Source organism: Rhodococcus sp. T9N, assembly GCF_024436645.1.
Lineage (GTDB): Bacteria > Actinomycetota > Actinomycetes > Mycobacteriales > Mycobacteriaceae > Rhodococcus_F > Rhodococcus_F qingshengii.
In genome coordinates this window covers 401,718-458,194 of sequence record NZ_JAMSKS010000002.1, presented here as the reverse complement: position 1 = coordinate 458,194, position 56,477 = coordinate 401,718, and the positions used below count along the sequence as shown (strand labels likewise).

The following is a 56,477-nucleotide window of genomic DNA, read 5'->3' as shown; positions in this document are numbered from 1 at the left end:
CTGCTGTCGGTGAACGTGATGTTGTACGACTTGTTTGCCGAGTCCTGCAGTTCGAAGCACATCATCGACGAGACCGTCGACGGCTTGTCACTGTTGTTGGTGACCTCGGTGTCGACCACGACGTAGCGGTTTCCGGGATCAGCGGTGATGAACTGATTGGTCGAGACGTAGGGATCGACGACGCCGTGTACCTGGACGCGCCAGTCGCCCAGTTCGACGACGTCACCGATTCCGAAGGCGGCCGCAGGTGCGGCGGAAGAACCGTTGTCGTCGACCTTCTTCGCTTCGTCGGTCTCGCCCGAGGCGATGGTTGCGAACAGGGCTGCGCCGACGGCGAGGAGGGCGAGGGGAGTGCGGAGTGATCGCATGATGTGCGCCTTTCGAGAGTTGGTATGGCACAAGTCAACGATGTGAGGACTGCTCACCGCTTCGGTCGAAAGATCGGTCCGCCTCATCCTTTCGGTCGGAGCCTGGCGGTTCGTCCACCCGTTTGGCTGATTCGAGGCGTCGGTGGCGGTGGATACGCTTGCTCGGTGATCACCACCAAAGGAACCGTTGTGCGACGACGCGTATGGACTACCGCCGCTGTCGCGTTCAGCCTTTTCTGTTCCTTCATGACGGTGGGCATCGCAGGCGCGTCGGGAAATATGCCACCGGTATTGGTCGGTATCGGGTTCGTCCTGGGCGTGGCCGGTGGGATATCGCTTGTGTGGCGCCATCAGTATCCCTGGGTGGTTCTGGCGATCACGCTGGTCGGCCCGTTGTTCTTCCCCACCGATGCGACGGCGGCGCTCATCGCATTGTTCGCCGTTGCTCGGATCGCGCGTGGGCCTCGGCTTGCTGCCGCTGCGGCAGCTGTCTTCGTCGCGTGCGGAATTTCGTTGACCTACGACGCTTTTCGCAATCGTGAGTACTCCGTTCTCACGATGGGAACGATGAAACCCAAGGACGGTTCGGCGGTTGTTCAATACGACGTCGCCATCTGGATCCCGTGGCTCGTCGCAGCCGTCATGGTCGGCATCGTCGTGGCGCTCTCGCTCCTGATTCGGACCAGAACCGAACTCGTCGAGGCCGAACACGTACGGGATCTTGCCACCGAGAAAACAGACGTGATGCGCGACGAGATGATTCGCACCGAGGAACGAACGCGGATCGCGCGCGACATGCACGACACGATCGCGGCCAGTCTGAGCCGGATTTCGTTGTTCGCCGGTGGGTTACAGGTCAGCGCGGCAGACAATCCCGAGAAGGTGGTCAACACCGCTGCGATGATCAGAACCACCGCGCACGAGGCTTTGGACGAATTGAAGGGAATCGTCGGAGTGCTCAGGGGAAGCGGTGATCGCCGCGAACACGGCGGGCACCAGGGGATCGACGCGATCGGCGATCTGGTCAACGGTGCACGCGCCGCGGGCATTCACTGCCGTCTCGAATCGGAGTTGCTCCCGGGTGATGTCGGAATGCTGGCGGGCCACGTCTGTTATCGCGTCGTTCAGGAATCGTTGACCAACGTCCAGAAGTACGCGAGCGACCAGATGCTCGTCATTTCGGTGACCGGGTCGCCGCACGACGGAATTCGTATCCTCGCACGCAACAAGCTGAGCGAGCTTGCACCCATGACGTCGATCGGTTCACGGTCCGGCCTACGCGGGTTGGCCGAACAGGCAAGAGAAATCGGCGGCAAGGTGGAGGCAGGCGCGCTGGGGGACGATTTCCTCGTCAGTTGCTGGGTGCCCTGGTCGTCGTAACCCTCCCACCCTCTAACTGTCGGGGGCTCTGGGTAATCTGAGCGCACTATGGACGCTGACTCGCGCATCACAGTTTTGATCGTCGACAACGACGCGTGGGTTCGGCGCGGGATGAAGGACATCCTGGAAGCAGCGCCGGACATCGTGGTGGTTGCCGAGGCCGAGGACGGCGATCAGGTCGCAGCCAAAGTCACTCGGTTTCGTCCGCACGTGGTGCTGATGGATCTGAAGATGGCACGGGTCGGTGGCTTGGAGGCCACCCGAGAGTTGATGACCATGAGCAATCCGCCGAAGGTCATTGCGATGACCGCCTTCGACGTCGACGACATGGTCGTGCAGGCGGTCGAGGCGGGCGCGCACAGTTTCCTGAGCAAGGACGCGGCCCCACAGGCGTTCCAGCAGGCAGTACGGGTGGTGGCGTCGGACCACTCGTTGTTCAGCTCCGATTCTCTACGTGCCATCGTGGCCTCGGCGCCGCGTCGGCAAGCACCCGACCTGACTCCCCTCGCTTCGCTCACCGAGCGTGAGCGCGAAGTGCTGACAATCCTGGCGACAGGCGCGGCCAACAGCGTCATCGCGGAGCGGCTGTACCTCGGTGAGACCACCGTCAAGACGCATATCTCCTCGTTGTTCGCCAAGCTCGGTGTGCCCAACCGGGTGAGTGCGTCGTTGATCGCGTTCCGGTGTGGTCTGGTCACGTGATTCTGTGACCTCGTGACGTGAGCCGGGACTAATCCCGGCCCTGTTCGTTGTTGCACCTTCGGTGACTGATCAAATCGTGATTGACCAAGACGTGACCATCGAAGTGTGGTCTGACGTCGCTTGTCCGTGGTGCTACATCGGAAAGACCAGGTTCCTTTCGGCTCTGGATCGTTTCGAGAACAAGGACCGCGTCAACGTCATCTGGCGCTCGTACCAGCTCGCTCCGGAGACCCCGGTGGGAGAGGGACGAACCGAACTCGACGCCTTGGTCGAGATGAAGGGGATGGCGCCTGAACAGGTACGTCAGATGTTCGCCCACGTCAGCGCGACGGCAGCCGAGGTCGGCTTGACCTTGGACTTCGACACCGTGATCGCCGCCAACACCTTTGATGCGCACAGGTTGCTGCATCTCGCGGGTGAGCGGCAGAACGAACTCCTCGAAGCGCTGTTCAAAGCGCACTTCAGCGACGGCAAGGTGATCGACGACCGTGAGGTGCTGGTCGAGCTGGCCGTGAGCGTCGGCCTCGACGCCGACGTCGTGCGCGAGCAACTGGGCTCCGATGCCGCAGCCGAGGCTGTTCGCGAAGATCTGTCTATGGCCCGCCAACTGCAGGTCAGCGGCGTTCCGTTCTTCGTCGCCAACCGTGCGGTCGCAGTATCCGGCGCTCAACCCGAAGAGGTGTTTCTGCAGTTGCTCACTCAGGCCTCCGAACCGGCCTGAGTAAGGCGAGCGGCACGAACTGCCGGGGCGTTCGAGAACGGCAACAGATGTGCACCGTCGTCGGGGCAGGAAAGCGTGACGTGCGCTGCATCGACGAACCGGTACGGCTGCGCTGCAACAACTCCGGCAAGGTTCTTGCGCAGACGCGACATCTCGGCCCGCGCGGTCACCGTGCGGGCCGGGTCACCGAAAAGATCCTGCGCCAACCGCGATGCGGTCAGTCCACGCCTCTCGGATCCGAGGAGAAACAGAATCTCCGCATGCCGCTGGGTCGGGGAGTAGGCCCATTCGCCCAACCCCGACGTGACGGTCACCGACATGTTCTCGGAATCGCGCAGATCGATATGCACCGTGGGCGCACTGATTTTCTCGCCGGTGGCGATCGGCCGGACCACCCACCCGCCGGGAAGTGGATCCAGTTCGCACAGACCCAAAGCGGGGAACCACGTCCTGCCGGGAGCCAAAGCCGCGGGGAGCAGCACGCGCGAGCGATGAGGTAGCGCATCGACCGCCGCTACCCAGCCATGAGTATCGATCACCAATGCCGGTGATCCGCTACGAGCAAGCATCGGCCCTGCAACAGAACGCAATTGATCGAGATTGTCCCGATGCTTGTCGCGCAGGTGTGATTGCGCGAGGCGTGCGACGGCGTCGACCAGAGCGAGTGTGGTGGGGTGGACGGTCTTGGCGGGACCACTGATGTCGACGACGCCGATGACGCGGTCGTCCCGCGGATCGCGGATGGGTGCCCCCGCGCAGGTCCACGGATGATGGCTGCGCGCATAGTGTTCCGCCGAGAAGATCTGAACCGCCTGTCGTGACACCAATGCCGTTCCGATGGCGTTGGTGCCGACGCTGTCCTCGGCCCAGTTCGCACCCTCGACAAATCCCAGACGCGCAGCTTGGTCCAGTACACGATGGGACCCGCTGCGCCACAGAACAGTTCCGCGAAGATCTGCGACGACCATGATGTTCTCACCGCTCGCGGTAACCGATTCGAGTCCACGCGTCACGTCGTCGAGCACGTCGTACAGTCCGGACTCACGACGACGGAGATCGAGTTCGGCGACGTCCATGGACGGTTCGACCCGGTTGTGTTCGGGGTCGATACCTAACTCGCGCAGGCGTTGCCACGATTGGCGGACCACGTCCCTGGGGCGGGCCGGTGCGCGGTCTCCGGCCATCGTCGCGTCGTACACCGCGGCGAGGGTCCTCGCGTAGTCGCGAGGATCCTCGCCGGGCGGCATCGCGGGCTCGGGCAACCGCTTTTTCAGCGAAGATACCGTTTTCAGCGAAGACACCGCTTTCAGTGAAGACACCGCGGTCAGCGGTAGACGAGGCCGCCGTCGATGAGACCGGCCTGACCGGTCATGTAGTCGGAATCGGGCCCGGCAAGGTACGAGACGAAACCGGCGACATCGTCGGGGGTTTCAGCTCGACCCAGCGCAATTCCGCCGACGAACTTCTCGTAGGTGGCGCCCTCTGGCGCACCGGTCAACTCGGCGAACCTCTTGTCGATCGTCACCCACATGTCGGTGCCCACGACGCCGGGGCAGTACGCGTTGACGGTGATTCCGTCGGACGCGTATTCCTTGGCCGCAGCCTGAGTGAGGGCCCTGACCGCGAATTTTGTTGCGCTGTAAACACCTAACATGGCGAACCCGTCGTGGCCGGCGATGGACGACGCGTTGATGATCTTTCCGCGCTGACCCAGAGCTTGGAACTTTGCTGCTGCAGCTTGAATTCCCCACAGGACGCCGTCGACGTTGACGCTCCAGATCTTGGAGACCTCTTCCGGCGTCGCGTCGGAGATCGGGCCGACGAGAGCGATTCCCGCGTTGTTGACGATGACGTCGAATCCGCCCAATTCCTGGTGTGCATGTTCGACGGCTGCGTGAACCCGCGCGCGATCGCTGACGTCGGCGACAAACGTCGTTGCACGACGGCCGATCTGTCTGATCTCGTCGGCAACCTCATCCAGCTTGGTTTGGTCGAGGTCGACCAACGCGATGTCGGCGCCGTCGTGGGCGAGGCGGAGAGCGATTCCGCGTCCGATGCCTTGGCCGGCGCCGGTGACCAGTACTACCTTGCCCGTGATGCTCATGCAGTTTCTCCTCGTAAGCAGTGAACCGGTTGCCTGGGAACCGGTGAGTGATTTGTATGTGACGGCGACCACAATGCGGAAGGGTTGCACCGTGTTGCAATTCCGCAGAATGGGGCAGCGGTTGCAACCCTCGGCAACCCTCCCGGTATCCCGCGCGACGGCTCCATAGTTGCGCCACCACTTCGCGAATCATCTTGCGAGACAATCTGGAAGAGGGCACATGACCGCTACAGTCGACACACCCACGGAACCGGCCACGCCGAGCCGACAACCGTCACGCCGCTGGATCGGGTTCGGGATCGCGAACCTCGTGATCGTTCTCGTGCTGGCCGTGGCGAGTTGGTACCTTCTGGCCGATCCGACCACCAGTCCCTGGAGTTTCTATCCTCTGCCGTTCAACGCGGCGCTTTTCTGGGCAATCCTTTTTGTGGTGTTCATCGGCTTCAATTGCGAGTTCGCCGGCTTCGACCGACTCCCGCAGCCGGCGAAAGGCCTGGCGATCATGGTCGCGACCGCGGTCTTCGCCGTCGTGGTGACGTGGCTCCTGGCAAACGGCTTGGGGAGTTTGTACCCGGATTTCGCGGCCGATCGTGAGGGCGGCCTCGGATATTTCGCGGGTGCGCTGTTCGTACTCTTCGGCTTCGGGACCTGGGTGATGGTGGTCCTGAACTGGCAGCATTGGCCGTGGACTTCCCTGGGGATGAAGCAGCCGTTGGTGGGTTTGTGTGAGATCGCGTTTGTCGCCGTCCCGACGCTGGCGCTGTACTTCGTGTTCGGTCTGCCGTCCGTGTCGCTGTCCGCCACGGATCCGTTGATGACCGTCGACACCGTGCTCGGGTGGTTCTACTGCGTCGTGGTGGTCGTGATCCTGACTGGCCAGACGCTCGACAACTGGCCGTGGCGACTGTTCGGCGGTGGGGGAAAGACGGCGCTCGCAGCCACGATCGGTAACTTCGCCGTGGGAACCGGCTTGTACTTCGTGGCGCTTCCAGCGGTTAAGGCACTTTTGGGAAGCGATGCCGTTGCCGAGTTGGGTGGTGTGGTCCATCAGTTCCCGGCGCAGCTCGGTGTGTGCTGGGCATTCTGGATGATCTTCTGGGCCAACGCCTTCGGTAACAAACCCACGGGCTTTGCGGACGGGGTCAACCTGGCGATCCGCGCGCTGCTCACGTTTGTGCTCGCGGTGGTCACATTCTTGTTCTATTACCGCTTTGCAGCAGAGCACATTCTTCACGAGCCGGCAGTTGTCGACGGATTACACGGCAATGCACTGGGTTTCGTGGATTGGGCCGTGTTGTGGACGTTGTTCTACGTTGTGGGATTTCAGTCGCTGGGACTCGGCAGATTCAAGCCTGCTGAGGGGTGAGTCGGTTGCCCGCACATCGGTGCGGGTAACCGGTATCGGGCGGCGGCACCGCGCCCGCTGATTGCAACAGACTGCAACGCTTGTGACCGGGGCCACTTATGGGATGTGCTGTGTGTCACATTCACAAACAAGGAGAAGTGATGACGCAAACCATCGATTCCGCAGTCACCCCCGAGGTGAAGTTGACGGCGGTGACACCTCAGGAGCGCGTCGACGCCTGGCTGGCGGATTTCGAGTCGGCCCTCGCGGCTCGTGACATCGAGCGTGTGGCAGGCAAATTCGCACTCGACAGCTTCTGGCGAGACCTGGTGTCGTTCACCTGGAACATCAAGACCGTCGAAGGTCGCGAGCAGATCGCCGACATGCTCTCCGCGCGACTCGACGACACCGATCCTTCGGGATTCCGGACCACCGAGACACCCGACGAAGCAGACGGCGTCACGTCAGCCTGGATCGAGTTCGAGACTGCAACCGGTCGCGCGCACGGGCACCTTCGGTTGAAGGGAGATGAAGGTTGGACCCTGCTGACGTCGCTGCAGGAATTGAAGGGACACGAAGAAGGTAAGGGCACTCGTCGTCCGCGCGGCGCCAAGCATGGGGCAGACCCGAACCGCATCACGTGGGCCGAGCAGAAGGAGATCGAAGACCGCGAACTCGGTTACACCACACAGCCTTACGTCGTGATCGTCGGCGGCGGCCAGGGCGGCATCGCGCTCGGCGCCCGGATGCGCCAACTCGGAGTTCCGGCCATCGTGATCGACAGCCACGAGCGGCCGGGCGACCAGTGGCGTGGACGCTACAAGTCCCTGTGCCTGCACGATCCGGTTTGGTACGACCACCTGCCATACATGCCGTTCCCCGACAACTGGCCGGTGTTCGCGCCCAAGGACAAGATCGGCGACTGGCTCGAGATGTACACCAAGGTCATGGAGGTTCCGTACTGGAGTTCCACGACCTGCACCTCTGCGTCGTTCGACGAGAAGACCCAGGAATGGACCGTCGAGGTCAACCGCAACGGCGAGAAGCTGACGTTGCGTCCCAAGCAGTTGGTGATGGCGACGGGTATGTCCGGCAAGGCCAACGTTCCGACGTTCCCCGGGCAGGACAAGTTCCTCGGCGATCAGCACCACTCGAGTAAGCACCCCGGCCCGGATCAGTACGTGGGCAAGAAGGTCGTCGTGATCGGGGCCAATAACTCCTCGCACGACATCTGCGGCGCACTGTGGGAGAACGGCATCGACGTCACGATGGTGCAGCGCAGCTCGACGCACATCGTGAAGTCGGATTCGCTGATGGATTTGGGCTTGGGCGATCTGTACTCGGAGCGAGCACTGGCCGCCGGCATGACGACACACAAGGCGGACCTCACGTTCGGTTCGCTGCCGTACCGGATCATGCACGAGTTCCAGATCCCGGTGTACGACGCAATCCGTGAGCGCGACAAGGATTTCTACGATCGCCTCGAGAAGGCGGGCTTCGAGCACGACTGGGGCGACGACGGTTCGGGCCTGTTCATGAAGTACCTACGCCGTGGCTCGGGCTACTACATCGATGTCGGCGCTGCCGAACTGGTTGCCAATGGAGACATCAAGCTCGCGCACGGCAATGTTCGTGAGCTGACCGAGAACAGCGTGATTCTCGAAGACGGTACGGAATTGCCTGCCGACGTGGTGGTCTACGCGACCGGCTACGGCTCGATGAACGGCTGGGTGGCGGATCTGATCGGTCAGGACACCGCCGACAAGGTCGGCAAGGTGTGGGGCCTGGGGTCGAACACCACCAAGGATCCGGGACCGTGGGAAGGCGAGCAGCGCAACATGTGGAAGCCGACGCAGCAGGAAGCGCTGTGGTTCCACGGAGGCAATCTGCACCAGTCGCGCCACTACTCGCTGTACTTGGCGTTGCAATTGAAGGCGCGTTACGAGGGCATCCCGACGCCGGTGTACGGACTGCAAGAAGTGCATCATCTGAGCTGAAATGGAACTGCTGTGCGCCTTTATTAAACGCCCGCGGGTAATAAAGGCGCACAGCAGGTTCAGCGAAGGGCGTACTTCTTTGCTACTTCGGTGTTCTTGGTTGCGCGCTCGGTAAGGAAGGCGAATGCCAACCCGAGTACGAGCCAGAGCGTCGCCTGCGTAGCGAGCGAGGAAAGTCGGAACTCCCACAGCAGAGTTGCCGGGAAGTCCTCGCCCACCTCGTTGATGCCGGGAAGCGAGACGTAACCGATCGTGGCGATCACCAGGAACGCAGCCACCGGAGCAGCGATGCGCACGCTGAGGAACTCGTGCCAGGAAACTGCCTTTGCCGCCGCTGCTGCCGCGGTGACGGACAGCAGCCCGAGAATCACGGCGGCCAGCCACAGCAGTGTGCGCTGGTTGATGGTGTCGGGATCTCCGACGGCCGGCGGATTGGCCGGGTACTTGAAAAAGGGGACAGCCGCGATAGCCAGCCAACCACCGACGGCGATGGTGATCGCCAACAAAGGCCCGGACATTCCGGTGAGTCGTCGAGCGTAATTGGCAACGACCGAGAAGATCGCCCCGAGTGCCAGTCCGGCAAGCGCCGTGGCCAGGAACAGCCCGGCGCGCTGCCCGTCGCGGCTCACCAGTGGTTCTTCTTCGTCACCGTGCGAATGCCCAGCGGCTTCGCCGGAAACCTCACCGGTGGCGCTGTTGGCTTCTTCGATCGCAATGGCAGCGTTGACGTGCGGTTCACCCAGCACGAATGCAACTCCGCCGGCAAGGATGCCTGCGATCAGACCAGCCAACAAACCACGAATGAGAAGCTTCGTGAAATTGTCGGCTAGTGGCACGGCAGGCCCATCAAGTGTCGACCGTCGTGCATCAATTCATGCATGTACATGCCGGTGCGAGAGATAGCGCCCTGGTCGAACCCGACCAGGTAGAGAGCCAGCATCGCGAACAGAACTACTGCAGCGGCGAGGAAAGCAAGACGAGTCGAATCGATCGACGTATCGGGAGAATAGGCGAGAGCCATCGAAGCCTCCTGGGATTTTCGCGTCCCCTAGGTCCATGCGATGGCCGAAGTGTCTGGCTGTCGAAATAGTCGTGCCGAAAAAGGCACTTCACCTCGAATTACAGTGGCGCGACCGCTCCGGGCTTTCACCGGATTCCTGTCGGACCATCGCGTTTACATGCGAACTTTTGCACTACAGCCCGCACCGTGTCAACGCGTGAAGCCGAGATGACCGTCGATTGTGCCCGCCAAGGCAGGCACAATCGCTCGAGATCAGCTCTTTGCGGCGACGTCCAGGACAACTTCGAATTCGAGCAACGACGCACCCGAAGCGACGGGCTTCGCGCGCTCGCCGGAATGGGCTTCACGGGCGGGGCCGTCACGCCAATCGGCGAACGCCTGCTCGGACTCCCACTGAGTCACCACGAAGTAGCGGCTCTCACCGGCGGTGGGGCGGAGGAGTTGGAATCCGAGAAAGCCCGGGGAGTTCTCGACTGCGTGAGCGCGTGCTGCGAAGCGCTTCTCCAGTTCGGGGCCGGCGCCCTCGGGGACCTCGATTGCATTGATCTTCACGACTGCCATGCAAGCGACATTACCCGCGCACCTTCACCGCGTACCGTGACACTCGTGTTGCATGACGAAGGTGGAACGGGACAACCGATTCTGTTGTTGCACGGCCTCATGGGCAGCTCCCGAACGTGGCGTCGCCAGGTGCCGTGGATCCGCGAGTTCGGCCACGTCTACACCTTCGACGCTGCCGGTCACGGCAGGCCGGCGCCAGCGGCACTGACTACCGAGGCATTCGTCGAGGACCTGACATCGGCGGTTGCGTCCATCGAGGAGCCGATGATCGTGATCGGTCATTCGATGGGGGCTCTGCATGCGTGGTGCTTCGCCGCCGCGCATCCCGAAAAGGTTTGTGCGCTGGTCCTCGAAGACATGGCCCCGGACTTTCGTGGACGCACCGCTGCGGACTGGGCGCAGATGATCTCGGCGTGGCCGCAGCCGTTTGCTTCCGAGGAGGCGATGAAGGAATTCTTCGGCCCCGTCGCCGGCCAGTACTTTCTCGACTCTTTCGACCGCCGCGACGACGGGTGGTACCTGCACGGCGACGTGTCGACCTTCCGCGACATCTCGGAGGAGTGGGGCACGAGGCATTTCTGGGATCAGTGGAAGGCGATCGAGGTGCCGACCTTGCTGATCGAGGGAGAGTTCACCATCACCCCCGAGGGACAGATGCGAGAGATGGCCGAGAGGCCGGGAACTCGGTACGTACGTATTGCCGATGCAGGCCACCTGGTCCACGACGATCAACCGCAGCGCTATAGCGAAGTGGTGACGGAATTCCTTCAGACCGTGAGCTGACTTCGGATCGACGCGCCCACCTGCTCCAGCTCGACGGCTCGCCTGGCGAGGAGTCCAGCAGCGAACTTCGCCTTGTCGCCGCGATGGCGGGGGACGACGTGCAGGTGCGAGTGGAACACGGTTTGGCCCGCGGCACGCCCGTCGTTGACGAGAAAGTTGACTCCGTCAGCGGCGATGTCGCAGCGGCGTAGAGCTCCGGCGATGAGCGTGCCGACGCGGAACATCTCTGCGCCTTCGTGACTTTCGAGAGCATCGAGGTTCTCTGCATGACGCTTGGGGACCACCAGGGTGTGTCCGCGACTCACCGGCCGTGCATCGAGGAATGCGAGAGTTGTCTCGTTCTCGTGAACGAGAATCGCCGGCTCGGTCAGCGCGACGATCTTGCAGAAGACGCAGGAATCGGTGCTCATGCCTACAGAATGTAGTCCGAAATCAGATCCGACCCCGACTACAGCAAGCGCAGTTGGCGTGCCCTCGTGATCGCTTCGTTTCGATTGTGTACGTCGAGCTTCTTGTAGAGAGTGCGCAGTTGAGTCTTGACGGTGTTGACGGACACGTACAGTTTGTCGGCCATCGCAGCCGACCCCATGCCGAGCGCCAGGAGTGAGAGGACTTTCTGTTCGCGTTCGGTCAGCTCCACGATATGTACGAATTCCGGAAAAGATTCCGCAGGAGCCCTTTTCGAGAATTCGGCGAGTGCACGCGATTTCGTTTCGGCCATCGATTCGAGTTTCTCGACGTCCGACGATGCGATGGTCGCGAACGAACGTAGAAGTCCGGTCTGATCCGCGATGCTGCACGCTCTGGACCACTCCTGAGAGGCGAGGCGTGGCTCACCCAGCTCGGAGTGGGCAACCGCTTGCACCAGAAGCGATTCCATCTGTGCCCGCGGATAAGATACGCCAGACCAGTCGAACTGGTGACACAGCGCCACCGCGGCCTCGTTCTGGCCGATCCGCTGACGTAAACGCGCCACCGACGTGAGCGTCCACGGGTTGGCGGCAGGATCGATGATCTCCTTGGCCAGTGCTACGGCATTGTTCCCCTGTCCGAGAGCGAGCAAGAGATCGATCTCTGCGGATTGCAACAGAGGAAGCGCGAAAGATGTAGCCGTGTACTGCTTGGAATGTGCTTCGATCGCATTGTGGAGCAACAGTAGTGCCGCAGTGTGGTCGCCGGAGGTCAAGGCGAATTGGCAATGCGCATAGACGACGAATGCCCACAGTTCCTCGGTGTCGGACGGAAGACCGAGTTCGGTCAATGCGAGACGTGCGTCGTCGAAGTCGAGTGTGTCGAGAGCAGTGAGCGCCCGTGCTGTCAGGCCGGCGATCTTGACCACAGGTTCGAGCCAACCGCCGGGGTCCGGATGCTTCTGTTCGAGTTCGGACCAGTGTGTGGCCTGCCGCGGCTCACCAGCCAGCGCCCAATTCAGGGCGGCACTTCCCGCAGAGTTACGAGCGATGAAGTCGACTCCATGAGACAGGGCGCCGTGGTACGCCATTCGAGCCTTGATCGTGGATTCTGTGAACCTGCCGCTCAATTGAAAATTGATCGCCCATTGAAGTCGCATGAGAGGGAGCTGTGCGCTGACCGCTTCCGGGTTGTTCTCCAGCGCACTGCGACTGAGATGAGACAGGCGCCTGGTGGTTTCTGCTGCGAGCCCGTACTCGCCTGCCATCCTGAGCATGATCGATTGAACGCAGGCAATGCTCAAGGCGTCCTTCGCGCCGGCTTCAGCGCCGAGAGCCCACAGTTCTGCCGGCGATTCGGGTAGCAAGTCGACTACCGTCGAGCGCTCGCTAGGATGCATCGTGAACAGTGCGCGCCCTGCCTCCACGGCAGAGTGTTTGTCCGCTGCTTCCGCCGGAATCCGTTGGAGAGCAGAGCGAACCGAGTCCAGATTGTGGACGATCATCGTCACCCAGTGTTGCTCGACGATGTCTACTGCCAGGGTCCAGTTCTGTGCCTCGACCGCGTAGTCCAGCGCCGACGCGTGATGACCGTGGTCGAGTCGGTTGTGTGCGAGGAACGAAAGACGTTGCGCCGGATCGACTCCAGCGCGCTTTTGGTGCGCGAGTATCGATCGACGAATTGCAGGCGGCAGCTCCCAGGTTTCTTCGGCTTCGGTCTCGACCCGTGACAACAACCCGGCTGTCTCCAGTATCGCCAGGCGCACGCGAATCTGATGAACGGTCTCGCCATCCTCAGGGTGTTGGGACTCGAACAGCATGGCGGCGATGTCGACGGTGATCGATCGCGCAAAGGCCGTCGCGAGCAGGAACTCGAGTTGTTTCACATGATCAGCGGTCATGAGAACGGATTTGTTCACGTAGTCGTCGATCGCCTGCGCGATGTTCTTCCCGATCATCTGCTCGCGGTTGCGGCTACCCGATGTCTGGACGGCGGGAACGGCGACACGAACCAGCGCTGGCAGCCCACCTGTCAGGGATGTGATTTGTTCGGCATCACCGTCAGTCGTGTTTACGTCAGCTTGTGCGAGCAAATGGGCGGTATCGGCTCTCGTGAACAACAGCTCACTCGCGCCTATCACCTCGTGGTCCGTGTCGAGCAGGTACGGCTCGGAGAACATGCCGAAGCCCGAGAGCGTGACCACGAGGTCCAGGTTGTGACAGAGGGCGAGGAGTTCGATCAACTGATCGTCCAACTCTGGTTCCGATATCAGATCCGGCCTGATCAGCACGAGCAGCACGGGGCGGCTGAGGGCGTTCAGGGATTTGGCGACAGCGGTGAAAGGATCGGCGAGATCGTCGACGTCGGGCAGTGCGATTCCGGCAGCGTGGATTCGATCGAGGACAACGGCCCAGAAATCTTCGAGTGTCGACGAGGGCCGTGGGGCCGAGACCCAGACGAGTATTCGTTCGGATGCCAAATGGGCGCGCAGCCACGATGCGATCAACGACGATTTCCCGTGGCCGTTCGGTGCACGGACGATGGTCAGCGCGGCACGTCGGTCAAGTTTGTCGAAGAGCGCTTGCCGGGGAATCGACGTCGCGAGGGTGCGCCTTTCGGGAATAGCTGCCCAGTCGTGGCCGTCCATCCCGAACATCAGCGCGGACCCTTTCTGCTTTCGCGCCCCGCAATGATTGAAGAGTTTGGGCGGATTGTCTCGATCCATCTATCTACAGGGAGGAGCGTAGCTGGTGCGAATCCAGAGCGTGCCATCCCGGGCAATTCACCCGGGAATTCACCCCGGCTGAGAGAAGTTCACCCACACAATCACGCCGTCACCATTGGCTTTCGAGTCCCTCGAGCGACTTCTATTGAACGTAGCTCGGGATTCGCCAAATGTGGCCGCGAGCGCCTGTCGGAGGCCCGAGAGTCAGACATCGAAGGAGCGTCGTGAGAACTCGTCTGTCAGAGGTGCGGTCGAAGGCCGTTGTCGTCGGACTCCGGCCGAGAGCGTGGCGCCGAGGAGTGCGAGGTATCGGCATAGTTGTCGTGACCGGAGCTCTGGTGGTCGGCGCTGCTGCGCTCGGCTTGCTGCCGATGCAGTCGGATGTTCGATTGGCGGCCGAGGGAGAGTTCGTGCCTCCCTTCACCGTCGAGCTGACGGCGATTGACGGTGCACCGCCCTTCGATCCCGCTGACGGTCCAGGGCTCGATTCGGGACCGTCCAACGGCATTGTCCGAGAGGGTGATCCGGTGACGTATGTCATCGACATCGGTGTCCGGGGCAACCCGCTCTCCGACGTGGTCGTGCAACTTCCGGTGCCTCGAGGTTTCGTTCTGCCGTCCGTGCCTGATTACTGCGGAGACGGCTCGGGTGTCGACGAGGTCGGATTACATTGCCTGATAGGCAATCTGGACGCGGACCGGTACTTCACCCGAACGGCGACGATGACTGCGGGAAAGCGGGAAGACGCCGACGGTCTACCGATCGCTGCACTGGTCACCGCAGATCGGGGGGGCGGTTCGCGTGCGGTCGGGCGATGTCACGGTGCGGGTGGCGACCACCCCGGGAGTGTGTGATCCGTACGGGATTTCTGTTGGTGGTCAGAGAAGCCAGTGGGCTGCTGTCTCGGCAGATGGACGAATCTCAGGTCTGGTGACATCGGGCATCTCGGAGGCGGTGGTGATCGACGGCGTCGATCAATGCGGGCACGCGACAGCGCGGACGGTGAAACCGTTCGAGGGTCACTTCTCGTTTGTCGGACTGCTACCGGGGACGTATCGCGTCACGGTCGACGGCCGAGCGCCGGTGGATGTGGTGCTGGAACCAGGTGCAATGGCGGTCGGTGGCCTGACGTTCTGATACTGCTTCGCAGGAATGGCAACACTCGTAACAGTCAGTAGCAGTCAATGGAGGATCCAGTGCGTGAAAGCCTGGGCGTTGTATTCGAAAATCAGTCAATTTCAACAGCTCTCGTAGATGCGGACACACCCCTTCTTGGCTCGATCGACGAGTTCCGTCACCCCTGGGGTGCAGACGGGACTGTTCCCTCTCCGCAAGCGTCGGCGCGCGCACTCGCCTCCGCGGCCGAGGTCGCCACCGGTCGAGCCCTGCGCTCGAATCTGTGCCCCACCGTCGTCGGAGTGATGTGCGAGCGTGCGGACGTGCGCGAACATGTCTCGGATTCGTTGTCCTCCAGTCCTTTCGAGAACATCGAGTTGGTCAACGGTCTCGACGCACGGCTTGCCTACCTGCGGACGGTCGACGCTCTCATTGGTGTTTCGCCGATTCTCGCGTTCTGGCCGGACGGCAGTGAGACCGTGATCGCGGCCGTCGAACCGAGAGCAGGCGTCGTGGACTCGGCGCATCGTTACGACACGGCCGAGTTGCTTGCGGACAGCTCGACATTTGCTGCGACATTGGACCTCCTCGTCGCCGAACGAGACCCTGTGCCCAAGATGCTCGTCGCGATGCTCGTGAAGGAAGACTCTCGGCAGCCGTCCGCGGAAGCCGCTGAACTGGCAGGTCTCGGCTTCCTGTTTCTCGGCGAGCGGACCCAACTGGCGATAGGGGCTGCGCTGGTAGCGGCCGATCGCGGAAGCGAAGTTCGGTCCGGTGGCGGCATGGCTGTCCGGCCCGTCAACAGGGTCCGGTGGGCGGCGGCAATAGTACTGCCGCTTCTACTCATGTTGACGGGGTTGCTGATCGCGCTGTCCCCAGACGGGTCGCGCGCGGTGTCCACGGATAGCCCGAACATCGGCGCCGAGTCGGCGACCTCCACCAGCGGGCCCCCGCCCGGCGCTGCCCTACAGATTCCGACACTTGCGCCTTGCGATCCAGTGGTGCCTGCCGTTCCTGCAGTACTTCGGCGTTCTGATCCGGAAGTCGCACCGCTCCAGACCGACGAACCCCCAGCCGAAGAATGCACCCCGCTGCGAGTCGGCTAAGCCGTACCCTCTCCGGCCAGCGCAAACAGGCCGTCGTCGGTCTGCTCGACCAGTCCGTCGACCAGCAGTGAATGCAACGCACGGTCACGCTGACCCGGATCGGCCGGCCAGACGATGTCGAGTTGCGCGCGCTCGACCGGACGGTGACTCTCGCGAAGAACGGCCATCAATTTTCCACGAACCTGGCGATCTGTGCCCGCGAACTTCTGCACCTTCTTGGGTGGTCCGGTGTGTGCCGGTTTGCCCGAAGCGACCCACGCGCAGTTCGGCAAAGGGCAGTTCTCGCAGTTCGGGTTCCGCGCCGTGCAGATCAGTGCACCGAGTTCCATGAGAGCGGCGCTGTAGGTGGCGGCGCGCGCACGCGTCCTCGGCAGCAGCGCCGCGACGTCGGCGAGGTCTCGCGTGTTGGACGGGTTCCCGGGTTCCGCATTGCCGTGGACGGCTCGCGCAACTACGCGTCGTACGTTGGTGTCCACCACAGGCACTCGCTGTCCGTAGGCGAAACACGCGACGGCGCGGGCGGTGTACGAACCGATTCCCGGTAGCGAGAGCAGGGTATCGACGTCTTCCGGGACCACGTCACCGTGCTCGGCAGCCAGGACGCCCGCGCATTCGTGTAACCGCAGCGCGCGTCGTGGATAACCGAGTTTGCCCCACGCGCGAAGCACCTCTGCCTGGCTCGACGCTGCCATCGCCGACGGCACCGGCCAGCGCTCGACCCACTCTTCCCAGATTGGCGCAACGCGCACCACCGGCGTCTGCTGGAGCATGATCTCGCTCATCAGGATCTGCCAGGCACTGACGCCCTCGCGTCGCCACGGCAGGTCGCGAGCCGTCTCGGAGTACCACTTCAGCAGCACCGAAGATTCCACTGCCACTGCTACCGACACACTCCTCGAACCTTGCGCTCCCGGTCGACGAAGGAGACGTCGACTTGTGGGGGCCACTTTATCGGCAGTCGCCGACACGGCTGTCTTTGACGCCCGACCGCCGGGTCACAACAACTGCACGTTACTCAGTTTCCACTCGCCGTCCTCGCGGACCAGCGAAAGTTGCATCCGGTTGCGGTCGATTCTCGGATCGGGGGAGTTGGTGTTCGTGATCGTCTGATCGAGGAACACGAGCACCTCGGCGTTGTCGCGATCACTGCTCGCCAACCCGGCTGAAATAATCTGAGCGGACGAGGTCGCCTGATACTGCACGATCATATTCTGAAGGTTGGCTGCCACCTGGGCGTACTGACCGGCGAATTCGCCGACAGAATTGTCACGGACCACGGAGAGATTCTGATCGAGGTTCTGGAAGTTGTACGTCGCAAGATCAGTGGCGAATTGCCGTCCGCTGTCCAGGGCGCTGACACGCGCGTTTTCGTCGACCGATTTCTGCCAGGTCGCGAATGCGCCCCATCCGAGCGCCGCGAGCACGACCAGGGCGCCGGCAACGATCGCTACGGTCTGCTTGCGAAGCCGCTTGGGCTTGTCGACGATTGTGGGCGTCTGGGGTTCGGTTGTCTCGGTCATTGCGTTCCTTGTACTAGTAGTGCGGCAAACGAGTTGTCACCGAGAACGGTGTTCTGACCACCGTTGAGGCCCAGACGAATCGACGTTCCGTCACCGGCTGCGACCGTTCCGAGGGCAGGATCGTATTCAGCAACCCCGTCGATCGTTCCAGTTCCGGTGGGGACGTTCTGCGATCCGCGATTCTGGATCCGGCCCGACTGGTCCGCGCAGTGTTGGTTCTTGTCGAGCGTGGTCGGTGAGGTGTCCTGTACCGATCGCCGGGGCGTGTCGTAGATACAGACCGGTCCGAGTGCTGTGATCAGATCAAGCTGTGCCCGTCCGTCTTTGACGATACTTCCGAACTTCTCGAATCCTTTGGGCACCACCACCAACAAGGCATCGACGGCGGGCATCCGTGCAGTGACGATCTGAGTGGAGACGAGAGAATTGGCCAACAGCAGACTGAACGGCTCACGACTCTGTTCGATGAGAGGCAGTATCTGATTGTCGAGAACACTCGGGCTTCGATCGAGGAGTGTGCGCAGTTGCGGATCGGAGTTTCGTACCTGATCTGTCAATTGGCGAAGTGTGAGTGCAACTTCGGGAAGAGCGTCAACATTTTCCTCGTTCGCAGTGAACAGTGAGCGCGAGTTCTCGACGAGTGTGTTGACACGCGGTTGATCGGATTGGACAGTGCGCGCGAGCACGTCGAAGTTGTCGACGAGCGCCTGCAGATCCGGACCCAATCCGTTCAATCCCTCGCCGAGTTCGTGCGAGAGGGTTCGCAGGTCTGCCGGATCGACGGTGTCGGCAGCAGCGTTGAAATTCGCAATCACGGTTCCCAACGCGACCGGGATCGAAGTGCGCTCAGTCGGAACGACGGAACCTTCAACCAGATACGGGCCGCCGTCGGTCTGCGAGGACAACTGAACTTTCAATACCGGAACGGCAGTGTCCTGGCTGATGGCCACATGCGAATCGTTGGGGATCTGTTTGTCGGCGGCGATGCTCAACGTCATCACGACGAGGTCCTGGGCAGAGTCCACCTCCACCGACTCGACGTCGCCGACGGTGACTCCGCGATAGGCCACTTCCGAACCGGGAGCGATTCCGGCCGCGTTCTCCAATTCGACGATGACCGAGAAGGTTCCGGTGAACGGATCTCCGGCACCGACTTGCCGGAGTACGTACGTCGTGCTGACCACCGCGATGAGGAGAAAGGCGGCGATCTCGAAATAGACGGTTCGGTTCTTCATCGCGTTCCTCCTTGCAGGGGTGTCGTGATCGGCAGTTCCCGATCGGAGGCGGGCAGAGGTGGCAGTGGCGGTGCGGCGCCCGGGATTATCTCGTTGAGCACTCCGGTCACGGTGCCCTCGACATCGACGTCGAGGTCGATGTTCACGTAATCGCCTGGGCTGGCACGCTCGAGGAGCACTCTTGCGTTGTCCAGGTTGGCCATCGTCTCACCCAGTGTCGGCCCCATTGCCGAGAACTGGTCGAGGATGGGTGACAGTCGTCCGGTGATCTCGGAAATCTGGTCGGCCGACTGGTCGAGTACGGAATTGGTTGCGGTACTGAGCCGATCGGTTTCGTCGAGTAGATCGAGGAGCGGTTGTCGTTGGTCGGCGATCACGCCCAATGCGGGTGTGAGTGTGCGCAAGCCTTCGTCGATGGTGGCGCTCTCGTCTCCGATCAGAGCGCTGAGCCGGTTCAGTGAATCCAGTGCCGAATTGATCGATTCCTTTCGGTCGTCAAGTGTTCCGAGAAAAGTGTCAAGGCGTGCAAGCAGATCGCGGATCGTCTCCTCCCTGCCGTCGAGAATCTGATCAGCCTCACTGACGATGTTCTTGACCTGCGCCAACCCACTGCCGTTCAACAGAGTTCCGACGGCGCCGAGCAGTTGTGCGACATCGGGTCCGCGCACGGTCTCCGATCGCTCGATGGTGGAACCTGGTTCGAGAATGGGGCCCGCTGGATCGACCGGAACTTCGAGGTTGACGAACGCATCGCCGATCGGGGTCGACAGTTCGATCCGAGCGCGGGTGCCGACAGGTAGTTCGATGTCCGACGCGATTTCGGTATGTACCACGGCTGCAAAGGTTTGCGCGCTCATCGACGTGACTCTGCCGACCACTGCCTGGCCGATCCGCACCTCGCCGCCGACGGGAAGTAACGACGCGTCGACGAATTCCATGTTCAGCGGGTACGACTCTCCTGGCAGACCGCGTCCGAGGGGGAGGTGCTGGAAGTTGAGACTGCAGCCGGTCAATGGCGCGGCGATGACAAGTGCCACGACAACGCTCACCACGGACTTGTTCGACGCCATCAGTTACCCCCACCGAGGATGCGTGCCAGGTCGGAGCTGCCTGCCGAAGGAAATTCGATGGGATTGACGATTCCCGGCCCTGTGCACAGCGGTATCGGCATCTTCTCGCACAGTTCTCTCGTCGTGTCGAACTGTGAGAGATCGGTGGCGACGTTCAATCGTGCTCTGGCTCGGCCTTCTTCGGTGACGAGGTTGGCGACGTTCTCGAATCCCGTTGGTGCCGTTTCGATGATCTCGCGCAGTTGATCCTGTTTGGTCGCGACTGCACCGGCCAACTGTGCGAGCGTACCCAGATCGGCGGTGACCGCCTCGCCGTGTTCGGCGAGTAGCGCTGAGACCTGTCCGAGCAACGTGGTCAGGGAATCGAGCGCCCCGCTGATGTCTTCTCGCTGGGCGCTGAACGTGCGGGCGGTGACTGTCACCGAGTTCGACAGGGAGTCGACCTTGGTCTGGTTGTCCGCGATCAACTGCACGAGGGTGTTCAGGTTCTTCACCAGTTCGGAGATGTCGGGACTTGCACCCGCCAGTACCGAACTGGCCTGTGAGATGGACCGAACGGCATCGTTGAATGCTTGCCCGTTGCCGTCCAACGCGTGGGCGCCTTCTCCGATGAGGTCACCGATCCCGCCGCCGTCGGCGCCAGGGCCGAGCGCCACCGTCAATTCGTTCACCGATGCGGTGAGTTGGTCCCACGTCAGCGGGGAGTGAGTGCGTTCGAGAGGGATCACCGCGCCGTCGGTGAGGAACTCACCGTCCTCGTAGCCGGGGCCGAGTTCGATCGTGCGGTCACTGATGACCGAGGGAGACAGGACCCAGGCCTGCGCGTCGGCGGGTATACGTGTTCCGGATGGCAGGCTCAGCGCCACTCGTACCCGGGACCCTTCCGGCGTGACGCTCTCGACCCTCCCGCTGGGAACTCCCAGAATCGTCACTGTGTTCCCGGTGAAGATAGCGTCGGTCGAGGTGAATTCGGCGGTGAGAGTGAGTCTGTGTTCGTCACGCGTGACGAACAGGACGGCACCGATCGCGCAGATCACAATCGCTGCCAGCACGGCGAGTTTCTTGACGGTCGTGGTCATCGACACCCCTGAACGAGCCCGACGACGCACAACCAGTTGTCCGGGATGAGGGTGGAGGGCGAGTTGAGGTCGAGCCAGTTGCCGTTACCGGTCGCGTTGGTGACGTAGCGGACGCTGGGGGCGAAGTTGTCGAGCAGTGTGGTCAGTGATTGTTCGTTCTCGGACAGAACTCCCGTCACCACGTGGATGTCTCCCATGACCGAGTCGATCAAAGCCTGGTTGTCGCCCAGGAACTGGGCAAGTGTGGTGCTCAACTGATTCAGTTCTTGTACAAGCGCATTCAGCACATCTCGCCGGTCGGCGATCGTGGACATCACCAGATCCGCATTCCCCAGAAGGGTTTCCAGAGTGTCCTTCTGCTCGATCAGTGTTGCGGTCGTCTGCTGCGCTCCGGTGAGAAGGGAACGGAGCGCAACGTCGTTGTCGTTGACTACTCCGGAGAGTGCGTCGATTCCCTCGAGTGAGCGGCGAATGAGTTCGGGATCGTCCGGTGAATTGTCGGACACCGCGGTCAGCATGTTTCGCAGTTGTTGCAGATCAAGGTTTTCCGACGTGGATTGTGCTCCTCGACCGAGATCGTCGAGAGTGAAGGGAACGCTCGTGTTCTCGATGGGGATGGTCGAACCTGCGGGTAACGAGCGCGATCCGTTCGGAGTGACGTCGAGCGAGCGTCGGCCGAGCAGAGTCGAGATCTTGATGTCCGCACGGGAGTCTTCGCCGAGAGTGACGCCGTCGTCGAGTCGGAAGGTGACTTCAACCGAGTTGCCGCTGACCGCCAAGAGGTGACCACCCCGCTCGGGACTCCCGCGACGTTGACCGGATCGTCCTGCGTCAACCCGGTGGCGTTGGCAAAGACGGCGTGGTACTCGTTGGTCTTGACCTTCAAGATCAGTTGAGGGACAACGAGTGCGGCCAGAACCACACCGACTCCGACGAGGATGCAGATGATTCCGTTGCGGACCGGGTTCTTGACGGTGAGCCAGTTCATCGGCACACCGCCGAACGCTCGGGGCCGCCGAGGGTCACCGATTGGTCCAGCGCGCTGAGCCGGAAGTTGCAGATGTAGATGTTCGCCCAGCTTCCGTAGCTCATCGCGATCCCCAACTGGGTGAACAGTTGATCGAAAGCGGTGATACCGGTCGCCAGCGACTCACGATTGTCGACGACGACGCGAGCCGACTGATCGATCGAAGTCAGCGCGCCAGCCAAGTCCGGTTCCACGCCCGTCACCAAGTCCTGAAGTGAAGAAGTCAGGGCGCCTGCGGAATCCACTGCGGCCGAGATCTGTTGGCGGTCCTGTGCCAAACCGCCGACCAGTGCGTCGAGCGTGTTGATCATCTCGACGAAGTTGGGTCGATTCGTCGTGGTCACGGTAAGGACCCGGTCGAGGTTGTTCAGTAGTTGGTCCAAGATCGCGTCCCGGGACGTCAAGTTCTCGGTGACGGCAACAGTGCGCTCCAGCAGGCTTTCGATGGTGGAACCTTGTCCTTGGAATACCTGGACGACCTGTGCGGCAAGCTCGTTGACTTCTGCGGGGTCAAGTGCGTCGAACAGGGGACGGAATCCGCCGAGGATGTCGGTGAGGTCGATCGCCGGCTGAGTCTGTTCCACGGGAATTGTGGCCCCGGGGGAGAGGTAGTTGCCTGTTGCGCGTTCGGTCTGTCCGGGTTCGATCGAAATTGTTCGCGCTCCCAACAGGTCTGCGTACCTCACCACAGCGCGACCGTCGGACGGAATACGTTGTGCAGATTCGAGTTCGAAGCCGACGACGGCTTGGTTGTTCACCAACTCGACGCTGTCGACGCGCCCTACTCGCACCCCGGCGATCTGAACATCGCTGCCGGTGACCAGGCCGGAGGCATTGACGAAGACGGCCCGGTACTGCGAACTCGACCCGGAGACTGGGTTGATCAGGGTGCTCACCACAACCACGGTGGCGAGAATCGACAGTGCAGCAAACAGTCCGAACCTGATCAGAGATTTCTTCACGCTCATCCGCCCACCACCGTCGTGCCGCGAAATACCGGCCCCGCCACGAGAGTGTCCAAAGCTGTACCGCCCTGGATGAGAGCCGAGATCAGGGACTGTTCGGCAGGGCTGCCGACCGGGCCGACGGTTCCGCCGAACGCGGTCGCGGCGGCAGGACAGTTGGGTCCGCGTGTTCCGTCGTACTGTGGGCAGTCGGTCTTTCCGTACGGATACAGATCTGTGACGGACAGCCGTAGATCGGTGCTGAGCCACGGACCATGCGCCAACGCGGGCGGGAGCTTGATCGTGAGCTTGCGCAGGCCGTTGTAGAAGGTGGTGATGTGGTCCGGCCGCGAAGTGATTGCGCCGGTGAGGGAATCGGCGTCGTCGACCAAGGTGATCATGCGGTCGCGATTGTCACCGATCAGACTCGTGGCAGCAGCTCCCGTGCTGGTGCCGGCACGCAGAAGCCCCGCCAACCCGTCGGATCTCTCGACGACGGTCTTGGATGTGGTGATGGAGTTCTCGAATGCGGCGAGCATGTCCGGCGCACTCGTCGAGAGACTGTCGGCGAGGGTGGCTATGTCGTCGAGGTCGTCACCGAGTCCGTCGATGACGGGCTGCGCACCGACCAACGCTTGGTGGACTGAATCGAGCGATTCGCCGATCTGGTTTCCCTTGCCGCTCAACGCGTCCGAGACTGCCGTGAGTGCGACGTTGATGTCGGCGGGGTCGAGGGAAGAAACGAGCGAGTAGATCCGTGAGATCGATTGGTAGAGCTGGACCGCGACTTCGGACTGATCGGATACCAATTCGGTACCCGGCACGAGAGCAGGACCACGCGAGAGTCCGTCAGGTTGAATCAGGTCTACGAAGAAGTCGCCGAAGATGTTGCGGGGCATCAGTCGCACCTGACTTGTCGACGGTATGTCCTCGAACGCTCCCTCGTCGATCGCGAGTGAGACAGTCGAAGCGGTGGTGCCCGGCTCGATCTCGGCCACAGCGCCGACGACGACGCCGCGGTACTGTACCGAGGATCCGACTCGCAGCGCACCGGCACTGGCGGGGACGACAGCACTGACCTGCGGTGTGGAACCGGTGGAGTCCGTACCTCTGCTGAACAAGAAGACGTAGGCGAGGATCAGGATGACCACGGCGAGTAAACCCCGCAGTGCCAGGGTGATTCGGCTGGAATTCGTGACGATCATCCGGTCAGCCCGGGTACGTGAGGTTTGAGTCCCCACAGCGCAATGGTCATCGCGACGTCGGTGAATGCAAGGAAGACGATGCTGGTGCGCAACGCTCGTCCGGCGGCTCGTCCGACGCCTTCGGGTCCACCCGTCGCGGTGTAACCGTAGTAGCAGTGCACGAGGGTCACGACGACCGCGAACACCATGACTTTTATCAAGGACAACCAGATGTCGTTGGGAGAGAGGAAAAGACTGAAGTAGTAGCCGTACGTTCCCTCCGACTGGCCTTTGACCCGGATCACCGCAAGCGCCGTTGCCATGTACGAAGCAAACAGGCCGACCAGGTACAGCGGGACCACCGCGATGAGCGCCGCGATCATTCGGGTGGTGACCAGGTACCGCAGCGAGGGAATCGCCATGACTTCGAGCGCGTCGATTTCCTCGGAGATCCGCATCGCTCCGAGCTGCGCGGTGAATCCGGTTCCGACCTTGGCTGCCAGGGTGATTGCGGCAACGAGTGGTGCCACCTCGCGAGTATTCGCGATGGCGGACATCACGCCGGACAGCGGTGCGAGACCGACGAGGTTGAGTCCGCGGTAGCCCTCGAGCCCGATCTGGGAACCGGCGAAGAACGAGATCGCGAAGATCACGACGACGCTGCCGCCTCCGGCGAGCAGGGTGCCCGAACCGAATGCCACCTGGGCGACGAGACGGGCGACTTCACGCCAATAGCGCTTGAGGGTTGCCGGAATCGAGGTGATGACACGCGCGTGGAACGTGAACTGATCGCCGAGCCGACTCAGGCCGTCGACGGTCCGCGAACTGACCCTCTTGGCACGAATTGCGATGGGCAGGTGCATCAATAGGCACCTTTCACCGAGACGAACAGTGGGTAGAACTGAGTAATTGCGAGGTTGGCGACAAACACGAGGACAAACGAGAGCACGACGGTCTCGTTGACTGCGTCGCCGACGCCTTGAGCTCCGCGCTTGACGGTCAGGCCCTTGTAGCAGGCCACGATTCCCGAGATGAGAGCAAAGGCAACGGCTTTGATGCCGGAGACGACGAAGTCGCTGGGTTGACTGAATTGAACGAGATTGCGCAGGAAACTCTGTGCGTTGCCGTCGAGTATCAGGACGTGAACGAAGAGGCTTGCGCCCAAACCGATTACGAGAACTATCGAGTTCAGTAGGAGGCAGACGACGGCAATGGCGATCATCCGGGGTACGACCAGGCGTTCGAGCACGGGTAGACCGAGCACTTCGAGTGCATCGATTTCCTCGCGTATCGTTCGCGCTCCCAAATCTGCGCAGATTGCGGAACCGCCGACACCGGCGATGATCAGGGCGCACACCAGGGGGCCGGCCTGTCCGATGATGAGGAACGCGACGACGGCACCGCTGTACGCACCCGCGCCGATTTGATCTGCGAGCGCACCGATCTGCAGTGCTACCCCGACACCGAGGGGAATCATCACCAGAGCGGACGCGACCGAGGTGACGTGGGCGAGAAACCACATCTGGTCGAGCGCCTCACGCCAGGCGAGGCGCTTGTGTCGAAGAGACGTGAACGCCGCAACGCACACGCGAACGGTGAAGGTGAAGAGCAGTCCGATCTCGGAGAGCAGGTTCGAGAACATGTTCGTCTTGGCGGGGGAGACAGCAGTTGTTTCCCCGGTTGTTCCATTCCCGGTCGTCGTAGCTTCGGTGCTCACGCCATCCCCCTCTCCGGCCGAATCGTTCTGGTCGGGTTTCTTCGATCAGACTCGGGAGCTCGAAGTGCTCCAGATCACGTTCGGAGACGGTATCAGGAAACTGACTCTGAAGTAAGTTCCATTTCGGCCACTTCATCACCGGGCGCGAGTGTCGACGCGGAACTTTCGTTTGCGTCCACGCAACCTTCCCGGCGAGAGCCCGAAATGCGGCGGGTGCACAATGAGTGAATGCCACGATCAAGCCCCATTTCCGCTTGGAAGTCCCTTCGCGAAGGCAACGAGCGATTTGTCAACGACGCGTCCATTCACCCCAGCCAGGGAATCGCGGACCGCGCGAAACTCGTCGATGGGCAGCACCCCACAGCGGTGCTGTTCGGTTGCGGTGATTCGCGCGTAGCCGCCGAGATCATCTTCGACCAGGGGCTCGGCGACATGTTCGTCGTGCGCACTGCAGGTCACGTGCTCGACGATTCGGTGCTCGGTTCCATCGAGTACGCGGTTCACGTGCTCAACGTGCCGCTCATCGTCGTACTCGGGCACGACGGTTGCGGTGCCGTGAAGGCAACGCTCGACGCCCTGGACGAGGGCGCAGTTCCCGACGGATTCATCCGCAGTGTGGTCGAGCGTGTTGCTCCGTCCATCCTGATGGGCCGCAACGAGGGCTTGTCCACCGTGGACGAACTCGAAGGCCGTCACGTCGTGGAGACCGGCTCGCTGATCATGCAGAGGTCCCGGATCATCGCCGACAAGGTGGACAAGGGTGCGTGCGCGATCGTCGGCGTCACGTACACGTTGTCCGACGGTCACATGCGAGTTCAGGGCGCAGTCGGCGACATCGGCGAGAGCGTCGAGACCGTCGAGGGTTAGATCTTCCGGGGCAGTGGTACCTGGCAGCAGACAATGGGTACCGACACGCCGCCTCAGCTGACGGTTAGTGGACCCTGCGCCAACTACCGTTGAGTCCGTGTTGGAACCTAATGGACCACTGCCCCCCGAGATCTACTGGCGTCGCCGGGCGCTGGCCATTGGTGCCGCCGTCATTGCACTGGCGTTGATCATCTGGGCGGCGTCCGCCCTCTTCGGCGGTGGAAGTGATACCCCGGAGGCCGACTCGGCCGCTGCGAGTTCCTCGCTGACGACGGACGTCTCCTTCACCCCCAACCCTTCCGGCTCCAACGCGCCGGACGGTGGCGGTGGCTCGGGTGGCGGCGCTGCCGGTGGATCAGGTGGCTCGGGCACGCAGGCTTCGGGATCGTCTTCGTCTTCTTCCTCTTCGTCGACCACCGGGGCTCCGGTCCCGGCCGGTCAGTGCGCCGACTCGTCGCTGGCAGTCAAGGCCACCGCAGACAAGGCGACCTTCGCTCCCGGCGAAGAGCCGTCGTTCACGATCGTCATCACCAACATCGGTTCGGCACCCTGTGATCGAGATCTGGCGGGCGGCCTTCAGCAGGTGCTCGTCTACAGCATCGACGGCAAGACCCGGTTGTGGTCCAACGTCGACTGCTACCCACAGCCCGCAGCCGACGTACGCAATCTCGCGCCCGGCGAGCAAGCTGCGTTCAAGGTCGCCTGGTCGGCCACGACGTCGACCCCCGAGTGCGCGACCGCGCAGAACCCCGAGCGCAATCCGGTGGGCGCAGGCGCTTACACGGTTGTCGGGCAGCTCGGTGCACTGCGAAGCTCCCCGGAGCCGTTCAACATCGCATGAGCGCGGGCAAGCCCGAACAGGCCCGCTAGTTGAAGGATCCGGTGATCGACGTTTCCGCGAGCCGGGAAAGTCCCTCACGGATGTGACGGGCCCACAGCCCGCCGATGCCCTCGACCGACTGCAGATCGGCAGCCGTAGCGGCCAGCAGCGACTGGAGAGTGCCGAAGGATCCGACCAACCGGTGGATCTGATGGAACTGCAATCGAGGTACACGCATCAGCACGCGATATCCGCGAGGAGTCATCGGAGTGTCGAGGGCTTCGATCGTGCCCGGATAACCGAGAACACGCGCAAGAGTCGTGAGATCGAGTAGATCGGCGTCGGTGACGCGATCGAGTGCGACGAGGACGTTGTCCATCGCCGCGGTGCCGATGGGTTCGGGACCGGCAAGATAGTCCCGAACGATGAGTTGACGTGCAATGTCGTTGTCGCCGACCAGTTCTTCGAGCTGCAGTGCCAACTGGCGACCGTCGGTGCCGAGTTCGAGGACATCTTGTTCGATTTCGATCGACACGCGGCGAACCATTTCGAGGCGCTGTACGACGGTCAACGCGTCGCGCAGAGTCACGAAATCCTCGATCTCGACGACCGACAGTTGCCGTGTCACTTCGTCGAGTCGCGCTTTGTATCGTTCGAGCGTCGCGACGGCCTGGTTGGCGCGCGAAAGTATGGTGGCCGAGCCGTCGATGACGTGCCGGATGCCGCCGACGTACACACTGACGATCGACATCGACTGACTGACCGAGACCACGGGATAGCCGGTCTGAATTGCCGTGCGCTCGGCAGCGCGGTGCCTCGTGCCGGATTCGACGGTGGGAATCTTGTGATCGGGAACCAGCTGGACGTTGGCACGCACGATGCGTGTGCCGTCCGTCGAGAGGACAACCGCGCCGTCCATCTTCGACAGCTCGCGCAATCGGGTCGGTGCGAACTCCACGTCGAGGTTGAATCCGCCGTCACACAGCGCTTCCATTTCCTCGTCGTATCCGAGGACGATCAGCGCGCCGGTACGGCCGCGCAGAATTCGTTCGAGCCCGTCTCGCAAAGCGGTACCCGGCGCCAACCTGGCGATGGTCTCTCGCAATGCCGACGACGACTGTGTGTCCGCCATCGCACTGATCATTGAGAAACTCCCTGCTGAGGTCGATGTCACTTCGGTCGGGTCCGATGCCTGCGCCGGACGGATCCCCGTTTAGATTACCTATCCATGAGTAGTACCTGGACCCTGCCTGATGACCTGACTGTCCCGGAGCCGGTCGAATTCTTTCCGGCCGCCGGCGAGAAGCTGCCTCAGCACTGGTCGAAATGCTTCGGCTGCGGCGACGACCAGCCTGCGGGAATGGCGATGAGTTTCAGGGCTGGTAACGGACTGGAAGTGACCGGTCGTCTGGAGGTCGCCAAGAAGTATCAGGGCGGTCCAGGTGTCATTCACGGCGGCATTCTGTCGACGGCATTCGACGAGGCTCAAGGTATGGCATGTATGGCTCTCGGCTCGCCGGTGGTGACCGGGCACCTCGAGATCGACTTCGCCCGGCCGATCCCGTTGGGATCGGTGCTCGAATTCCGGGCTCGCATCGACGGCGTTGTACGCCGCAAGGTCTACACCAGTGCAGAAGCGGTGATCGTCGAAGGTCCGACAGCGGATCCGGACGCGGTGGTGGGAACCTCCCGGGGACTGTTTCTGACCATCACCTCGGAACACTTCGCCAAGACCAAGGAGTTCGTGGACGGCGAACCGACGTCCCCGTTCGGCACCTCGTCGGTCTGACGAGGTAGTCGGCCGAACGACGATCACTTCACCGGCGTGAGCTTGGGGCGAGAGGGGGCTTGTTTGCCGCCCATCAATCCGGCGTAGGCCAGTGCCTCCGCCAGATTCGCTACTTCGTTGACGCGCATGCCGGGAATGTTCGGGCCGGAATCGACCGGCACGATGGCGCTGGTGAATCCCAGTCGGGCAGCTTCGATCAGCCGTCGGTTCACCCCGGCAACCCGTCGAACCTCCCCGGCGAGTCCGACCTCGCCGAGGATGACGAGCCCCTTGGGGACGGGTTTGGCTTTCACGGCGGAAGCGACCGCAATGGCGAGAGCCAGATCGGCACCCGGCTCGGTCATCCGCATACCGCCGACGGTCGCGGCGTAGACGTCGGCCTTCGAGATCGACACTCCGACGCGGCGTTCCAACACGGCCAGAACCATGGCCACACGGGCGGTGTCGAGCCCGCTGACGGCTCGGCGAGGTGTCGGTAGCGGCGTGGCGGCGACGAGCGCCTGAACTTCACCGAGTAGAGGTCGCTTACCGTCCATCATCACGGTGACGGCAGTGCCTTCCACAGCTTCTTCACGGTGATGCAGGAACAGGCCGGACGGATCGCTGATCTCGTTGATGCCCTGCTCGCTCAGCTCGAAGCATCCGACCTCGTCGGCCGCACCGAATCTGTTCTTCACGCCGCGGACCATGCGCAGGGTGGAGTGCTTGTCACCTTCGAAGTGCAGAACCACGTCCACGAGATGCTCGAGCGAGCGCGGACCGGCGACGGCGCCGTCCTTGGTGACGTGGCCGATCAGAAGCACCGGGATTCCACTGGCCTTGGCCAGGGAGGTCAGGGCGCTGGTGACGGCCTTGACCTGAGTCACGCCGCCGACGACTCCGTCGACGTCGGCAGCAAGCATGGTCTGCACCGAGTCGACGATGACCAGTGTCGGTTTGACCTGCTCGATGTGGCCGAGGATGGTCGCGAGATCGGATTCGGCCGCCAGATACATCCGTTCGTGGACAGAGTTGGTGCGATCTGCCCGAAGTCGAACCTGACCGGCAGACTCCTCGCCCGTGACGTACAACGCTCGATCATCCGCGCTGCGCATCGCCCAGCGGTAGACGACCTCGAGAAGTAGCGTCGATTTTCCGACGCCGGGCTCGCCCGCGAGCAGCACCACCGAACCCGGTACGACGCCACCGCCGAGGACGCGGTCCAACTCACCGATCCCCGTGGGTTTGGCCTGCGTTGAGGTGCTGTCGATCTGTGTCAGCGGCGTGGCCGGCGTCGTAGGCAGCACGGCGCTTGATCCTGCTTTGGCGAGTGAGGCGCCGGCGCGACTGGCGACGGGTGCCACTACGGCGACCTCGGTCATCGAGCCCCACGAATCGCAGTCCGGACATCTACCGACCCACTTGGGCACTACCGACTGGCATTCGGAGCAGCGGTAGTTCGATTTCACTTTGGCCACCGGGACAGACTAGAGGCGGGGTCCGACATGGACCCCGCCTCTAGTGTGATTCTGAAGTTGTTCTGCGAGGCGCATTGTGCGCCTTGGTGATTCGAGGCTCAGTGCCCAGCTTCTGCAACGTCGGGTGACTTGTCCGACTCGTTGCGCTCGAGCTGCGGGCCGGCGTCGACAGGTACGTCGACGGTGACCGATCCGGCCTTCTCGAACTTGAAGGTGATCGGGACGGTCAAGCCGGGGCGAACGCCTGCCTTGATGTCCTGCAGAACGACGAGAGTGAGCGCAGCGGGTGCGTCGTCGTTCTCTTCGTTGTTCTTGATCTGGGTCTCGGCCTCGGTCGCGGCGCCTTCGCCTGCGGGCAACTGACCGGCCTGCAGCGACGTCTGCGGCTTGATCGTCAAGCCACCTACCTCTTCACCTGCGATGACGCGTGCTGCGTAATCGGTGGTGATGCTGACGAGCTTGTCCGTGGTCTCGGCGCTGTCGTTCACGACGGTGAACGCGAGCACGGCGTTGCCGCCCGGCTCGATGCTGTATTCCTCGGACGAGGGGTAAGCGATGTGCACGTTGCGCAGTGCGATCTCACCGAGGTTGGCGCTGTTGCCGTTCACGGCGGCCTGCTGGACGGCGGTCTGGCTCACCTGTCCGGAACCGCAAGCGGACAGCGCGATGGCTGCGCCTGCAGCCAGTGCAATGGCGGTAGCGACTCGACGAGTCGGCTTACGGATAGCAGTCACGATTTGTCCTCCACGGCGTCAGGTTCGCACTCCACTAGGCAGAGTAGTAGATAAGGTCCCGCGGGCTGGCCGTCGGGTCGCCACAACGGTTGTCTGCGTGGGCTTTCAGTCCGTTATGCAGGGGTGCTCCAGACCAGTTGAATGCACGTACAACAAGCCCTGTCAACCCCTACGCTCGAGCAAGGATGCCCCTGACCTGCACAGTTGATGAGTGGTCGGTTCTTTCACGTGTTAAACTAGTGGAATCGAAAGGGGCACGGGACACATGATTTTCAAGGTCGGAGACACCGTCGTATACCCCCATCACGGTGCGGCGCTGATCGAAGCTATCGAAACCCGCACCATCAAGGGTGAGCAGAAGGAGTACCTGGTTCTGAAGGTCGCTCAAGGCGATCTCACAGTACGGGTTCCTGCAGACAACGCAGAGTACGTCGGAGTTCGTGACGTGGTCGGCCAAGAAGGCCTCGACAAGGTTTTCCAGGTTCTGCGAGCACCGCACACCGAAGAGCCCACCAACTGGTCTCGTCGATACAAGGCAAATCTCGAGAAGCTTGCCTCAGGTGACGTGAACAAGGTTGCAGAAGTTGTTCGTGACCTGTGGCGTCGTGAGCAGGACCGCGGACTTTCCGCTGGTGAGAAGCGCATGCTCGCCAAGGCTCGTCAGATTCTCGTCGGAGAGCTCGCGCTCGCCGAGGGCACTGACACCGAGAAGGCAGAGACCATTCTCGACGAGGTCCTCGCGGCCGCGTCCTGACTGCAACACAACAAAGCTGACAGTGGCAGTAGTAGCCCTGGTACCTGCCGCAGGTCGGGGAGTGCGATTGGGCGAGAAATTGCCCAAGGCATTTGTCGAACTCGGTGGGTGCACCATGCTTGCACGCGCGGTCGATGGACTCCGGAAATCCGGAGCGATCGACCGCGTTGTTGTCATTGTGCCGCCTGAACTGGTCGAATCCGTCGTAGCCGACCTCGGTCGTGCAGCGGACGTCGACGTCGTCGGCGGTGGTGCCGAAAGAACCGATTCGGTTCGAGCCGGCCTCAGCGCTGCCGGCGACGCAGATTTTGTACTCGTGCACGATGCCGCGCGGGCATTGACACCGCCGGCGTTGATCGCGCGCGTCGTCGACGCTCTCCGAGCCGGCAGCTCCGCTGTCATCCCGGTACTTCCGGTTACCGACACGATCAAGTCGGTCGACGTACTCGGCGCAGTCACCGGTACGCCTCTGCGTTCGGAGTTGCGTGCGGTTCAAACTCCCCAAGGATTCTCCACCGACGTCCTGCGCAGTGCGTACGACGCCGGTGACGTCGCCGCGACCGACGACGCCGCTCTGGTCGAGCGTCTCGGTGTTTCGGTGCAGACGATTCCCGGCGACGCTCTCGCCTTCAAGATCACCACTCCGCTCGACCTGGTCCTTGCACGGGCGCTCCTGAGCTCGGAGACAGCGTTGAGTGCGGATTCACAGGACGGAAATTAGATGCGCGTCGGTCTCGGCACGGATGTTCATCCCATCGAGGTCGGTCGTCCTTGCTGGATGGCCGGGTTGCTGTTCGAGGAAGCAGACGGGTGCTCGGGCCATTCGGACGGCGACGTCGCCGTCCACGCGCTGTGTGACGCGTTGCTCTCTGCGGCGGGCCTCGGTGACCTCGGTTCGGTTTTCGGCACCGGCAGGCCCGAATGGGACGGCGTGAGCGGCGCTCGAATGCTTGCCGAGGTTCGCCGACTGCTCGAAGAGAACCAGTTCGCCGTCGGCAACGCCGCGGTGCAGGTCATCGGCAACCGTCCGAAGATCGGGCCGCGTCGCGACGAGGCGCAGAAGGTGCTTTCCGAGATACTGGGCGCGCCTGTTTCTGTGTCCGCGACCACCACGGACGGCCTCGGCTTGACCGGTCGAGGCGAGGGGATCGCCGCCATGGCCACCGCGTTGGTCATGACAACCGAACACGACAGGTAAGATCGCTGGTCGTGACCCTGCGCCTATACGACACCGGTACGCGGGCCCTTCGGGATTTTGTTCCGTTGGCCCCCGGACATGCATCGGTGTACCTGTGTGGGGCGACAGTTCAGGGTGATCCTCACATCGGACACGTTCGCAGCGGCGTCGCTTTCGACGTGCTGCGTCGCTGGCTGTTGGCGCACGGCAACGACGTTGCCTTCGTGCGCAACGTGACGGACATCGACGACAAGATTCTCAACAAGGCCGCCGGCGCCGGTCGACCTTGGTGGGAGTGGGCGGCGACGTTCGAGCGGTCGTTCACGTGGGCCTACGACCAACTGGGTGTGCTGCCACCGTCCATCGAGCCACGGGCCACCGGCCACGTGACGCAGATGGTCGAGATGATGGAACGTCTGATCGAGAACGGCCACGCGTACGCGGCGGGCGGTGACGTCTACTTCGACGTGCAGAGCTACCCCGAGTACGGCGCACTGTCCGGCCACAAACTCGACGACGTTCATCAGGGCGAGAGCGCTGCCGAGGGAAAGCGTGATCCTCGCGACTTCACCCTCTGGAAGGCCGTCAAGCCCGGTGAGCCCTCGTGGCCGACACCGTGGGGACCCGGCCGTCCGGGCTGGCACCTCGAGTGCTCGGCCATGGCGGAGTTCTATCTCGGGGCGGCATTCGACATCCATTGTGGTGGACGCGATCTCGTCTTCCCGCACCACGAGAACGAAATTGCGCAGGCCAAGTGCGCCGGCGACGATTTCGCTCAGTACTGGTTGCACAACGGCTGGGTCACGATGAGTGGCGAGAAGATGTCCAAGTCGTTGGGCAACGTTCTCTCGGTGCCGAACGTGCTCAAGAAGGTTCGTCCGCAAGAACTTCGGTACTACCTCGGTAGTGCGCACTACCGTTCCAATCTCGAGTACTCGGACGAGGCGTTGGACGAAAGTGCGAAGTCCTACCAGGGGCTCGAGTCGTTCGTCCTGCGCACACACAAGCGTGCGGGCGGCGTCGAACTCGGTACGTGGACCGAAGGTTTCGCGGCGGCTCTCGACAACGACTTGTCGGTGCCGATCGCGTTGGCCGAGATTCACGGCAAGGCGAGCGAGGGTAATTCCGCGCTCGCTGCCGGTGATCTCGACGCGGCTCGGGTGGCTGCCGGCCAGGTGCGGGCCATGCTCGCGATCCTGGGCGTCGACCCACTCGACGAGCATTGGACGCAGTCCGGTGGCGACACCGAGACGGCAATGGAAGCTTTGGACGTGTTGGTGCGGGCCGATCTCGATCGTCGGCAGCAGGCACGTACGGAAAAGAACTGGGCGGTGGCGGACGAGGTCCGCGATCGCCTCATCAAGGCGGGTATCGAAGTAACCGATACTCCCGACGGACCCGAATGGTCCCTTAAGGCAGGGCAGTAACAATGGCTGGAAACTCGAGCAGGCGCGGCGCAGTCCGTAAGGGCGGCACCAAGAAGGGCCAGGTTGCCGGTTCCGGCGGTAAGCACCGTCGCGGTCTCGAAGGGCGTGGCGCTACGCCGCCCGCCGAGGCACGCACCAAGCATCCCGCGGCGAAGCGTGCAGCGCGCGCCGCACGTGCCGACGAGAAGCAGGGGCGCGGTGGCCGTCCGGGTCCGGGCCGCAAGGTTCTCGACGGTCCCGAGACAGTGCTCGGACGCAACCCGGTGGTCGAGTGCCTACGCGCCGGCGTTCCGGCGACTGCACTGTGGGTCGCCGTCGGCACCGAGAGCGACGATCGACTGAAGGAATCCGTTCAGCTCGCTGCGGATGCCGGCATCTCGATCCTCGAGGTCCCCCGCACCGATCTGGATCGCCTCAGCGCCAACGGTCTTCACCAGGGCATCGCCCTGCAGGTTCCGCCGTACCGCTACGCGCACCCGGACGATCTTCTCTCGGAGGCACGCAAGCATGCCGAGCCGCCGCTGCTCGTCGCGCTGGACAACATCACCGATCCCCGCAACCTGGGTGCCGTCGTGCGCTCGGTCGCAGCTTTCGGTGGACACGGCGTCGTGATTCCGGAGCGTCGTAGCGCGAGCGTGAGTGCTGTCGCTTGGCGTACCAGCGCCGGCGCTGCCGCTCGTTTGCCGATTGCTCGGGCAACCAACCTCACCCGCACGCTCAAGGACTGGGCATCGAAGGGTGTTCAGGTCGTCGGTCTCGACGCCGAGGGCGACACCACTCTCGACGATTTCGACGGCAGCGGTCCCGTTGTGATCGTGGTCGGTTCCGAGGGCAAGGGCCTTTCGCGCCTCGTCCGCGAGAACTGCGACGCGATCCTGTCGATTCCGATGGCCGGTCCGGTCGAGTCGCTCAACGCCTCGGTTGCCGCCGGAGTCGTCCTGGCGGACATCGCCCGCAGGCGTCGTAGCAGCTGAGTTCTAACGGCTTTCGGGTGAGTCTGGCGGGGTTCTAGCTCCGTACCGACCAGGCTTCCCACAGTGCAGCGTAGGAACCGTCCGCGCCGATCAGTTCGTCATGTGTCCCGCTCTCGACTACGCGGCCACCGCTCATGACGAGTATGCGATCGGCGCGGACTGCTTGGCTCAGCCGGTGTGCGATCACCACGGCGGTCCGGCCGGTGACTGCTAGTTCGGCTGCCTGATCGAGTAGACCGGCTGCGGTGGTTCCGGCTTCGGCAGTCGCCTCGTCGAGGATGACGACGGGAGGATCGAGCAGAGCCAGTCGGACGAGGGCTATGTGCTGTGCCTGCGCTGCCGTCAACTGGTACCCACCGGCCCCGACCCTGGTCTCGAGTCCGTCCGGAAGTTCATGAATCCATTGAGCTTTCATCGTGTCGACGGCTTCGGCGATCTTCGCATCGTCCGAATCTGGTGCACACAACCGGAGATCGTCGGCGATCGTCCCGACGAACACGTGAATTTCCTGGCTGACGAGGACGACTTCGTGCCGAAGTTCGGCATCACTCAGGTCGTCAATCAGTGTGCCGTCGACGGTGATTCGCCCGTCCCCGACGGGAATGATGCCGGCAATCAGTTTGGCGAGCGTGGTCTTTCCGGCGCCGCTGCTTCCGACGACGGCGATTCGTTCCCCCGGTGCGATCGAGATCGAGATCGAATCGATCACCGGGGTGGAGTTGTCGTACGAGTAGGAAACCCGGTCCACCTCGACGCCGATGGGTTCGGACCGATCCGAGGCAGGAATGCTCGTGGGCCGCCCGGGCATCGCGGTGACTCCGATCAGGCGAGCCAGGCTGGCACCCGCATCCTGCAATTCGTCGATGTTCGAGAGAAATACCGCGATGGGGCTGAACAGACTGTGGAAGTAGAGGGCGGCGGCGGTAGCGGCCCCGATGGACACCGAGCCTGTGGTCACGAGCCAGTAGCCGACGCTCAGGACGGCGGCCAGTCCGAGCAGTTCGGCGCCGTTGAGTTGGGCGAAGAAGTTGGTGCGCAGGCGAACTGCCTGCATGTCGAAGCTGATGGCGTGCTCGGAGGTCTCGGCGATTCGGCCGATGTGCTCGTCTGTTCGCCGCAGGGCAGTGACAGTGCCTGCGCCTCCGAGAGTTTCGATGAGCTGTTGTCCCCGCCTGGCCTGCGCAGCGCGAGAGCGTCGGTAGACGGGTCCGGAGCGTCGGAGGAAATGACGAAGAGCGAAATAGTGAATCGGCGCAACGGCAACGATTGCCACGGTGAAGCGCCAATCGATCACTCCCACACCGACAAGCGTCAGTGAAATCATGAACAGGGCAGACACGGTGGCGGGTAGTACTCGCGCGATGACGGTGTTTACCGCTTCGACGTCGCCCGAGACCCGGGAAATCAGATCACCGGTTCCGGCATCCTCGACCAGTGACGACGGCTGCGCGAGGGTGGCGGCGAACACGTCCTCGCGAAGATCGGCCAGCACGTTCTGCGCGACATTCGCCAGAAGCTGTGTGCTCCACCAGGTCAGCGCAACTCCTGCTGCCGCTGCGCCGAGCATGAACGCGGTGATACGCAGGAGTGAGGCAAACGGTTTGCCCTCCGTGACCGCATCGACCATGAGTCCGAGCAGTGCCGGGGTGGACAGGCCGCAGGCCGTAGCAGAGAGAAGTACGACGGTCGTGAGTGCGAGCGCTCGCTTGCGTGGCCGAAGCAGTGCGATCAATGCGCGGACGGTCTGCTTGGTCGACGCGATCGGCAGGGCGGATGCAACCGGAACAGCAGATGCATCCGGAAGGGGATCGGTCACAGCGACTCTCCCTCCCGAACGCAGTGGTCGATCGTGACGACACGGTCACACGAATGGAGCAGGGTCGGGCTCGAGGTGATCACCAGAATGGCCTTGTCGGGGAAGTTTCTCAGGGAGTGTGCAATTCGATGCTCGGTGACAGAGTCCACGGACGTGGTGGGTTCGTGGAGGACCAGGATCGGCTGGGGTTGATGGAGAGCGCGGGCGAGGAGAAGGCGTTGGCGTTGACCTCCGGAGAGTTTCTTTCCTTGCTCGCCTACCTCGGAGAGGTGGCCGTCGGGCAGATGCGTCAACACGTCGTCGAGCGCAGATGACGTCATTGCCGACGAGTCGACGTTCGGTGCAGCCAGATTGTCGAAGACGGTGCCGGTGAACACGGTTCCTTCATGGGCGGAGACGAACACCTGATCACGAACTCCGTCCGGGCCGAGGTCGGTTGCATCGGTGCCGAAAACGAAGTAAGAGTCGGGGGCGAGCGGGGTCTGATAGGCGAGTTGTCGTGCCAGTCGGTCGGCGGAATCGTCAGCGCGCACACCCACCACTTCTCCGCGGCGAGCTGAGACGACGGTTCCGTTGTCCGCCGAAATCAATAGGGCGTCTTCAGTTCTGGCAGGTTCGGTCGCGGCCGTGGGGGCCAGCGATTCGATCAGGTGTGGCTCGGCCAACAGTTCGGACAGTCTGCGCGCGGAACCTCGCTTGGCAGCGAGTTCGGCACCGAAGAACCCCAGCGTTTCCATCGGACCGGCAATCACTCTGCTCAAGCCGACAACGGTGACGAAGTTGCCCACGGTGATCGTGCCTTGATGCGCCATCCACGCGGCTCCAAGCGCAACCGAAGCCAGCACCAACGCGGAGACCCCGGAATTGAGCGCGGTCAGGCTGGACATTGCTCTGACCGTCCGGATCGCTGCCTTCATCGACTCCCGGCTCGCGTTGACGTATCGCGACAGGGCGGTGGGTTCAGCCCCGAAACCCTTCAGTACCCGCAGTCCCAGCGTGAAATCCGTTGCAAGCATGCCTGCCTCGGCTGCCTTCTTCTGCTCTGCATACACGCGCTCGTCCAACGGACCGCTGATCTTGTGGATGAATATGAGCTGCGCAGCGGTGATGAGTACGACGATCAGTGCGAGCGGCCACGAGACGAAGGCAAGCGAAATCACTGCCGCGGCGAGCCCCGCAAATGCCGAGCCCTGTTCGGCGACAACCCAGGAGAAGCCCGAGACGTGTGAGGCATCCGAGGTAGAGATGGTGAGAACTTCACCGGTCGAACGCTGAGCTTTCATCCCCCTGGCATCGAGTACTCGTCTGGCAGCATTCAGTCGTAGGTCGTGTTCGCCGTAGACGAAGACCTGCGTGTTCAGGCGAACTGCGATGCGCCACGACAGAGCGAGTCCCACGAACAGAGCACACAGCACCGCAAGCCACACGAGAAGTGCTGTGCTGTCGGACTTTCCGATTGCCCGGTCGACGACGGTGCCGATCAGCACCGGGATGAGGGCTTGAGCTACCTGATACGACGCCTGCCCGGTGACGGCTGCAACCAGTCGCGGGCCGCGTCCGGAGGAGAATGATCCGACTCGGATCATCTCCATCGGACCGGAACGAGTTTCGGGCAGCGCTGACACTCGTGAAACTCCTCGCCCAGATCTGAACACTCGTTGTGCAGTTCTACGGTAGAGCCGGTGCGAGTGCGGAAAGTGCTCGCAGATGCCAAGGGCTACGCGGCAGCGGCCAGATGGAGTATCGACACCCCATTACCGGGATCGGGTCTCGATATACCTGGCTGGTCGAAACAAAGTACGTTTGCGAAGAGAGCTGACAGAAGATGAAGAGCACTACCCGAATAGTGGCTGCGTTGGCCGCGATTGCCCTGCTCGCAGGCTGCCAGAGCAGCACCGAGTCAACAGCGTCGGAGGGCACGACGCAGTTGGCCGAGGCCGGCGCGCTGCCGGTCACCGTTGATCACGCGTACGGGTCGACCACCATCGAGACCGAACCTCAGCGGATCGTGACTATCGGCTGGAACAGCCAGGATTCGGTCCTCGCACTGGGCAAGACACCCGTCGCCATGGAGTCGTTCAGTGGGGCAGGCTTGGAGAACGGCATCCTGCCGTGGGACGAAGAATTGTTGGGCGATGTCGAACCCACGTTGCTCGACAGCACGTCCGGTGTGCCGTTCGAGCAGATCCTGGCGTTGGAGCCGGACGTGATCATCGCAGTGGTCTCGGGAATCACCGAAGACGACTATGCACGTCTTTCCCAGATCGCACCCACCATTCCGTTCAAGGAGACCGCATGGGCGACCACGTGGCAGGAACAGTTGTCGACCATCGGATCAGTACTCGGCCAACCGAAGCGGGCTGCCGAGCTGATCGAGGAAACTGACGATTCCATAGCCGACCTGGCTGCCGGATCCCCCAATCTGAACGGGAAAACCTTGACCTTCCTCTCGGGAAACATCGACGGCCTCACCAATTACTGCGCTGACGACGGCCGAGTCATCCTGATGTCCCAGCTCGGACTGAAGCAGTCGGCCGGAAGCGCAGAGCTGTGCGGCGACACCCAGGGGTCGGTGACTGCATCGCGCGAACAGTACAACGAACTGGACGCGGACGTGATCGTGCTCAACGACGCGAGTGGTCAGGGGCTACCCGGATTGATGGGGGACAAGTTGTTTGCCGACCTGCCGGCAGTCAAGGACGGCAGGCTGATTCAGCAGCTCGGTCTGGCGCGAGTCATGGCCTTGGCGTCACCCACGTCGCTGAGCGTCAAATATGCTTTCGCGGAACTGGTCTCGAAGATGAACGGGTTCTGACCAGTTAGGCTGACAACTCGCACGCGTCCGAGTAGTAGTTCTTCGGTGTGCGTCCGGTGACCTTGCGGAACACGCTGGTGAAGGCGCTGGGGGTTTCGTATCCGACGCGACGGCTTACCGTCGAAACAGGAACGCCCGCAGCGAGATAGGACATCGCAGCGCGGACGCGAACTTGAATTCGCCACTCGGTGAAGGACATCCCCGTGCCTTGAGAGAACACGCGGCTCAGGGTGCGGGGGCTTCCGCCGACCACGTAGGCCCAATCGGCAAGCCCGCGTTGATCGGCGGGGTCGGCGATCAGGCGGCGTGCGACGGCGAGGGCCCGGGGATCGGCGGGCATCGGTACTGCGACATCAGCCGCCTCGATGGGCGCGAGCGTGTCGAAGACTACGGATTCGGCGCGCAAGCGAGCCTCGGTAGGCATATTTCGCTGGTGCAGATGGATGAGCATCGTCTTGACGACGTCGTCGATGCCGATGATCGCGGGTTTTGTCCACGGGTGGGGGAACGACTCGGGCCGGAAATAGGTGAAACGAGCCTCGGTGGATGCGCCGAGCGTGATGCGCCGTGGAGTTCCAGCCGGAATCCACATGCCGACCGTCGGTGGTATCTGCCAACGAACGTCGTCGATGTACGCGCTCATCTCGCCGGAAGCGCCCCAGAGGAGTTCGTGTTCGGGATGGCGGATCTCACGCCACGCGCGCTTCTGATCACGCCCGATGGTGGACGTCGTCATCGAGAAGGGGAGCGGAACGTACCGGCCTGCCGGCACAGCCCAGTACGGAAATCCTGTGGAACTCATCGGTGGATCATACCGCGAATGACTTAGGTAATGCTTTCCTATTTGGTTCTTTGATGCAGGCGCGACGGAGTGTGATCGCCACAAAAGATCGAGGGTGGCACCGAGTCCGAAGACTCGATGCCACCCTCGAACACATTCCCCGACGGAGTGTTTACAGGTGGAGCAGGCGGAGCGAGTGAATCAGCTGCCGTTGGCCAGGACACCGCTGATGATGTCGGAGATGAAGCCGGCCGGGTTGTCGAGGATGGAGGATCCGGCCGAACCGGTTCCGCCCTCGCCGTCAGAAGAGCCGAAGCCCAGATCTGCCGAGCCCGATGCGGCCGCCTCGCCGGGGTTCTTGGCGCGGATCTTGGCGTAGACGCCGCTGATGTTCTGTTCGGTATTGAACGTCGAGATACCGATCGAGCTCGACATTTCCTGGTACGAGCCGATCGGTGCATCGTCGGCGACGAGGTACTGCGCCTCGATCGTCACGGTCTTGCTTCCGGTGGGTGAGATCAGCCAGCCGGTGCTGGGCACATTCACGGTTCGGGCGGCAGTGTCAACCGAAGGCGTGACGGATTCGGTCTTCTGACCGCCGATCAAGTGCCACGCGTTGACCGTTGCCGTGCCCTGGATGTACTTGAACGTGGCGGGGTAGCGGTCGACGAACTGGTCGACGTAACGCTCGGGGTGGCCTGTTGTGGAGATGACCGTGCGCACGGTGACTTTGCCGCCGGGTGCAACTTCGCCGTCGCCCACGATGCTCTTGGTGATTCGGACGTTGGAGGAGTTGACCGTTGCCGCGGACGGGTGGGTGGCATCGGCGCTCGCGGTGCCTGCGGTCATCACGAGTCCGCTGGTGGCAAGTGCAGCGATTGCGATTCCGGTGAGTGTTTTGCGCATTGAAAAACGTGACATGAAATTCTCCGTTCGAGGGGTTCACGCTGACGGCGATGGGATGACTCTTCAAAGGTTGCGCCGCGGTAACCATTGAAACCTATCGGACGCTTGCCTATGTATCAGTTCGGCAGAATTTGCGGAAAAGTCCGAATTAAGAGGACTTTTTCGGTGTCGATTGCCTGCCGTTAACTGATTGTCGACTATTTCGACGAAAAGCTGGGCGAATGTCCAGGTCGACTGTATCGTACTTCGAGAGTCGGGTTGCAACAAGTTCCAGTAATCAATGAATTCGGTTGTCCTGGAACCACACAGAGTGGAGATTGTTCGTGGCAAAGTTTGGATCCAGGAATCGTAGTCTGTCCACCGTTGGAGCTGGTTTGGGGGTGATTGCTCTTGCTGTGGGCGCAAGCGCGCTGGGTGCGGGAGTCGCGACTGCCGAGACAGCAACTTCCGGTGCCTACACATTTACTCGCACCGTGGACAATGCGTCGCCGAAGATCGGTGACACGATCACCTACACGACAGTGTCGAAGAAGAGCGGAATCGACGGGTATATCAGCAGGTTCACCGAGACGCATGCCGCATGCTTGACCTTTGTCCCGGGCTCGGCGAAGGTCACGAAGTTTCACGTTGGCGGGACGATGACCGAAACCACTGAAACGCCGGAACTGACACCCACGACGCTCGAGGTGACCAGTGCCGGCTGGATCAACAACGGCAGCAAACCGGTGACCATGAAGACCAGCTACACGGTTACTGCTTCGTGTGCGCCGGGAACCGTGTACGGAAGTGGATTGGCGGTAGGTGCCACGGTGATGGGCAACGGATTCCAGTCGAGTGCGAATTTCGCCAACTTGGGCCCGTCCATCACTGTCCGCGCCGCGGATGTGGTCGATCCGGTTGACCCGGTCGATCCCGTTGATCCGGTTGATCCCACTGGCCCCGGAACCGGTGGCGGAATCGGATCGCTCGGCTCGTTGAGTGGTGGCCTCGGTTCCCTCAGCGGCCTGTTCGGTTCGAGCTAGGCGAGAGTTGTGAAACGGCGGGCCGAGACTGTCGTAGTCTCGGCCCGCCGCGGTTGTTCGGAGATCGGGTATTCAAACCATCAGGTGCTCAGCCGAATTCGATCGAGGTGTTGATTTCTTCCACCTGGTTGGAGGTCTGCATGTTCGTCGTGTCGGTGAACTGGTTTGCAAAGCTGACCAGGTAGACCGGCGAGTTGTCGTCGGCTTGGTAAGCGACGACCGTCATGACGGCGTAGAGCGGAACGTCCAGGTTTGGGGCGGTCCAAGTTCCGGAGAGGCGGAAACCCTGCTGTCCGTCGACGTCGATCTCGGTGTACTTCACCTCGGTCCACCCGTCGAGAGTGGCGATCGTTTCACGCGCAGCGGCAAGAACCTCGTCTTTTGTTGCGGTGCCCTGGTTTTCGACCGTCACCGTGGTGTTCGGCATGAAACCGCTGGGTTCCTGGCTGTTGCTGGACAACGCGTCCGTAACGCCGGCAGGGATGTTCTCGCCGTGAGTCCAGCTCGGCGGGAGGCTGACGCTGATGCTCGGCGCTTCGGGGTCGTCGCCGGTTTCGATCGTCGTCCGCTCACCGATGAACGGTGTTCCGTCCCGCAAAGTCGGCGTCGCGGCAGCGGCAGACGGCGAGGATGCAGAACTTTCGGAAGCAGTGGTCTCACTGGTGTTGGTATCACTGGAGACGGCGTCGCCGCTTTCCGAACTGCTGCATCCGGACAAGACGAGTGCAGCAGTGATCAGTGACGCTATTCCGAGAGCAAGTGTGCTGCTCTTAGGGCTCATAGTGTGACAGTCCTTCAGGTTTTGGCGACGGCCGAGCGCCGCCGGCAGCATTGCTGGCGCGGCTGAGACTATCAGCGCTACGACGGCCGAGTAGTGGCCTTGAAGGTAATGGTGCTGCCGGGCCGCAGCTGTGCCAGCGACGCAATCCCGGCGTCGGAAACGACGGCGATGACCGGGTATCCGCCGGTCACGGGATGGTCGGCGAGGAACACGACGGGCTGGCCGCCTGGCGGCACCTGGATGGATCCCGTCACGACGCCTTCGCTCGGCAATTCCCCGGTGCGTGAGCGATGCAAAGGCCCTTGGCCCTGTAGCCGGACCCCGACTCGGTTGGTGTGTTCGGTGACTTTCCACGTGGTGTGAAGGAGCGCGTGAACGGATGCGGCGGTGAACCAGGAATTTCGGGGGCCGAGCGTGATCTCGATCGGAACCGCGCCGAGTGCAGGTGCGGGCGGTGGAATCAACTCTTCGGTGGGCCACGTCCCTTCCTCGGCCCCGAGGAGGACTAGATCGCCGGCGGCGAGCGGCGGCGGCCCGAGTCCGGAGAGCGTGTCGGTGGATCTGCTTCCGAGTACCTGCGGGACGTCGACGCCACCGCGTGCAGAGATATACGTTCTCAACCCGGTTGTGCTGTAACCCAATTCGAGAATGCTGCCACTACCCAGATGGATGCTCGCGTAGTCAGGTGCCGGCCGTCCGTCGACGGCCAGCGGCACCCGCGCGCCTGTCGCTGCCACCGTCATCGAACCGACGGCCCGCATAGCGAAACCGCCAGCGGTGACTTCGATGGTTGCTGCTCGAAAAGTGTTGCCTACGAGTCTGTTGGCGCTGTCGTGCGAGATCATGTCGACGGCGCCGGATCTTCCGACCCCGAGGGCACCGTAGCCTCTCCGCCCGCGGTCCTGAACTGTGGCGAGCGGGCCGGTACGCACAACCTCGAGCCAGGCCATGAATCCATTGTCCCGCAACAGCGCGGTGAAGACACCAAAATCATGCTTGCACCAAAATCATGCACGAACAAATGTGACTGTGGTGCCGGGTAGAAGCAGCGCCGGCGGGCGGCGCTCGGCATCCCACACCGACAGTTCAGTCGTTCCGATCAACTGCCACCCGCCTGGGGAACTACGCGGGTAGACGCCCGAGAACGGTCCGGCCAACCCGACTGCACCGGCCGGGACCTGCCTGCGCGGGTCCGATCGACGTGGAACTTCGAGCCTTCTCTCGTTGCTGGTCAGATACGCGAAGCCGGGGGCGAAACCGATGAACGCGACGGTCCACGGCGCAGACGTGTGAGCATCGATCACACCGTCGACCCCGAGTCCGGTCAGCTTGCCCACCTCTACGAGATCGGGGCCGTCGTAGCGGACCGGAATCTCGACAGCAGACCCGCTCTCGTCTGCTGTGAGTTCGATCGGTACGGCCCCACGTACCCATTTCTCCACCAGTTGGTGCGCGGTGATCGTGTTGTCGTACTCGATCAAGATGGTTCGCGCCGCGGGAATCAGGTCGATCACTCCGGGGATCCGACTGGCGTCGAGAGCCCTGAAGTTGCCCAGCACGCTCGGCAGTTCGTCGTACTCGACGAGGACTGCGGATTCACCGGCGGGCAGGATCGTGATCATGTGAACGGCGTGATCTCGACGTCGGAAGATTCGAGGAGAGCACGGATTGCCACGGCCATGTCGACGGCTGCTGGACTGTCACCGTGCACGCACACCGATGCGGCAGCGACTTTCAACGTGCTCCCGTCGACTGCGTCCAATTCGCCGTCGACGACCATTCGCCGAACCCGTTCTGCAACAAGCGTCGGGTCGTGCAGAACGGCGCCCGACTCGGTGCGGGGGACCAGGGTGCCTTCCGCCGTGTACGCACGATCGGCAAAAGCCTCGGCGACCACGTCGAGACCGGCCTCGCGCGCCTCTTCCAGAAACACCGAACCCGGTAGTCCGAGAACAGGTAGCGAACTGTCGTAGGCAACGACGGCGGCGACCACGGCCCGCGCCTGCCGTCGGTGATGGACTATTGCGTTGTAGAGCGCGCCGTGGGGTTTGACGTACGTGACCCGCGATCCGGCGACACGAGCCAAACCGTCGAGTGCCCCTATTTGATAAATGACGTCGGCGGTGAGGTCCTTCGGGGAGACGTCGATGAAGCGTCTGCCGAAACCGGCGAGGTCTCGGTACCCCACCTGCGCGCCGATCCGGACGCCGCGGGTGGCGGCGGATTCGCAAGTCGCCAACAGCGTCGTCGGGTCGCCGGCATGGAATCCGCAGGCGATGTTCGCGCTGGTGACAAGTTCGAGCATGGCGTCGTCGTCGCCCAGGGTCCAGGCTCCGAAGCCCTCGCCGAGGTCGCTGTTCAGATCAACGCTGTAGCCCATACCTCGATTCTAGGTAGGTATGGGCTCTCGGTGTTCAGGCGTGCGCCGGAATCCGTCCGGCATTCTTGCGACGTGCGGATCCGAAGAGTCGGCATATCAGGTAGATCACGAACGAGACCGAGGTGACGAAACTCGAGACGGGAACGCCGGGGGCCAGCGAGAGAAGGATGCCGCCGACGGCTGCCAGTTCGGCGAACACGACGGAGAGGATCGTGGCCTTGAGTGGGCTTGCCGTGACGTACGCGGCGGCCGCTGCGGGGGTGATCAGCAGCGACATCACCAGCAGAGCACCGACGATCTGTACGCCGAGTGCTGCGGTGATGCCGACCAACACTGCGAACACGATCGACAGTGCCCGGACCGGAACACCGCGAGCTGCAGCAACTTCGGGGTCGGTGCTTGCGAACAGCAAAGGGCGGTAGATGAATCCGAGTGTGCCGATCACGATGACCGCGCACAGCAGCAGAAGTTCGAGACCGCTGTTTCCCGGCGCCACGATCTGTCCGACCAACAACGAGAAGCTGGTTCCCGTGCGACCGTCGTACGCCCAGAGGAACAACACCGACAGGCCGAGGCCGAAAGCCATGATCACGCCGATCACCGAATCTCGGTCGCGCGCTTTGGCTCCGAGCAGTCCGAACAGCACTGCCGCGACCACGGATCCGACGATGGCACCGAAGCCGACGCCCACACCGACGAGAAGTGCGGCGGATGCGCCCGTCAGTGACAGCTCACTCGTTCCGTGCACCGAGAACGACATCTGACGGCTCACGATCAGCGGCCCGATGATGCCGGCCAACAATCCGAGGATGGCACCGGCAATCAACGCCTGTTGGACGAAGTCGTACTGCAGTAGGTCGACGGTGGCGGACACGTCGAACATCCGCGACATCGCGTCGGTGAACTTGTTACTCACTGGTGGTGATCCTCATCAGAATGGTGAACGCCTTCTCCCGGGCGTAGTCCGCCTGCGCTGCCGAGCGCGTCGATGGCGTCGCCGGTGCCGATCACGACGAGGCGGCCACGAACCTGCAACACTTCGACGTCGGTGTTGTACAGATCCGAGAGAACCTCGGACGTCATCACTTCGGCCGGCGTCCCGATCCGGAATTTGCCGTCCACCAGATAGAGCACTCGATCCACCAACGGCAGGATCGGATTGATCTCGTGCGTCACGAACAGCACCGCGGTGTCATGGCTGCGCCGACGCTTGTCGATCAGCGTCGAGACCAGGTGCTGGTTGGCGAGGTCGAGGCTGAGCAGCGGCTCGTCGCACAACAGGATCCGCGGGTCGCCGACCAAAGCCTGTGCGATTCGCAGTCGCTGCTGCTCACCGCCGGACATGGAACCGATGGGAGCGTCGGCGAACGACTGGGCGCTGACCTGTGCGATGGCGTCGTCGACGATCTTGCGGCGACGACCCCGACGCAGTAGGCCAGTACCCCACTGGTGACCGTCGACGCCGAGGCCGACCAGGTCGCGGCCTCGGAGCGGGAGGCCGTCGTCGATGGATTTCTGCTGCGGGATGTACCCGACGTGTGAGTTCCCGGCCCGTGCCGGCGTGCCGACGATCTGTGCACTGCCGCCGCTGAGTTGTAGTTGGCCCAGCAGAATCTTCAGGAGCGAGGTCTTGCCCGACCCGTTCGGCCCGAGTACGGCGATGAACTCACCTGGCTGTACCTCGAGATCGAGCCCGTCCCACAATGTGCGGGCGCCGAAGGACAATCGAGCGTCCTTCAGCGTCACAGCGGGCACGGAGGCCGCTGAAGGCGCGGTGTTACCAGAAGGCACGGTGTTACCAGGGGGCACAGGAGTATTCGCGGAAGTTTCTGTCACAAGCCGATCGGTTCTTCTCGGAAATGGTGGGGCAAATAATTACTGGGCAGAGAGGGCGTTTGCGAGCGACTCCGCGGTCTGCGTCTGCCACTGAATGTAGTCCAGGCCCTCGGGGAGAGTCTCCGTAACCTCGACGACGGGCACTCCGGCGGTTTCGGCTGTGGTGCGCATGTCCTGGGTCACTTTGTCCTGCGTCTGGATGTTGTAGACCAGTGCGCGGGCCTGCTTCTCCGAGAGGAGCTGGCGCGTTGCGGCGATTGCGGCCGGTGAAGGATCGTTGCCGTCTTCGATGGCACTGGTGAACTCTTCGGGAGTTGCGTCCTTCAGTTCAGCTGCGACCAGGAGGTAGTGCGCGATCGGCTCGGTCTGCGCCACCGGTGCGCCTGCGTGGGCAGCGGCGATGGAATCGGTGATCGCTGTGACGCCGGCGAGCTTCTGGCTGTATGCCTTCGCGTTGTCCTCGTAGGTCGCCGCGTTGTCCGGATCGAGAGCGCTCAGCTGATCGGCCACCGAATGTGCGACGGCGTCGACGGTCGGGATGTCGAACCAGACGTGTTCGTTGACTGCGCCGTGGGTGTGACCGTCATGCGATTCGCCCGCGGTTTCGCCGGCGTGGATGCCGCCGTCGAGCAGGTTGTAGGCGTTGACCGTCTTCTGCTCGCCCTTGCCTGCGTCGAGGACGTCGGTGATGAACTGGTCGTAGCCGCCACCGTTGTAGACGACGAGCGATGCGTCGGTGATCTTGGCGGCATCGGCGGGAGTCGCCTCGAACGAGTGCGGGTCCGCGGACGGCTCGTTGATGATCGACGTCACGGTCAGCTTGTCGCCGGCGACGGCCTGCGCGACGTTGCCCCACACGTTCGTCGATGCGACGACGGTGATGCCGTCGTCCTTCGAGGAGGTTGAGCTGCACGCGGTGAGCGCGAATGCTGCGGCGACCGAGACGGCCGCGAGGGCGGTGGCGGTGCGGAATTTCGACGACGAACGCACGTGCTTTTCTCCTGAACAAAGGCTGGGCTAAATGCTATTGGAAACCGTTACCGTTACACATTAGCGCATAGTCGCTGGTAGTTCACCTTCGGTTCAGCCCCAACGCGCCGTCTGCGGGCACTACGGCTAACGTCCGTTTATGCCCCGGTCCCGTCAGCCACGCCGTCAAGCCACTTTGGCGTCGCTTGCCGCCGAGCTCAATGTGTCGAGAACTACAGTCTCGAACGCGTACAACCGACCCGATCAGCTCTCCGTCGAGCTGCGGGATCGAGTGCTCCAAGCGGCCAAGCGACGCGGATACCCCGGACCTGATCCGGTCGCCCGCTCCTTGCGAACTCGCAAAGCCGGCGCCGTCGGTCTCCTGCTCACCGAAGCACTCAGTTATTCGTTCCGCGACCCGGCCGCCATGAGCTTCCTTGCCGGTCTCTCGGAATCATGTGAGGACGCCGGCCAGGGCTTGCTGCTCATCCCGGCCGGGCCCGGCCGCGACGAGGTGGATGCTGCAGCCGTGGTCCAGCAGGCGGGCGTCGACGGCTTTGTCGTCTACTCCGTGGCCGACGACGACCCGTATCTCGCTGCCGTGCTCGAGCGTCACATTCCGATCGTCGTCTGCGACCAGCCCCGCGAGATTCCCGGTGCATCCCTCGTGGGCATCGACGACCGCGCTGCCATGCGCAAGGTCGCCGACTACCTCATCGGGCTCGGCCACCGCGACATCGGCGTGCTCTGCATGAGGCTGGGGCGCGACCGGATGGACGGCGTCGTCAGCCAGGAACGACTCAAGTCCCCACACTTCCACGTCCAGCGTGAGCGGATCGAAGGAGTGCGCGACGCGATGGTGGCGTCCGACATGGACCCACTCTCACTCACCGTGATCGAGCGGTACGTCCACACATCGCAGTCCGGGCACTCGGCGGCGGCGGAAGCTCTCGCGACCAACCCCGAGATCACCGCACTGGTCTGCACCACCGACGTGCTGGCTCTCGGCGCCTTGGACTGGGCGCGCTGGCAGGGCATAGATGTACCTGGCCAACTGTCGATCACCGGATTCGACGGCGTCGACGAGGCGCTGCGCGAATCACTGACAACGGTGCGCCAGCCCCAGGAAGAGAAGGGCCGGCGTGCCGGTGCGCTCCTGATGTCGCCGTCCGGATCCGGCGTTCCGATAGTCGAGATGCTCGACACCGAACTACTGGCCGGGCGAACATCAGGTCGGATCAAGGGGTAGCGCTCACGCCAGGAGTTGGGCGCAGCGCAACAAGCCCAGATGGCTGTACGCCTGGGGGTGGTTGCCCAGTGAGCGTTCCGCGATGGGGTCGTACTCCTCCGCGAGCAGTCCGGTGGGACCCGCTGCCGCGACCAACTGGTCGAACAGTGCCTCTGCTTGCAGGCGTTGCCCGATCAGTAGGTATGCCTCGACGAGCCAGGCGGCACAGAGATGGAATCCACCTTCGATGCCGGGCAGGCCGTCGTCGTGATGGTAGCGGTATACCGTTGAGCCGCTGCGTAGTTCGGCCTCGGTGGCTACGACGGTCGCTGCAAAGCGCGGATCCGTCGGATCGATCAGCCCCGACAGCCCGATGTGCAGAGTCGCCGCGTCGAGATCGGTACCGTCGTAGGCTGCGGTGTACGACTGGACGTCGTCCTTCCAGCCCTTGTGTCGTACTTCGTCGGCGATCTGGTCACGCAGTTCCACCCACTCGGGCAGGGCCTCGCGAGAAAAGCGGGTCGCAAGATCGACGGCGCGGTCGACGGTGACCCAGCCCATAACCTTGGAATAGACGTGGTGGCGCGGGTTGTCGCGAATTTCCCAGATGCCGTGATCGGGTTCGAACCAGCGCCGCTGCACTGCTTCGACCATGGCGCACACCAGTTCCCAGTCGCGGTCGCTCAAAGGATCGGGATCACCGGCCTTTTCGCGTGCATTCGCCAGTTCGACGATGAGCTCGACGATCGGGCCGAACACGTCCAGTTGAACCTGCTGATTCGCGGCGTTTCCGACGCGGACCGGCCGGGAGCCGGCGTATCCGGGGAGTGAATCGATGACGGCCTCTGGCGGTAGCGAAGTCCCGTAGAGCGTGTAGAGGGGGTGCAGGCGCTCGGGTCCCGGCAGTGTTTCGAGCACGCGGTGTACCCAGTCCAGGTAGTTCTCGGCCTCGTCGGTGGATCCGACGCTCACGAGAGCTGTTGCGGTGAGGGCGGCGTCGCGCAACCAGCAATAGCGGTAGTCCCAGTTGCGGACTCCGCCGATCTCTTCCGGCAGGGACGTCGTCGCGGCAGCCATGATGGAACCGGAATCGGCGTGGACCAGCCCGCGCAAGGTCAGTGCAGAGCGTTTCATCAAGTCCGGCTTCAGCTTCGGGAGTTCGAGCGTCTTGGCCCAATCGGACCAGTAGGCCTCCGAGGTCGCTCGACGCTCGAGCTCCGGAACGTCGGACGGGCCGATTTCTTCTGTTCCGCAGCGCAATTCGAGGACGACGTCACCCTTGGACGGCTCGACGATGGCGTGGGCGGTCTGCTGGTTTCCGTCGGTGGCGATGTTCCACAGCACACCGGGGGAGCGGAGCACGTACGGCTCGTTGGTGCCGAGGACCCGAATGCCCTCGTCGACGACCTCGAGCGTGACCTGACCCTGGCCGAACTCGGGACGGGGTGCAAACGAGACGATCGCGTCGGCCTGACCGGAAATGATGCGGGTCAGGTCGGTTCGTCCCTGTGGGACGTCGTGGGGGAGGTAGTCGGTGACGGACAGGCTCGCCCAGCGGGTCTGAACTGTCATCGTGCTGTCGATGTACTTCTGGCTCAGCGGCAAGGCTGTGCGTCGAGGCCCGACCGAGAAGTGCCCGGCCCCGGTTCCGCCGAGAAGGTGTGCGAAGACGGCCGCTGAATCCGGTTCCGGGTGACACAACCAGGTCAGCGTCGCATCCGGGGTCACCAAAGCGACGGTGCGCGGACTGGCGAGCATCGAGAGTCGCTCGATGGGCGGAGCGTCGGCGCCGGAAAGCCACGTACGACGCTCGTCGAGCAGGAACGCCAGAGCGGCAGCGACGTCCTCGGTGCTGTCGACGCGATAGTCGGCGACGGTGTCCCCGCTGCCGACCTTGATTCCGATGTCCGGCCCCTGGAGCCTGCTGAACGCCTTTTCGTCGGTCACGTCGTCGCCGATGAAGACGGCAGCGGTTGCGCCGTCCTGATGGCGAATCAAGTCGAGTGCGTGCCCCTTGTCGGTGGCGATGACAGCCAACTCGACCACCGATTTGCCCTCGGTGACCTGAACGCCTGGCCAGAGTGCCGATTCGGTGCGGACGGCGATGAGCGCCTTCTCGGCGTCGTCGGCACTGGTGTTGCGTACGTGCAGTGCAACGCTGGCGGGCTTCTTCTCCACCGTTGCCCCAGGGGTGTCGGCGGCGATTCGGCCCAACTCGGTGACGATCTCGTCGAGCAGTTTCCTGGCGTCGGCGTCGATCGCGTGGACGAATCCGATGTCGAACTCGGAGCCGTGGCTGCCGACCAATTGCACTTCGGCGGGAAGTCGGGACAGCGCAGCCAGATCCTTGAGGGCGCGGCCCGAGATCACGGCAGCCGTCGTCGACGCGAGGCTGGCGAGAGAGCGGAGCGCACGCACCGTTTCCGCCCGGGGATACGCCTTGTCCGGGTTGGCGACGATGGGTGCCATCGTCCCGTCGTAGTCGGAGGCTACGAGCAGACGCGGCGTGCGTGCCACGCCTGACAGCGCTCGGCGGAGTTCGATGGACAGATCTTGTGCGCTCACCTCTTCAAATCTAGGTGATGCAGCGACTCCTGGCTCGATACGTTTCCGGCCGATCAGTGCAAAAATGACAGATGCGACAAAGGATGTCTATTCGGGTTTCCGAGTTCCGTCACCGAGCAGCAGTTCAACCGTCAATTCCAGTCGATTGGCGACATCGGTAGCCGAAGAGCGTCGCGTGAGCCATGCCACCAAATTGGACAGCCACACATCGGAGATCACGCGCGCGATCGCCAACTGCTCTTCGGTTGGCTCCTCTTCGGTCATCGCTCGTGCGAAGAGGCGGTCCATCAACTGGCCCACCTGATCGACCTCGGCCGCTGCGGAGGCGTCGGCGAACATGAACGCGCGAGTCATCGCTTCGGTGAGGAGCGGATCGCGCTGCATCGCGCGGGTGATGAGGCTGAGGATCAGCTGCATCCGCTCGAGCGGGCTGGTTCCAGGTGGGATCTTGCCCTTGGAATCGATCTTCTCGAATTCGCGTGCCAGGGCGGACACCAGTAGGTGAACCTTGGACGGGAAGTAGCGATAGAGCGTTCCGACTGCGACGTCGGCACGCTCGGCCACGGCGCGCATCTGAACAGCCTCGTAGCCCCCCTTGGACGCCAAGGCGAGTGTTGCGTCGAGAATCCGCTTGCGGCGTTCACGTTGCGCGTTGGAGCTGAGATCGTCGTCCCCGAGCGTTGCAGAAGCAACCGCGTTGGAGCGGGATCGGGATGTTGTGGTCATCGACAAATTCCTTCGCGCCTTGACTCTTGGCCAGGTGTCATATTAGAACACGTTCTAAACAATTGTGTCACTTATCGAGAGGCGGGAACCAGTTGTGACAATCGCCACGACCGATGAACAGCGGGCGGTCCAGGAATCGATAGAGGCCTGGGCTCGCTCGGCCACGCCGATGGACATGGTACGCCGTGGACCAGCAGTTTCGTGGCGGGAGAAATGGTCCGAGTTCGCGTCTCTCGGGATATTTTCGGTCGCCGTTCCCGAAGCGGTAGGCGGAGCCGGGGCCGAAATCGTCGATCTCGCAGCAATGCTCGAGCAGGCGGCAATCGAACTCGTGCCGGGTCCTGTTCTCACGACTGCACTCGCAGCTCTGGTGGTGGGGCGTAGTTCGTCGCCCGCTGCCAAGCGATGGTCCGAAACGCTCGCCGACGGTGCGCTGCCGTGTGCCGTCGTATTGGACGAAAGTCCAGTTGCGGCAACGGCGAATGCGTCCGGCGGCATCGAGCTTCATGGCGAAGGAGGTTACGCCTGGGGCGGCGATTCGGGCGTATCGGTACTCGTGTCGGCGGGCGTCGTGTCCGAAGACGAAGGCTCGCGTGTCGTCTGGGCTCTCGTCGACGGAGACGGCGAAGGCGTGACCTACGAAGCGGTCGACACGATCGACAAGTCGCGACCACTGGCGCGAGTCTCCTTCGATCGAGTGACGGTCGATGCCGACCGAATCCTCGATGACATTGCGCCAGGATCGGTTTCCGACCTAGCGGCGGCACTTGGGGCTGCCGAAGCTGCCGGAATTGCGGCGTGGAGCCTGCGTACTGCGGTGGAGTACGCGAAGATTCGCGAACAATTCGGAAAGCCCATCGGCTCGTTCCAGGCGATCAAACACATCTGCGCCGAAATGCTGTGTCGCGTAGAGAATGCCGGAGCCGTCGCCTGGGATGGTGCGGTCGCTGCCGAGTCGGGCGACGAACTTCCGATCGCCGCAGCAGTGGCCGCCGCGGTGTCGCTGGATGCCGCTGTCGACACGGCAAAGGACTGCATTCAAGTGCTCGGCGGCATCGGATTCACCTGGGAGCACGAGGCGCACTTCTACCTTCGTCGAGCACTGTCGCTCCGGCAGATTCTGGGCGGATCGTCTCATTGGCGCGCACGCGTCGCGGAATTGACGATCGGCGGCGCACGGCGTCATCTTCAGATCGACTTGAGCGAGCTCGAATCCGACCGGTCCGAAATTCGCGAAGAGGTAGCGCAATTGGTGGCGCTGCCCGAATCCGAGCAGCGCAACGCATTGGCCGAATCGGGCTACCTTGCGCCGCACTGGCCCAAGCCGTACGGCCGGGGCGCCAAGGCCGCGCAACAGATTTTGATCGAAGAAGAGTTGGCGGCCGTCGGTATCGGCCGACCCGATCTGGTGATCGGCTGGTGGGCAGTGCCGACCATCCTCGAGCACGGCAGTGCGGAGCAGATCGAAAGATTTGCGACTCCGACGCTCAAGGGCGAGATCACCTGGTGCCAGCTCTTCAGCGAACCCGGCGCAGGTTCGGATCTTGCGGCACTGCGCACGACCGCGGAAAAGGTCGACGGCGGTTGGAAGCTGAACGGCCAGAAAGTCTGGACTTCGCTTGCGCGTGAAGCTGACTGGGCCATCTGCCTCGCCAGGACCGATCGCGAGGTTCCCAAGCACAAGGGCATTACGTACTTCCTTCTCGACATGAAGACGGCTGGGATTCGGATCTCGCCGCTGCGCGAGATCACCGGAGATGCCCTGTTCAACGAAGTCTTCCTCGACGACGTCTTCGTGCCGGACGAGTGCGTCGTCGGCCAGCTCGGCGGAGGCTGGAAACTGGCCCGAACGACCCTCGCCAACGAGCGGGTCGCAATGAGCGGTGGCTCTTCGCTCGGCGGTGCGATGGAGGAATTGCTCGAGCTGGCCGGCGACCCCGATCCTGTGGTGGCAGACAAGCTCGGTGGGCTGATCGGAACCGCCATGGTGGGCTCACTGCTGGAATTGCGCACGACACTGCGGCAATTGGACGGTCAGGATCCGGGTCCGGCGTCGAGCGTCCGCAAGCTGGTGGGCGTGCGCCAGCGTCAGAATGTCGCGGAGTTCGCCATGGAATTGGGTGGTACTGCCGGGTGGGTGGAGGGTCCGCTCTCGCGTGAGTTCCTCAACACGCGATGCCTGTCGATTGCCGGCGGAACCACGCAGATTCTGTTGACCGTCGCCGCGGAGAGAATTCTGGGCCTGCCCCGTGATTAGACGGCGTGAGTAGAGGCCTTTAGAAATGTCCACGTTGGTGATACAACTAGAACACGTTCTACATCAGAGACAGGATTGCCAGCGTGGACTTCACTCCCGATGAAACCCAGGAAGCGGTAGCCGAGGTGGCTACCGCGCTCCTTGCCCGCGAACTGGAGCCGGACGCGCTCTGGGCGGCATTCGCCGATGCCGACCTGCTCACGTTGGCCCTGCCCGAGCGTCTGGGCGGCGAGGGACTCTCCGTCGCCGACGTCGGTTCCCTCCTCGTCGAGGTCGGCCG

General features: G+C 62.7%; 57 protein-coding genes and 1 riboswitch (2 of these 58 cut by a window edge). Of the genes, 22 read left to right on the top strand and 35 right to left on the bottom strand.

Features of this window, described 5'->3' with window-relative positions; genetic code table 11:
- A protein-coding gene (locus M1L53_RS05900) for a DUF4352 domain-containing protein (RefSeq protein WP_054187908.1) crosses the window boundary here: on the bottom strand, positions 1 to 368 show its 5' portion. It extends 148 nt beyond the left edge of the window; only the first 368 of its 516 coding nucleotides appear in the window; it begins with the start codon at positions 366 to 368; the stop codon falls past the left edge of the window.
- Positions 369 to 392: 24 nt separating this feature from the next.
- Here M1L53_RS05900 and M1L53_RS05895 point away from each other — a divergent pair, with 24 nt between their 5' ends.
- The 3 genes from M1L53_RS05895 (at position 393) to M1L53_RS05885 (ending at position 3,171) form a co-directional block, all read left to right on the top strand.
- A complete protein-coding gene (locus M1L53_RS05895) occupies positions 393 to 1,748 on the top strand; it encodes a sensor histidine kinase (RefSeq protein WP_054187909.1) in 1,356 nt (451 codons plus the stop codon).
- Positions 1,749 to 1,796: 48 nt separating this feature from the next.
- Positions 1,797 to 2,450: a response regulator transcription factor gene (locus M1L53_RS05890; RefSeq protein ID WP_042451934.1), complete on the top strand. Its 654-nt coding sequence runs from the start codon at positions 1,797 to 1,799 to the stop codon at positions 2,448 to 2,450.
- Positions 2,451 to 2,541: 91 nt separating this feature from the next.
- A complete protein-coding gene (locus M1L53_RS05885) occupies positions 2,542 to 3,171 on the top strand; it encodes a DsbA family protein (RefSeq protein WP_228232432.1) in 630 nt (209 codons plus the stop codon).
- Here the strand turns inward: M1L53_RS05885 and M1L53_RS05880 are convergent.
- Together M1L53_RS05880 and M1L53_RS05875 are read right to left on the bottom strand one after the other, a co-directional pair.
- The gene (locus tag M1L53_RS05880) at positions 3,150 to 4,418 is read right to left on the bottom strand and encodes a GAF domain-containing protein (protein ID WP_020968367.1); all 1,269 of its coding nucleotides are present in this window, start codon (positions 4,416 to 4,418) and stop codon (positions 3,150 to 3,152) included. The genes M1L53_RS05885 and M1L53_RS05880 overlap by 22 nt on opposite strands.
- A gap of 77 nt (positions 4,419 to 4,495) precedes the next feature.
- Positions 4,496 to 5,275 (bottom strand): acetoin reductase, encoded by a 780-nt coding sequence (locus M1L53_RS05875; RefSeq protein WP_054187910.1) that lies wholly within the window; start codon positions 5,273 to 5,275, stop codon positions 4,496 to 4,498.
- 220 nt (positions 5,276 to 5,495) lie between these two features.
- Here M1L53_RS05875 and M1L53_RS05870 point away from each other — a divergent pair, with 220 nt between their 5' ends.
- Positions 5,496 to 6,641, top strand: a complete 1,146-nt coding sequence (locus M1L53_RS05870; RefSeq protein WP_054187911.1) for a hypothetical protein — start codon at positions 5,496 to 5,498, stop codon at positions 6,639 to 6,641.
- A gap of 140 nt (positions 6,642 to 6,781) precedes the next feature.
- Positions 6,782 to 8,617 carry an NAD(P)/FAD-dependent oxidoreductase gene (locus M1L53_RS05865; RefSeq protein ID WP_007726929.1) on the top strand — a complete coding sequence of 612 codons (1,836 nt, stop codon included), beginning with the start codon at positions 6,782 to 6,784 and terminating at the stop codon, positions 8,615 to 8,617.
- Positions 8,618 to 8,676: 59 nt separating this feature from the next.
- Here M1L53_RS05865 and M1L53_RS05860 read toward each other — a convergent pair whose 3' ends face one another.
- The 3 genes from M1L53_RS05860 to mhuD all read right to left on the bottom strand — a co-directional run bounded on the left by M1L53_RS05860 (position 8,677) and on the right by mhuD (position 10,199).
- Entirely contained in the window at positions 8,677 to 9,453 is a 777-nt protein-coding gene (locus tag M1L53_RS05860; protein WP_054187912.1) for a CbtA family protein, read from the bottom strand.
- Positions 9,444 to 9,638, bottom strand: coding sequence for a CbtB domain-containing protein (locus M1L53_RS05855; RefSeq protein WP_003945915.1), 195 nt, complete (start codon positions 9,636 to 9,638; stop codon positions 9,444 to 9,446). Before M1L53_RS05855 ends, M1L53_RS05860 begins: the two co-directional genes overlap by 10 nt.
- Positions 9,639 to 9,662: 24 nt before the next feature.
- A riboswitch (cobalamin riboswitch) is annotated at positions 9,663 to 9,802 on the bottom strand.
- 88 nt (positions 9,803 to 9,890) lie between these two features.
- Complete coding sequence (mhuD, locus tag M1L53_RS05850; RefSeq protein ID WP_007726927.1) at positions 9,891 to 10,199, bottom strand: mycobilin-forming heme oxygenase MhuD; 309 nt, start codon at positions 10,197 to 10,199, stop codon at positions 9,891 to 9,893.
- Positions 10,200 to 10,244: 45 nt separating this feature from the next.
- Between mhuD and M1L53_RS05845 the strand changes: the two genes are divergently transcribed.
- On the top strand, positions 10,245 to 10,982 hold the full coding sequence (locus tag M1L53_RS05845) for an alpha/beta fold hydrolase (protein WP_054187935.1): 738 nt from the start codon (positions 10,245 to 10,247) through the stop codon (positions 10,980 to 10,982).
- Here M1L53_RS05845 and M1L53_RS05840 read toward each other — a convergent pair.
- Both M1L53_RS05840 and M1L53_RS05835 read right to left on the bottom strand, forming a co-directional pair.
- Positions 10,967 to 11,392, bottom strand: a complete 426-nt coding sequence (locus M1L53_RS05840) for an HIT family protein (RefSeq protein WP_054187913.1) — start codon at positions 11,390 to 11,392, stop codon at positions 10,967 to 10,969. The genes M1L53_RS05845 and M1L53_RS05840 overlap by 16 nt on opposite strands.
- Before the next feature lie 38 nt (positions 11,393 to 11,430).
- Positions 11,431 to 14,118, bottom strand: a complete 2,688-nt coding sequence (locus M1L53_RS05835; RefSeq protein WP_083471198.1) for a LuxR C-terminal-related transcriptional regulator — start codon at positions 14,116 to 14,118, stop codon at positions 11,431 to 11,433.
- 224 nt (positions 14,119 to 14,342) lie between these two features.
- Here M1L53_RS05835 and M1L53_RS05830 point away from each other — a divergent pair, with 224 nt between their 5' ends.
- The 3 genes from M1L53_RS05830 (at position 14,343) to M1L53_RS05820 (ending at position 16,340) form a co-directional block, all read left to right on the top strand.
- Positions 14,343 to 14,972, top strand: coding sequence for a hypothetical protein (locus M1L53_RS05830; RefSeq protein ID WP_232319046.1), 630 nt, complete (start codon positions 14,343 to 14,345; stop codon positions 14,970 to 14,972).
- 76 nt (positions 14,973 to 15,048) lie between these two features.
- Entirely contained in the window at positions 15,049 to 15,255 is a 207-nt protein-coding gene (locus M1L53_RS05825; RefSeq protein WP_232319047.1) for a hypothetical protein, read from the top strand.
- A gap of 59 nt (positions 15,256 to 15,314) precedes the next feature.
- Positions 15,315 to 16,340, top strand: a complete 1,026-nt coding sequence (locus M1L53_RS05820) for a hypothetical protein (RefSeq protein WP_232319048.1) — start codon at positions 15,315 to 15,317, stop codon at positions 16,338 to 16,340.
- Here M1L53_RS05820 and M1L53_RS05815 read toward each other — a convergent pair.
- The 11 genes from M1L53_RS05815 to M1L53_RS05770 form a co-directional block, all read right to left on the bottom strand.
- The gene (locus M1L53_RS05815; protein ID WP_007726916.1) at positions 16,337 to 17,218 is read right to left on the bottom strand and encodes an A/G-specific adenine glycosylase; all 882 of its coding nucleotides are present in this window, start codon (positions 17,216 to 17,218) and stop codon (positions 16,337 to 16,339) included. The two genes, M1L53_RS05820 and M1L53_RS05815, sit on opposite strands and share 4 nt — an antisense overlap.
- Before the next feature lie 117 nt (positions 17,219 to 17,335).
- Positions 17,336 to 17,860, bottom strand: a complete 525-nt coding sequence (locus M1L53_RS05810; RefSeq protein ID WP_007726914.1) for a hypothetical protein — start codon at positions 17,858 to 17,860, stop codon at positions 17,336 to 17,338.
- The gene (locus M1L53_RS05805; protein WP_042923604.1) at positions 17,857 to 19,095 is read right to left on the bottom strand and encodes an MlaD family protein; all 1,239 of its coding nucleotides are present in this window, start codon (positions 19,093 to 19,095) and stop codon (positions 17,857 to 17,859) included. The genes M1L53_RS05810 and M1L53_RS05805 overlap by 4 nt, the downstream gene beginning before the upstream one ends.
- Complete coding sequence (locus M1L53_RS05800; RefSeq protein WP_042451872.1) at positions 19,092 to 20,165, bottom strand: MCE family protein; 1,074 nt, start codon at positions 20,163 to 20,165, stop codon at positions 19,092 to 19,094. Before M1L53_RS05800 ends, M1L53_RS05805 begins: the two co-directional genes overlap by 4 nt.
- The gene (locus M1L53_RS05795) at positions 20,165 to 21,244 is read right to left on the bottom strand and encodes an MCE family protein (RefSeq protein ID WP_037132219.1); all 1,080 of its coding nucleotides are present in this window, start codon (positions 21,242 to 21,244) and stop codon (positions 20,165 to 20,167) included. Before M1L53_RS05795 ends, M1L53_RS05800 begins: the two co-directional genes overlap by 1 nt.
- Positions 21,241 to 21,855 carry an MCE family protein gene (locus M1L53_RS05790; protein WP_369293748.1) on the bottom strand — a complete coding sequence of 205 codons (615 nt, stop codon included), beginning with the start codon at positions 21,853 to 21,855 and terminating at the stop codon, positions 21,241 to 21,243. The genes M1L53_RS05795 and M1L53_RS05790 overlap by 4 nt, the downstream gene beginning before the upstream one ends.
- Positions 21,756 to 22,079 carry a hypothetical protein gene (locus M1L53_RS34850; RefSeq protein ID WP_369293747.1) on the bottom strand — a complete coding sequence of 108 codons (324 nt, stop codon included), beginning with the start codon at positions 22,077 to 22,079 and terminating at the stop codon, positions 21,756 to 21,758. Before M1L53_RS34850 ends, M1L53_RS05790 begins: the two co-directional genes overlap by 100 nt.
- Before the next feature lie 149 nt (positions 22,080 to 22,228).
- Complete coding sequence (locus M1L53_RS05785) at positions 22,229 to 23,239, bottom strand: MCE family protein (protein ID WP_042923608.1); 1,011 nt, start codon at positions 23,237 to 23,239, stop codon at positions 22,229 to 22,231.
- Positions 23,236 to 24,456 carry an MCE family protein gene (locus M1L53_RS05780; RefSeq protein ID WP_261949207.1) on the bottom strand — a complete coding sequence of 407 codons (1,221 nt, stop codon included), beginning with the start codon at positions 24,454 to 24,456 and terminating at the stop codon, positions 23,236 to 23,238. Before M1L53_RS05780 ends, M1L53_RS05785 begins: the two co-directional genes overlap by 4 nt.
- The gene (locus M1L53_RS05775) at positions 24,417 to 25,262 is read right to left on the bottom strand and encodes an ABC transporter permease (RefSeq protein WP_003945610.1); all 846 of its coding nucleotides are present in this window, start codon (positions 25,260 to 25,262) and stop codon (positions 24,417 to 24,419) included. The genes M1L53_RS05780 and M1L53_RS05775 overlap by 40 nt, the downstream gene beginning before the upstream one ends.
- Positions 25,262 to 26,116, bottom strand: a complete 855-nt coding sequence (locus M1L53_RS05770; RefSeq protein WP_003945667.1) for an ABC transporter permease — start codon at positions 26,114 to 26,116, stop codon at positions 25,262 to 25,264. Before M1L53_RS05770 ends, M1L53_RS05775 begins: the two co-directional genes overlap by 1 nt.
- Positions 26,117 to 26,344: 228 nt before the next feature.
- Between M1L53_RS05770 and M1L53_RS05765 the strand changes: the two genes are divergently transcribed.
- The gene (locus M1L53_RS05765; RefSeq protein ID WP_003945421.1) at positions 26,345 to 26,983 is read left to right on the top strand and encodes a carbonic anhydrase; all 639 of its coding nucleotides are present in this window, start codon (positions 26,345 to 26,347) and stop codon (positions 26,981 to 26,983) included.
- 97 nt (positions 26,984 to 27,080) lie between these two features.
- A complete protein-coding gene (locus M1L53_RS05760) occupies positions 27,081 to 27,824 on the top strand; it encodes a DUF4232 domain-containing protein (RefSeq protein ID WP_007726893.1) in 744 nt (247 codons plus the stop codon).
- Positions 27,825 to 27,849: 25 nt separating this feature from the next.
- On the opposite strand, the gene disA is transcribed toward M1L53_RS05760, so the two are convergent.
- Entirely contained in the window at positions 27,850 to 28,935 is a 1,086-nt protein-coding gene (gene disA / locus M1L53_RS05755) for a DNA integrity scanning diadenylate cyclase DisA (protein ID WP_024487741.1), read from the bottom strand.
- A 96-nt stretch (positions 28,936 to 29,031) separates the two neighbouring features.
- Here disA and M1L53_RS05750 point away from each other — a divergent pair, with 96 nt between their 5' ends.
- On the top strand, positions 29,032 to 29,592 hold the full coding sequence (locus M1L53_RS05750) for a PaaI family thioesterase (RefSeq protein WP_054187917.1): 561 nt from the start codon (positions 29,032 to 29,034) through the stop codon (positions 29,590 to 29,592).
- A gap of 23 nt (positions 29,593 to 29,615) precedes the next feature.
- Here the strand turns inward: M1L53_RS05750 and radA are convergent, their stop codons facing one another.
- Positions 29,616 to 31,049, bottom strand: a complete 1,434-nt coding sequence (gene radA / locus M1L53_RS05745) for a DNA repair protein RadA (protein WP_003945739.1) — start codon at positions 31,047 to 31,049, stop codon at positions 29,616 to 29,618.
- A gap of 98 nt (positions 31,050 to 31,147) precedes the next feature.
- Positions 31,148 to 31,783: a copper chaperone PCu(A)C gene (locus M1L53_RS05740; RefSeq protein ID WP_021342814.1), complete on the bottom strand. Its 636-nt coding sequence runs from the start codon at positions 31,781 to 31,783 to the stop codon at positions 31,148 to 31,150.
- A gap of 265 nt (positions 31,784 to 32,048) precedes the next feature.
- On the opposite strand from M1L53_RS05740, the gene carD reads away from it, so the two are divergent.
- From carD to rlmB, 5 genes are read left to right on the top strand one after another with little or no spacing between them, the layout of a single operon-like run.
- Entirely contained in the window at positions 32,049 to 32,537 is a 489-nt protein-coding gene (gene carD, locus M1L53_RS05735) for an RNA polymerase-binding transcription factor CarD (RefSeq protein ID WP_003945666.1), read from the top strand.
- 22 nt (positions 32,538 to 32,559) lie between these two features.
- Positions 32,560 to 33,258, top strand: a complete 699-nt coding sequence (ispD, locus tag M1L53_RS05730) for a 2-C-methyl-D-erythritol 4-phosphate cytidylyltransferase (RefSeq protein WP_083471199.1) — start codon at positions 32,560 to 32,562, stop codon at positions 33,256 to 33,258.
- Positions 33,259 to 33,735: a 2-C-methyl-D-erythritol 2,4-cyclodiphosphate synthase gene (ispF, locus tag M1L53_RS05725; RefSeq protein WP_003945901.1), complete on the top strand. Its 477-nt coding sequence runs from the start codon at positions 33,259 to 33,261 to the stop codon at positions 33,733 to 33,735.
- Positions 33,736 to 33,746: 11 nt separating this feature from the next.
- Positions 33,747 to 35,141 (top strand): cysteine--tRNA ligase, encoded by a 1,395-nt coding sequence (cysS, locus tag M1L53_RS05720; protein WP_003945830.1) that lies wholly within the window; start codon positions 33,747 to 33,749, stop codon positions 35,139 to 35,141.
- A gap of 2 nt (positions 35,142 to 35,143) precedes the next feature.
- On the top strand, positions 35,144 to 36,115 hold the full coding sequence (gene rlmB, locus M1L53_RS05715) for a 23S rRNA (guanosine(2251)-2'-O)-methyltransferase RlmB (protein WP_003945749.1): 972 nt from the start codon (positions 35,144 to 35,146) through the stop codon (positions 36,113 to 36,115).
- A gap of 34 nt (positions 36,116 to 36,149) precedes the next feature.
- Here the strand turns inward: rlmB and M1L53_RS05710 are convergent, their stop codons facing one another.
- Together M1L53_RS05710 and M1L53_RS05705 are read right to left on the bottom strand one after the other, a co-directional pair.
- Positions 36,150 to 37,931 carry an ABC transporter ATP-binding protein gene (locus tag M1L53_RS05710; RefSeq protein WP_054187918.1) on the bottom strand — a complete coding sequence of 594 codons (1,782 nt, stop codon included), beginning with the start codon at positions 37,929 to 37,931 and terminating at the stop codon, positions 36,150 to 36,152.
- Positions 37,928 to 39,556 carry an ABC transporter ATP-binding protein gene (locus tag M1L53_RS05705; RefSeq protein ID WP_054187919.1) on the bottom strand — a complete coding sequence of 543 codons (1,629 nt, stop codon included), beginning with the start codon at positions 39,554 to 39,556 and terminating at the stop codon, positions 37,928 to 37,930. Before M1L53_RS05705 ends, M1L53_RS05710 begins: the two co-directional genes overlap by 4 nt.
- A 200-nt stretch (positions 39,557 to 39,756) precedes the next feature.
- Between M1L53_RS05705 and M1L53_RS05700 the strand changes: the two genes are divergently transcribed.
- Positions 39,757 to 40,746: an iron-siderophore ABC transporter substrate-binding protein gene (locus M1L53_RS05700; RefSeq protein ID WP_003945426.1), complete on the top strand. Its 990-nt coding sequence runs from the start codon at positions 39,757 to 39,759 to the stop codon at positions 40,744 to 40,746.
- Positions 40,747 to 40,750: 4 nt separating this feature from the next.
- Here M1L53_RS05700 and M1L53_RS05695 read toward each other — a convergent pair whose 3' ends face one another.
- Together M1L53_RS05695 and M1L53_RS05690 are read right to left on the bottom strand one after the other, a co-directional pair.
- A complete protein-coding gene (locus M1L53_RS05695) occupies positions 40,751 to 41,548 on the bottom strand; it encodes an AraC family transcriptional regulator (protein ID WP_031332820.1) in 798 nt (265 codons plus the stop codon).
- Positions 41,549 to 41,728: 180 nt separating this feature from the next.
- Positions 41,729 to 42,448: a hypothetical protein gene (locus tag M1L53_RS05690; RefSeq protein WP_003945935.1), complete on the bottom strand. Its 720-nt coding sequence runs from the start codon at positions 42,446 to 42,448 to the stop codon at positions 41,729 to 41,731.
- 365 nt (positions 42,449 to 42,813) lie between these two features.
- Here M1L53_RS05690 and M1L53_RS05685 point away from each other — a divergent pair, with 365 nt between their 5' ends.
- Positions 42,814 to 43,455, top strand: coding sequence for a hypothetical protein (locus M1L53_RS05685; RefSeq protein ID WP_054187920.1), 642 nt, complete (start codon positions 42,814 to 42,816; stop codon positions 43,453 to 43,455).
- A gap of 88 nt (positions 43,456 to 43,543) precedes the next feature.
- Here M1L53_RS05685 and M1L53_RS05680 read toward each other — a convergent pair whose 3' ends face one another.
- The 7 genes from M1L53_RS05680 to M1L53_RS05650 form a co-directional block, all read right to left on the bottom strand.
- Positions 43,544 to 44,236: an LpqN/LpqT family lipoprotein gene (locus M1L53_RS05680; RefSeq protein ID WP_039973380.1), complete on the bottom strand. Its 693-nt coding sequence runs from the start codon at positions 44,234 to 44,236 to the stop codon at positions 43,544 to 43,546.
- Between the two features lie 77 nt (positions 44,237 to 44,313).
- Positions 44,314 to 45,186 (bottom strand): biotin-dependent carboxyltransferase family protein, encoded by an 873-nt coding sequence (locus tag M1L53_RS05675; RefSeq protein WP_007733989.1) that lies wholly within the window; start codon positions 45,184 to 45,186, stop codon positions 44,314 to 44,316.
- Between the two features lie 57 nt (positions 45,187 to 45,243).
- Complete coding sequence (gene pxpB, locus M1L53_RS05670; protein ID WP_083471200.1) at positions 45,244 to 45,858, bottom strand: 5-oxoprolinase subunit PxpB; 615 nt, start codon at positions 45,856 to 45,858, stop codon at positions 45,244 to 45,246.
- Complete coding sequence (locus tag M1L53_RS05665) at positions 45,855 to 46,616, bottom strand: LamB/YcsF family protein (RefSeq protein ID WP_042451845.1); 762 nt, start codon at positions 46,614 to 46,616, stop codon at positions 45,855 to 45,857. The genes pxpB and M1L53_RS05665 overlap by 4 nt, the downstream gene beginning before the upstream one ends.
- A 34-nt stretch (positions 46,617 to 46,650) precedes the next feature.
- Entirely contained in the window at positions 46,651 to 47,532 is an 882-nt protein-coding gene (locus M1L53_RS05660; protein ID WP_003945811.1) for a metal ABC transporter permease, read from the bottom strand.
- A complete protein-coding gene (locus M1L53_RS05655) occupies positions 47,529 to 48,407 on the bottom strand; it encodes a metal ABC transporter ATP-binding protein (protein ID WP_047269722.1) in 879 nt (292 codons plus the stop codon). The genes M1L53_RS05660 and M1L53_RS05655 overlap by 4 nt, the downstream gene beginning before the upstream one ends.
- A gap of 84 nt (positions 48,408 to 48,491) precedes the next feature.
- Positions 48,492 to 49,442, bottom strand: coding sequence for a metal ABC transporter solute-binding protein, Zn/Mn family (locus tag M1L53_RS05650; protein ID WP_047269639.1), 951 nt, complete (start codon positions 49,440 to 49,442; stop codon positions 48,492 to 48,494).
- Between the two features lie 139 nt (positions 49,443 to 49,581).
- On the opposite strand from M1L53_RS05650, the gene M1L53_RS05645 reads away from it, so the two are divergent.
- Positions 49,582 to 50,670, top strand: coding sequence for a LacI family DNA-binding transcriptional regulator (locus M1L53_RS05645; protein WP_007733995.1), 1,089 nt, complete (start codon positions 49,582 to 49,584; stop codon positions 50,668 to 50,670).
- Between the two features lie 3 nt (positions 50,671 to 50,673).
- On the opposite strand, the gene otsB is transcribed toward M1L53_RS05645, so the two are convergent.
- Together otsB and kstR are read right to left on the bottom strand one after the other, a co-directional pair.
- On the bottom strand, positions 50,674 to 53,214 hold the full coding sequence (gene otsB, locus M1L53_RS05640; protein WP_047269638.1) for a trehalose-phosphatase: 2,541 nt from the start codon (positions 53,212 to 53,214) through the stop codon (positions 50,674 to 50,676).
- Between the two features lie 87 nt (positions 53,215 to 53,301).
- On the bottom strand, positions 53,302 to 53,940 hold the full coding sequence (kstR, locus tag M1L53_RS05635) for a cholesterol catabolism transcriptional regulator KstR (protein WP_003945752.1): 639 nt from the start codon (positions 53,938 to 53,940) through the stop codon (positions 53,302 to 53,304).
- Positions 53,941 to 54,034: 94 nt separating this feature from the next.
- Between kstR and M1L53_RS05630 the strand changes: the two genes are divergently transcribed.
- Both M1L53_RS05630 and M1L53_RS05625 read left to right on the top strand, forming a co-directional pair.
- Complete coding sequence (locus M1L53_RS05630) at positions 54,035 to 56,197, top strand: acyl-CoA dehydrogenase (RefSeq protein ID WP_054187921.1); 2,163 nt, start codon at positions 54,035 to 54,037, stop codon at positions 56,195 to 56,197.
- A gap of 83 nt (positions 56,198 to 56,280) precedes the next feature.
- Positions 56,281 to 56,477, top strand: the 5' portion of a protein-coding gene (locus tag M1L53_RS05625; RefSeq protein ID WP_054187922.1) for an acyl-CoA dehydrogenase family protein. The gene runs 844 nt beyond the window's last position; the window shows 197 of its 1,041 coding nt (coding positions 1–197); it begins with the start codon at positions 56,281 to 56,283; the stop codon falls past the right edge of the window.

What these genes read in the sequence shown, in the direction of transcription:
- M1L53_RS05895 (WP_054187909.1), top strand. Translation starts at nt 393, where the DNA reads ATGGCACAAGTCAACGATGTGAGGACTGCTCACCGCTTCGGTCGAAAG.
- M1L53_RS05890 (WP_042451934.1), top strand. Translation starts at nt 1,797, where the DNA reads ATGGACGCTGACTCGCGCATCACAGTTTTGATCGTCGACAACGACGCG.
- M1L53_RS05880 (WP_020968367.1), bottom strand. Translation starts at nt 4,418, where the DNA reads ATGCCGCCCGGCGAGGATCCTCGCGACTACGCGAGGACCCTCGCCGCG.
- M1L53_RS05875 (WP_054187910.1), bottom strand. Translation starts at nt 5,275, where the DNA reads ATGAGCATCACGGGCAAGGTAGTACTGGTCACCGGCGCCGGCCAAGGC.
- M1L53_RS05870 (WP_054187911.1), top strand. Translation starts at nt 5,496, where the DNA reads ATGACCGCTACAGTCGACACACCCACGGAACCGGCCACGCCGAGCCGA.
- M1L53_RS05865 (WP_007726929.1), top strand. Translation starts at nt 6,782, where the DNA reads ATGACGCAAACCATCGATTCCGCAGTCACCCCCGAGGTGAAGTTGACG.
- M1L53_RS05855 (WP_003945915.1), bottom strand. Translation starts at nt 9,638, where the DNA reads ATGGCTCTCGCCTATTCTCCCGATACGTCGATCGATTCGACTCGTCTT.
- mhuD (WP_007726927.1), bottom strand. Translation starts at nt 10,199, where the DNA reads ATGGCAGTCGTGAAGATCAATGCAATCGAGGTCCCCGAGGGCGCCGGC.
- M1L53_RS05840 (WP_054187913.1), bottom strand. Translation starts at nt 11,392, where the DNA reads ATGAGCACCGATTCCTGCGTCTTCTGCAAGATCGTCGCGCTGACCGAG.
- M1L53_RS05835 (WP_083471198.1), bottom strand. Translation starts at nt 14,118, where the DNA reads ATGGATCGAGACAATCCGCCCAAACTCTTCAATCATTGCGGGGCGCGA.
- M1L53_RS05810 (WP_007726914.1), bottom strand. Translation starts at nt 17,860, where the DNA reads ATGACCGAGACAACCGAACCCCAGACGCCCACAATCGTCGACAAGCCC.
- M1L53_RS05805 (WP_042923604.1), bottom strand. Translation starts at nt 19,095, where the DNA reads ATGAAGAACCGAACCGTCTATTTCGAGATCGCCGCCTTTCTCCTCATC.
- M1L53_RS05800 (WP_042451872.1), bottom strand. Translation starts at nt 20,165, where the DNA reads ATGGCGTCGAACAAGTCCGTGGTGAGCGTTGTCGTGGCACTTGTCATC.
- M1L53_RS05795 (WP_037132219.1), bottom strand. Translation starts at nt 21,244, where the DNA reads ATGACCACGACCGTCAAGAAACTCGCCGTGCTGGCAGCGATTGTGATC.
- M1L53_RS05785 (WP_042923608.1), bottom strand. Translation starts at nt 23,239, where the DNA reads ATGAGCGTGAAGAAATCTCTGATCAGGTTCGGACTGTTTGCTGCACTG.
- M1L53_RS05775 (WP_003945610.1), bottom strand. Translation starts at nt 25,262, where the DNA reads ATGCACCTGCCCATCGCAATTCGTGCCAAGAGGGTCAGTTCGCGGACC.
- M1L53_RS05765 (WP_003945421.1), top strand. Translation starts at nt 26,345, where the DNA reads ATGCCACGATCAAGCCCCATTTCCGCTTGGAAGTCCCTTCGCGAAGGC.
- disA (WP_024487741.1), bottom strand. Translation starts at nt 28,935, where the DNA reads ATGGCGGACACACAGTCGTCGTCGGCATTGCGAGAGACCATCGCCAGG.
- M1L53_RS05750 (WP_054187917.1), top strand. Translation starts at nt 29,032, where the DNA reads ATGAGTAGTACCTGGACCCTGCCTGATGACCTGACTGTCCCGGAGCCG.
- carD (WP_003945666.1), top strand. Translation starts at nt 32,049, where the DNA reads ATGATTTTCAAGGTCGGAGACACCGTCGTATACCCCCATCACGGTGCG.
- ispF (WP_003945901.1), top strand. Translation starts at nt 33,259, where the DNA reads ATGCGCGTCGGTCTCGGCACGGATGTTCATCCCATCGAGGTCGGTCGT.
- rlmB (WP_003945749.1), top strand. Translation starts at nt 35,144, where the DNA reads ATGGCTGGAAACTCGAGCAGGCGCGGCGCAGTCCGTAAGGGCGGCACC.
- M1L53_RS05700 (WP_003945426.1), top strand. Translation starts at nt 39,757, where the DNA reads ATGAAGAGCACTACCCGAATAGTGGCTGCGTTGGCCGCGATTGCCCTG.
- M1L53_RS05695 (WP_031332820.1), bottom strand. Translation starts at nt 41,548, where the DNA reads ATGAGTTCCACAGGATTTCCGTACTGGGCTGTGCCGGCAGGCCGGTAC.
- M1L53_RS05690 (WP_003945935.1), bottom strand. Translation starts at nt 42,448, where the DNA reads ATGTCACGTTTTTCAATGCGCAAAACACTCACCGGAATCGCAATCGCT.
- M1L53_RS05680 (WP_039973380.1), bottom strand. Translation starts at nt 44,236, where the DNA reads ATGAGCCCTAAGAGCAGCACACTTGCTCTCGGAATAGCGTCACTGATC.
- M1L53_RS05675 (WP_007733989.1), bottom strand. Translation starts at nt 45,186, where the DNA reads ATGGCCTGGCTCGAGGTTGTGCGTACCGGCCCGCTCGCCACAGTTCAG.
- pxpB (WP_083471200.1), bottom strand. Translation starts at nt 45,858, where the DNA reads ATGATCACGATCCTGCCCGCCGGTGAATCCGCAGTCCTCGTCGAGTAC.
- M1L53_RS05665 (WP_042451845.1), bottom strand. Translation starts at nt 46,616, where the DNA reads ATGGGCTACAGCGTTGATCTGAACAGCGACCTCGGCGAGGGCTTCGGA.
- M1L53_RS05645 (WP_007733995.1), top strand. Translation starts at nt 49,582, where the DNA reads ATGCCCCGGTCCCGTCAGCCACGCCGTCAAGCCACTTTGGCGTCGCTT.
- kstR (WP_003945752.1), bottom strand. Translation starts at nt 53,940, where the DNA reads ATGACCACAACATCCCGATCCCGCTCCAACGCGGTTGCTTCTGCAACG.